42 protein-coding genes and 2 pseudogenes are annotated in these 54,566 nt (G+C 73.1%); 20 read left to right on the top strand and 24 right to left on the bottom strand.

The window, feature by feature from the left end:
- Window positions 1–69: 69 nt before the first annotated feature.
- From ACFWR9_RS03195 to ACFWR9_RS03180, 4 genes are all read right to left on the bottom strand, one after another.
- Complete coding sequence (locus ACFWR9_RS03195; RefSeq protein ID WP_003977404.1) at window positions 70–444, bottom strand: RNA polymerase-binding protein RbpA; 375 nt, start codon at window positions 442–444, stop codon at window positions 70–72.
- 277 nt (window positions 445–721) lie between these two features.
- Complete coding sequence (locus ACFWR9_RS03190) at window positions 722–2,068, bottom strand: MFS transporter (RefSeq protein ID WP_383834673.1); 1,347 nt, start codon at window positions 2,066–2,068, stop codon at window positions 722–724.
- A 53-nt stretch (window positions 2,069–2,121) separates the two neighbouring features.
- Window positions 2,122–2,889, bottom strand: coding sequence for a glycerophosphodiester phosphodiesterase (locus tag ACFWR9_RS03185; RefSeq protein ID WP_383834671.1), 768 nt, complete (start codon window positions 2,887–2,889; stop codon window positions 2,122–2,124).
- Complete coding sequence (locus tag ACFWR9_RS03180; RefSeq protein WP_383834668.1) at window positions 2,886–3,554, bottom strand: YitT family protein; 669 nt, start codon at window positions 3,552–3,554, stop codon at window positions 2,886–2,888. Before ACFWR9_RS03180 ends, ACFWR9_RS03185 begins: the two co-directional genes overlap by 4 nt.
- A gap of 101 nt (window positions 3,555–3,655) precedes the next feature.
- Here ACFWR9_RS03180 and ACFWR9_RS03175 point away from each other — a divergent pair, with 101 nt between their 5' ends.
- Entirely contained in the window at window positions 3,656–5,158 is a 1,503-nt protein-coding gene (locus tag ACFWR9_RS03175; RefSeq protein ID WP_383834665.1) for a PLP-dependent aminotransferase family protein, read from the top strand.
- A gap of 103 nt (window positions 5,159–5,261) precedes the next feature.
- On the opposite strand, the gene ACFWR9_RS03170 is transcribed toward ACFWR9_RS03175, so the two are convergent.
- On the bottom strand, window positions 5,262–7,082 hold the full coding sequence (locus ACFWR9_RS03170; RefSeq protein ID WP_383834662.1) for a hypothetical protein: 1,821 nt from the start codon (window positions 7,080–7,082) through the stop codon (window positions 5,262–5,264).
- Between the two features lie 52 nt (window positions 7,083–7,134).
- Window positions 7,135–7,329: a hypothetical protein gene (locus tag ACFWR9_RS03165; protein WP_115741101.1), complete on the bottom strand. Its 195-nt coding sequence runs from the start codon at window positions 7,327–7,329 to the stop codon at window positions 7,135–7,137.
- Window positions 7,330–7,628: 299 nt separating this feature from the next.
- Here ACFWR9_RS03165 and ACFWR9_RS03160 point away from each other — a divergent pair, with 299 nt between their 5' ends.
- The 5 genes and pseudogenes from ACFWR9_RS03160 (at window position 7,629) to ACFWR9_RS03140 (ending at window position 12,152) form a co-directional block, all read left to right on the top strand.
- Window positions 7,629–8,021: an ankyrin repeat domain-containing protein gene (locus ACFWR9_RS03160; RefSeq protein WP_383834659.1), complete on the top strand. Its 393-nt coding sequence runs from the start codon at window positions 7,629–7,631 to the stop codon at window positions 8,019–8,021.
- A 332-nt stretch (window positions 8,022–8,353) separates the two neighbouring features.
- Window positions 8,354–9,772 carry a HEAT repeat domain-containing protein gene (locus ACFWR9_RS03155; RefSeq protein ID WP_383834656.1) on the top strand — a complete coding sequence of 473 codons (1,419 nt, stop codon included), beginning with the start codon at window positions 8,354–8,356 and terminating at the stop codon, window positions 9,770–9,772.
- Between the two features lie 202 nt (window positions 9,773–9,974).
- A pseudogene (locus tag ACFWR9_RS03150) lies at window positions 9,975–10,136 on the top strand (glycosyltransferase family 1 protein); the annotation flags it as partial.
- Window positions 10,133–11,290 (top strand): glycosyltransferase, encoded by a 1,158-nt coding sequence (locus ACFWR9_RS03145; RefSeq protein WP_383834653.1) that lies wholly within the window; start codon window positions 10,133–10,135, stop codon window positions 11,288–11,290. The pseudogene ACFWR9_RS03150 and the gene ACFWR9_RS03145, both read left to right, overlap by 4 nt.
- Window positions 11,287–12,152 (top strand): annotated as a pseudogene (locus ACFWR9_RS03140) (SGNH/GDSL hydrolase family protein). The gene ACFWR9_RS03145 and the pseudogene ACFWR9_RS03140 overlap by 4 nt, the downstream one beginning before the upstream one ends.
- Before the next feature lie 68 nt (window positions 12,153–12,220).
- On the opposite strand, the gene ACFWR9_RS03135 reads toward ACFWR9_RS03140, so the two are convergent.
- From ACFWR9_RS03135 to ACFWR9_RS03115, 5 genes are read right to left on the bottom strand one after another with little or no spacing between them, the layout of a single operon-like run.
- Window positions 12,221–13,090: a biotin-dependent carboxyltransferase family protein gene (locus ACFWR9_RS03135; protein ID WP_383834650.1), complete on the bottom strand. Its 870-nt coding sequence runs from the start codon at window positions 13,088–13,090 to the stop codon at window positions 12,221–12,223.
- On the bottom strand, window positions 13,087–13,752 hold the full coding sequence (pxpB, locus tag ACFWR9_RS03130; RefSeq protein ID WP_383834647.1) for a 5-oxoprolinase subunit PxpB: 666 nt from the start codon (window positions 13,750–13,752) through the stop codon (window positions 13,087–13,089). The genes ACFWR9_RS03135 and pxpB overlap by 4 nt, the downstream gene beginning before the upstream one ends.
- Window positions 13,749–14,507 carry a LamB/YcsF family protein gene (locus tag ACFWR9_RS03125; protein WP_383834644.1) on the bottom strand — a complete coding sequence of 253 codons (759 nt, stop codon included), beginning with the start codon at window positions 14,505–14,507 and terminating at the stop codon, window positions 13,749–13,751. Before ACFWR9_RS03125 ends, pxpB begins: the two co-directional genes overlap by 4 nt.
- A gap of 45 nt (window positions 14,508–14,552) precedes the next feature.
- Complete coding sequence (locus ACFWR9_RS03120; protein WP_383834641.1) at window positions 14,553–15,386, bottom strand: putative hydro-lyase; 834 nt, start codon at window positions 15,384–15,386, stop codon at window positions 14,553–14,555.
- Window positions 15,383–16,702, bottom strand: coding sequence for an MFS transporter (locus ACFWR9_RS03115; RefSeq protein ID WP_383834638.1), 1,320 nt, complete (start codon window positions 16,700–16,702; stop codon window positions 15,383–15,385). Before ACFWR9_RS03115 ends, ACFWR9_RS03120 begins: the two co-directional genes overlap by 4 nt.
- A gap of 119 nt (window positions 16,703–16,821) precedes the next feature.
- Between ACFWR9_RS03115 and ACFWR9_RS03110 the strand changes: the two genes are divergently transcribed.
- The 4 genes from ACFWR9_RS03110 (at window position 16,822) to ACFWR9_RS03095 (ending at window position 24,881) form a co-directional block, all read left to right on the top strand.
- Window positions 16,822–17,517: a GntR family transcriptional regulator gene (locus tag ACFWR9_RS03110; protein ID WP_383834635.1), complete on the top strand. Its 696-nt coding sequence runs from the start codon at window positions 16,822–16,824 to the stop codon at window positions 17,515–17,517.
- A 102-nt stretch (window positions 17,518–17,619) separates the two neighbouring features.
- Window positions 17,620–19,146: a hypothetical protein gene (locus ACFWR9_RS03105; RefSeq protein WP_383834632.1), complete on the top strand. Its 1,527-nt coding sequence runs from the start codon at window positions 17,620–17,622 to the stop codon at window positions 19,144–19,146.
- Window positions 19,147–19,234: 88 nt separating this feature from the next.
- Complete coding sequence (locus ACFWR9_RS03100; RefSeq protein WP_383834630.1) at window positions 19,235–20,116, top strand: hypothetical protein; 882 nt, start codon at window positions 19,235–19,237, stop codon at window positions 20,114–20,116.
- Window positions 20,117–20,198: 82 nt separating this feature from the next.
- Window positions 20,199–24,881, top strand: a complete 4,683-nt coding sequence (locus ACFWR9_RS03095; RefSeq protein WP_383834627.1) for a hypothetical protein — start codon at window positions 20,199–20,201, stop codon at window positions 24,879–24,881.
- On the opposite strand, the gene ACFWR9_RS03090 is transcribed toward ACFWR9_RS03095, so the two are convergent.
- The 5 genes from ACFWR9_RS03090 to ACFWR9_RS03070 all read right to left on the bottom strand — a co-directional run bounded on the left by ACFWR9_RS03090 (window position 24,870) and on the right by ACFWR9_RS03070 (window position 31,729).
- A complete protein-coding gene (locus ACFWR9_RS03090) occupies window positions 24,870–26,024 on the bottom strand; it encodes an SRPBCC family protein (RefSeq protein ID WP_383834624.1) in 1,155 nt (384 codons plus the stop codon). The two genes, ACFWR9_RS03095 and ACFWR9_RS03090, sit on opposite strands and share 12 nt — an antisense overlap.
- Window positions 26,021–27,190 carry an N-methyl-L-tryptophan oxidase gene (solA, locus tag ACFWR9_RS03085; RefSeq protein ID WP_383834621.1) on the bottom strand — a complete coding sequence of 390 codons (1,170 nt, stop codon included), beginning with the start codon at window positions 27,188–27,190 and terminating at the stop codon, window positions 26,021–26,023. Before solA ends, ACFWR9_RS03090 begins: the two co-directional genes overlap by 4 nt.
- Window positions 27,191–27,208: 18 nt before the next feature.
- Window positions 27,209–29,662, bottom strand: coding sequence for an FAD-dependent oxidoreductase (locus tag ACFWR9_RS03080; protein ID WP_383834618.1), 2,454 nt, complete (start codon window positions 29,660–29,662; stop codon window positions 27,209–27,211).
- Window positions 29,659–30,744 (bottom strand): S-(hydroxymethyl)mycothiol dehydrogenase, encoded by a 1,086-nt coding sequence (locus tag ACFWR9_RS03075; RefSeq protein ID WP_383834615.1) that lies wholly within the window; start codon window positions 30,742–30,744, stop codon window positions 29,659–29,661. The genes ACFWR9_RS03080 and ACFWR9_RS03075 overlap by 4 nt, the downstream gene beginning before the upstream one ends.
- 241 nt (window positions 30,745–30,985) lie before the next feature.
- Window positions 30,986–31,729 (bottom strand): IclR family transcriptional regulator, encoded by a 744-nt coding sequence (locus tag ACFWR9_RS03070; RefSeq protein WP_383835036.1) that lies wholly within the window; start codon window positions 31,727–31,729, stop codon window positions 30,986–30,988.
- A gap of 285 nt (window positions 31,730–32,014) precedes the next feature.
- On the opposite strand from ACFWR9_RS03070, the gene ACFWR9_RS03065 reads away from it, so the two are divergent.
- On the top strand, window positions 32,015–32,338 hold the full coding sequence (locus tag ACFWR9_RS03065) for a bifunctional 3-phenylpropionate/cinnamic acid dioxygenase ferredoxin subunit (RefSeq protein WP_383834613.1): 324 nt from the start codon (window positions 32,015–32,017) through the stop codon (window positions 32,336–32,338).
- A complete protein-coding gene (locus ACFWR9_RS03060; RefSeq protein WP_383834610.1) occupies window positions 32,335–33,540 on the top strand; it encodes an NAD(P)/FAD-dependent oxidoreductase in 1,206 nt (401 codons plus the stop codon). Before ACFWR9_RS03065 ends, ACFWR9_RS03060 begins: the two co-directional genes overlap by 4 nt.
- Before the next feature lie 171 nt (window positions 33,541–33,711).
- Here the strand turns inward: ACFWR9_RS03060 and ACFWR9_RS03055 are convergent, their stop codons facing one another.
- A complete protein-coding gene (locus ACFWR9_RS03055) occupies window positions 33,712–34,278 on the bottom strand; it encodes a hypothetical protein (protein WP_383835034.1) in 567 nt (188 codons plus the stop codon).
- A gap of 427 nt (window positions 34,279–34,705) precedes the next feature.
- Between ACFWR9_RS03055 and ACFWR9_RS03050 the strand changes: the two genes are divergently transcribed.
- The 4 genes from ACFWR9_RS03050 to ACFWR9_RS03035 are packed head-to-tail and all read left to right on the top strand — an operon-like array spanning window position 34,706 to window position 38,909.
- On the top strand, window positions 34,706–37,420 hold the full coding sequence (locus ACFWR9_RS03050; RefSeq protein WP_383834607.1) for a nitrate- and nitrite sensing domain-containing protein: 2,715 nt from the start codon (window positions 34,706–34,708) through the stop codon (window positions 37,418–37,420).
- The gene (locus tag ACFWR9_RS03045; RefSeq protein ID WP_383834604.1) at window positions 37,417–37,851 is read left to right on the top strand and encodes a roadblock/LC7 domain-containing protein; all 435 of its coding nucleotides are present in this window, start codon (window positions 37,417–37,419) and stop codon (window positions 37,849–37,851) included. Before ACFWR9_RS03050 ends, ACFWR9_RS03045 begins: the two co-directional genes overlap by 4 nt.
- Window positions 37,852–37,861: 10 nt before the next feature.
- Window positions 37,862–38,257 carry a DUF742 domain-containing protein gene (locus ACFWR9_RS03040; RefSeq protein WP_383834601.1) on the top strand — a complete coding sequence of 132 codons (396 nt, stop codon included), beginning with the start codon at window positions 37,862–37,864 and terminating at the stop codon, window positions 38,255–38,257.
- A gap of 46 nt (window positions 38,258–38,303) precedes the next feature.
- Window positions 38,304–38,909 (top strand): ATP/GTP-binding protein, encoded by a 606-nt coding sequence (locus ACFWR9_RS03035; protein ID WP_365635707.1) that lies wholly within the window; start codon window positions 38,304–38,306, stop codon window positions 38,907–38,909.
- A 10-nt stretch (window positions 38,910–38,919) separates the two neighbouring features.
- Here the strand turns inward: ACFWR9_RS03035 and ACFWR9_RS03030 are convergent, their stop codons facing one another.
- The 4 genes from ACFWR9_RS03030 to ACFWR9_RS03015 form a co-directional block, all read right to left on the bottom strand.
- Window positions 38,920–40,200 (bottom strand): serine hydrolase domain-containing protein, encoded by a 1,281-nt coding sequence (locus ACFWR9_RS03030; RefSeq protein WP_383834597.1) that lies wholly within the window; start codon window positions 40,198–40,200, stop codon window positions 38,920–38,922.
- 123 nt (window positions 40,201–40,323) lie between these two features.
- Window positions 40,324–41,859 carry a glycerol kinase GlpK gene (glpK, locus tag ACFWR9_RS03025; RefSeq protein WP_383834594.1) on the bottom strand — a complete coding sequence of 512 codons (1,536 nt, stop codon included), beginning with the start codon at window positions 41,857–41,859 and terminating at the stop codon, window positions 40,324–40,326.
- Between the two features lie 42 nt (window positions 41,860–41,901).
- The gene (locus ACFWR9_RS03020) at window positions 41,902–42,651 is read right to left on the bottom strand and encodes an MIP/aquaporin family protein (protein ID WP_383834592.1); all 750 of its coding nucleotides are present in this window, start codon (window positions 42,649–42,651) and stop codon (window positions 41,902–41,904) included.
- Window positions 42,652–42,979: 328 nt separating this feature from the next.
- Window positions 42,980–44,605 carry an EAL domain-containing protein gene (locus ACFWR9_RS03015; RefSeq protein ID WP_383834589.1) on the bottom strand — a complete coding sequence of 542 codons (1,626 nt, stop codon included), beginning with the start codon at window positions 44,603–44,605 and terminating at the stop codon, window positions 42,980–42,982.
- Between the two features lie 149 nt (window positions 44,606–44,754).
- Here ACFWR9_RS03015 and ACFWR9_RS03010 point away from each other — a divergent pair, with 149 nt between their 5' ends.
- Together ACFWR9_RS03010 and ACFWR9_RS03005 are read left to right on the top strand one after the other, a co-directional pair.
- Window positions 44,755–45,564, top strand: coding sequence for a M15 family metallopeptidase (locus tag ACFWR9_RS03010; protein WP_383834586.1), 810 nt, complete (start codon window positions 44,755–44,757; stop codon window positions 45,562–45,564).
- 47 nt (window positions 45,565–45,611) lie between these two features.
- Window positions 45,612–46,148, top strand: coding sequence for an NUDIX domain-containing protein (locus ACFWR9_RS03005; protein WP_383834583.1), 537 nt, complete (start codon window positions 45,612–45,614; stop codon window positions 46,146–46,148).
- Here the strand turns inward: ACFWR9_RS03005 and ACFWR9_RS03000 are convergent.
- The gene (locus tag ACFWR9_RS03000; RefSeq protein ID WP_383834580.1) at window positions 46,139–48,517 is read right to left on the bottom strand and encodes a glycoside hydrolase family 31 protein; all 2,379 of its coding nucleotides are present in this window, start codon (window positions 48,515–48,517) and stop codon (window positions 46,139–46,141) included. The two genes, ACFWR9_RS03005 and ACFWR9_RS03000, sit on opposite strands and share 10 nt — an antisense overlap.
- A gap of 212 nt (window positions 48,518–48,729) precedes the next feature.
- On the opposite strand from ACFWR9_RS03000, the gene ACFWR9_RS02995 reads away from it, so the two are divergent.
- On the top strand, window positions 48,730–50,706 hold the full coding sequence (locus ACFWR9_RS02995) for an acetoacetate--CoA ligase (protein WP_383834577.1): 1,977 nt from the start codon (window positions 48,730–48,732) through the stop codon (window positions 50,704–50,706).
- 122 nt (window positions 50,707–50,828) lie between these two features.
- Window positions 50,829–51,719, top strand: a complete 891-nt coding sequence (locus ACFWR9_RS02990) for a hypothetical protein (RefSeq protein WP_383834574.1) — start codon at window positions 50,829–50,831, stop codon at window positions 51,717–51,719.
- A gap of 71 nt (window positions 51,720–51,790) precedes the next feature.
- Here the strand turns inward: ACFWR9_RS02990 and ptsP are convergent, their stop codons facing one another.
- Both ptsP and ACFWR9_RS02980 read right to left on the bottom strand, forming a co-directional pair.
- Entirely contained in the window at window positions 51,791–53,461 is a 1,671-nt protein-coding gene (gene ptsP / locus ACFWR9_RS02985) for a phosphoenolpyruvate--protein phosphotransferase (RefSeq protein ID WP_383834571.1), read from the bottom strand.
- 77 nt (window positions 53,462–53,538) lie between these two features.
- Window positions 53,539–53,988, bottom strand: coding sequence for a PTS glucose transporter subunit IIA (locus ACFWR9_RS02980; protein WP_383834568.1), 450 nt, complete (start codon window positions 53,986–53,988; stop codon window positions 53,539–53,541).
- Window positions 53,989–54,566: the final 578 nt, after the last annotated feature.

The following is a 54,566-nucleotide window of genomic DNA, read 5'->3' as shown; positions in this document are numbered from 1 at the left end:
GGCGGGCCCTCTCCCTCACCCCCCGGCCCCCCCCCCGCGGTGTTCGGTTGTGTCGCCTACGGTTTCCCGTTACGCACTCTTGCGGCTGTCTCGCGGATGGACCGCGATGTTCATCGCGCCGGAGCGCAGCACGGCCAGCCGCTCCTCGAGGACCTCTTCGAGCTCCTCGCGGGTGCGCCGCTCCATCAGCATGTCCCAGTGCGTACGCGCGGGCTTGGCCTTCTTCTCCTCAGGGCCGTCGCCGTCCACCAGGAGTGCCTGGGCCCCGCAGACCTTGCACTCCCACTCCGGCGGGATCTCCGCCTCGACCGAGAAGGGCATCTCGAAGCGGTGCCCCTTCTCGCATGCGTACTCCACGGCCTGGCGCGGGGCCAGGTCGATGCCGCGGTCCGTCTCGTAGCTGGTCACCACGAGGCGCGTGCCGCGAAGAGCTCGCTCACTCATGAATCGTGCCTCCCGGGCTTGTCGCCCACAGGACAGGTGTCGCTGTCGTCGTCATCCGGTCAACGTCCGGGCGGCGGTAAAGATTCCCGTCCCGACTCCCGATCCGGGTCCTGCGTCGCCGTCGCAGCCGCAGCCTTGCAACCAGTGCAGTGCCCGCCGACGTCCGGTTTGTCACCTCTGCTAACAGATGTGACATTGCGTTTCGGCACCTTTGACGCGCAGTAACGGTCCGCCTGGCAGGCCAAACGCGTACACTACAGCCCTTTCGCGCCGAGTGCTAAATCCTTTCGGGTACCGGGTTGCCCGCGTCGCCGATCGCACGCCGCACCGGCACCCGCGCGAGCAGCACGAAACCGATGACGAAGAACGCCACCAGCGAGATGATGGCGTCCCGGTAGCTCCCGGTCAGCTGGTAGGTGAGCCCGAAGAGCAGCGGCCCGAGCCAGCTCATCCCGCGGTCGCTCAGCTCGTACGCGGAGAAGTACTCGGCCTCCTTGCCGGGCGGTACCAGGTGGGAGAAGAGGGAACGGGACAGCGCCTGGCTGCCGCCCAGGACCAGCCCGATCCCGGCGGCCAGCACGAAGAACCACGCGGGCGCCCCGGCCGGCAGGAAGTACCCGGCGGCGAGGGTCAGCGTCCAGGCCACCAAGGACCCTAGGATCGTCCGCTTGGCCCCGTACGTCCGGGCCAGCCGCCCCAGCGCCAGCGCGCCCACCACCGCGAGCACCTGGACCAGCAGGACCGCCACGATGAGGGTGGACTGCCCGAGGTCCAGTTCCTTGGAACCGTAGACCGACGCCTGGGTGATCACCGTCTGGATGCCGTCGTTGTAGACGAGGTACGCCAGCAGGAAGGCCAGTGTCAGCGGGTGGCGGCGCATGTCGCGGATCGTCGACGCGAGCTGCTTCCAGCCGGTCCCCGCGCCCTCCCGCGCGGGCGTGCGTCGGTCGCGCAGCCGCCGTAGCGGGATGAGCGCGAAGGCGCCCCACCACAGTCCGGCCGACGCCAGGCAGACGCGGACCGCGGCGCTCTCGCTCAGTCCGAAGGAGTCGTGGGCGGTGTAGAGGATCAGGTTCGCGATCAGGACCAGCGCCCCGGCCGCGTATCCGAAGGCCCATCCGCGCGAGGAGACGGCGTCGCGTTCCTCGGGCGGTGCGATCTGCGGCAGGTAGGAGTTGTAGAGCATCATCGCCACGGACTGCGCGGCGTTGGCGACGACCAGGAGCACGCCGCCCAGCAGATAGCGGTCGCCGTCCAGGAAGAACATCCCGGCCGTGGCCGCGGCGCCGGTGTACGCGGCGGCGGCCAGCAGCGGCTTCTTGCGGCCCGAGCGGTCGGCCGCGGCCCCCACCAGGGGCATCACCAGTACCGCCACGATCACCGACAGGGACACCGAGTACGCGAAGAAGGACCCGGCGCGTACCGGTAGCCCCAGCGGATGGACGTACCCGTCCGTGTCCGCCGCCGACTCGGCGACCGACGTCAGATACGGGCCCAGGAACACGGTGAGCACGCTCGTCGAGTAGACCGAGCACGCCCAGTCGTAGAAGTACCAGCCGCGCTGTTCGCGCCGCCGGTCGGCGGCCCCGTCGGCCGCGTCCGTCCGCAGGGTGTCGGTGCCCACCCGTGCCCTCGCTTCCCCGTGCGCGCGCACCGTCCCCGGGCCGGGGCCGGGTCTCAGACCCAGACGCCGCGGTCCTCCATGACCTTGCGCAGTGTGTCGATGTGATCGGTCATGATGCCATCCACTCCCAGGTCCAGGAGCCGGTGCATGCGGTCCGGATCGTTCACCGTCCAGACGTGCACCTGGAGGCCGCGCGCGTGGGCGGCGCGCAGGAAGCGGCGGTCCACTATCCGGATGCCCGACTGGGCCTCGGGAACCTGCGCGGCCACCGGCGAACGGCGCGGGGCGGCCGGAACACCCCATGAGCGCAGCCGGAGGCCCAGGATGCCGCGGATGCCGTACGAGGTGGCCAGGCGCGGGCCGGCCAGGCGCTGGGCGCGCACCACGCGTGCCTCCGAGAACGAGCCGACACAGACCCGGTCCCAGGCGTTCGTCCGCCCGATCAGCTCCAGGAGGGGCACCAGCGCGGGCTCCGCCTTCACGTCGATGTTCCAGCGGACCTCGGGGAAAGTCCCAAGGAGTTCCTCGAAGAGCGGCACCGGCTCCTCGCCCGCCACGCGCGCGTGACGCACCCGCTCCCACGGAAGGCCGGCGATCCGCCCGGCCCCGTCGGTCACCCGGTCCAGGGTCGCGTCGTGGAAGGCGACGAGCTTGCCGTCCCGCGTGGCGTGGACGTCGGTCTCGATGTACCGGTAGCCCGCCTCGACCGCGCGCCGGAACTGCTTCAGCGTGTTCTCCAGCCCGTCCGCCGACCCGCCCCGGTGGGCGAAGGCGATCGGGCCGGGGTGGTCGAGGTAGGGGTGGGGTATCGGGGTGGTCACCGACGCAGTATCGCGCGCCGGGGTTCACCGGCGGCGACCACCGTGCTGCCGGACGGTGCCGGGAGCACGGCGAAGACGCGCAGGAACACCTGGGCGAGCGGGCCGATCGACACCGCGTACAGCAGGGTGCCGACCCCGACCGTGCCGCCGAGGGCGAAGCCCGTGACCACCACGGTGATCTCGACGGCCGTGCGCACCAGGCGTACCGAGAGGCCCGTGCGCCGGTTCAGGCCGGTCATCAGGCCGTCGCGCGGGCCGGGGCCGAACCGCGCGGCGATGTACAGCCCGGTCGCCGCCCCGTTCAGGACGATCCCCGTCACCATGGCGGCGATCCGCAGGGGCAATCCCTGGGCGTCCGGCATGACGGCCAGCGTCGCGTCCATCGCCGCGCCGATCACCAGCACGTTGGAGACCGTGCCGAGGCCCGGCCGCTGGCGCAACGGGATCCACAGGAGCAGCACGGCGGTGCCCAGGACGGTCAGCACCACGCCCATGGACAGGCCGGTGCGTCCCGCCAGTCCCTGGTGCAGCACGTTCCACGGCTCCAGGCCGAGTCCTGACCGGACCAGCAGCGCCGAACTCGCGCCGTACAGCGCGAGACCTCCGTAGAGCTGGGTCAGCCGCCGTGGGAGGTGCCTGCGCCGGACCTCGGCCTGCCTGGACAAAATCTGCCCCCTGTGTGGTGGTAGTGGCCTGCTGCATGACACCCTGTGGCTTGAGAAGGAGACGCAACCATGGCCAATTCGGGGAAGGTGGACTGATTTCCATGGCGCAGTGGACCTCGGCCGTGGGGGCCGGTCAGCTCGCCCGGCTGCTCGGCTCCCAGCAGGACCGCCCCGCCGGGCCCGGCACCCGCCGACCGCCCGCCTACCGCGCGCTCGCCGACGGCATCCGGCTGCTGGTCCTCGAAGGTCGGGTGCCGGTCGCCGCCCGGCTGCCCGCCGAACGCGAACTGGCCCTCGCCCTGACGGTCAGCCGTACCACCGTCGCCGCCGCCTACGAGGCGCTGCGCGCGGAGGGCTTCCTGGAGTCCCGGCGCGGCGCGGGCAGCTGGACCGCCGTACCGGCCGGGAACCCGCTGCCGGCGCGCGGTCTCGAACCGCTGCCCCCCGAGGCGCTCGGTTCGATGATCGACCTGGGCTGCGCGGCGCTCCCCGCGCCCGAGCCCTGGCTCACCCGGGCCGTGCAGGGAGCCCTGGAGGAGCTGCCGCCGTACGCGCACACCCACGGCGACTATCCGGCGGGACTGCCGACGCTGCGCGCGATGATCGCCGAGAGGTACACCGCGCGCGGGATCCCGACCATGCCCGAGCAGATCATGGTGACCACGGGGGCGATGGGCGCGATCGACGCCATCTGCCACCTCTTCGGGGGGCGCGGCGAGCGCATCGCCGTGGAATCGCCCTCCTATGCGAACATCCTCCAGCTGATGCGGGAGGCCGGCGCCCGCCTCGTCCCCGTCGCGATGGCCGAGGGGCTGACCGGCTGGGACGTCGACCGCTGGCGCCAGGTGCTGCGCGAGGCCGCTCCGCGCGTCGCCTATGTCGTCGCCGACTTCCACAACCCCACCGGCGCGCTGGCCGAGGAGGACCAGCGACGCCGCCTCGTGGACGCGGCCCGGTCGGCGGGCACGGTGCTCGTGGCCGACGAGACGATGAGCGAGCTGTGGCTGGACGACGACGTCGAGATGCCGCGGGCCGTGTGCGCCTTCGACCCGGCCGGGTCCACGGTCGTCACCGTCGGTTCCGCGAGCAAGGCCTTCTGGGCCGGGATGCGCATCGGCTGGGTCCGCGCCGCGCCGGACGTCATCCGCAGCCTGGTCGCCGCGCGTGCTTACGCCGACCTGGGCACGCCCGTACTGGAGCAGCTGGCCGTGAACTGGCTGTTCAGCACCGGCGGCTGGGAACAGGCCGTGGCGGTGCGCCGCGAGCAGGCCAGGCAGAACCGGGACGAACTGGTGGCGGCGGTACGGCGGGAGCTGCCCGACTGGGAGTTCGAGGTGCCCAGGGGCGGGCTCACCCTGTGGGTGCGGACGGGCGGCCTCTCCGGGTCCCGGATCGCGGAGGCGGGGGAGCGGGTGGGCGTACGGGTCCCGTCCGGTCCGCGCTTCGGGGTCGACGGCGCCTTCGAGGGGTACGTCCGGCTGCCCTTCACCGTCGGCGGCGCGGTGGCCGAGGAGGCGGCGGCCCGGCTGGCCGCGGCGGCCCGCCTGGTGGAGAGCGGCGGAGCCGGGGGCGGCGGCGAGGCGCCGCGGACGTTCGTGGCGTAGCAGCAGGCGGGGCGCTCGTATCCCGGCGTTCGTCGGGAGGCGTAGCGGCCGGTCGAAGGGCGGCCGGGGCGGAGCGGTGGGTCGCTCCGCCCCGGCCGCGGCCTCAGGAGGTCTCCGCCGCGACGGCCTTGGCGGGGACCGCCTCCGCGGGGACCGGCTCCGCCGTCGCGGGCTCAGCCGTTGCGTCCGGCCCGCCCGGTGTATCCGGCACGCCCGGTGCCTCGGGCGTCTCCGTCGCGGTCTCCGCCGTGACCGGTGTGGGCTCGGGATGCGTCGGGGCCTCCTCAGGATCGGTCCCGGCCGGTGCCGGCGGGTCCTTCTTCTCCATCGACACCGCCTTGGCCTCCGCCGTCGCCTCCGTCGCCTCCGTCGCCTCCGCCTCCGCGGGGACCGGTGCCTGCTCCCCGTCCGCAGGTGTCGTGCGCGGGGGGAGCAGGTCGAGCACCGCCTGCCGGTGGGCGTCGCTCGTCGCGTCGTCGTAGGGGTCGGGGGTGGCCGGGACCTGGAGGCGGTGCACCGCTCCGCTGCCCAGGCGGGCGTAACCCCTGCCGGGCGGAACCTGGTCGACGGGCGTGGTGTGCGGGGGAGCGCCCAGTACGGCCGTCAGTTCGTCCGCCGTGGCCGGGCCGAGCACCACACGCGCGCGTGTGTGCTGTCGTACGCCGCCGCTGAGGCCCTCCAGGGCGTCCAGCTGGTCCGCGACGACCACCGTCACGTGCGCGGCGCGGCCGTGCCGCAGGGGTACCTGGAGCAGGGACTGCGGGTCCCTGCGCCCTTCGGCCGTGGCGAGGTGCGTGAAGGCGCTCGGACGGTCCAGGAAGACCCACAGGGGGCGCCGGGTGTCGTCCGGCGGAGCCTGTCCCTCCTGACGGGCCCGGTTGACGGAGATCAGCCGGCGCTCGGTCTCGGCGGCGGCCCACTCCAGGCTGGTCAGCGCCCCGGTGAGGCCGGACTCGACGGCCAGGACGCCGTCCCGGCCGACCAGACAGGCGTACTCACCGGTGCCGCCGCCGTCGACGATCAGCAGGTCGCCGTGGTGCAGCGCCTGGAGGGCGACCGAGCGCAGCAGGGTGGAGGTGCCGGTGCCGGGCTGACCCAGGACCAGCAGGTGGGGTTCGGTCGAGCGGATGCCGGTGCGCCAGACGACCGGCGGTACGTCGCGCCGCTCCTCGCCGTGGGTGAGCGGGAGGGTGCGCTGGACCCGGGTCGGGTCGGTGAAGCCGAGGACGGTCTCGCCGGGCGCGGTGACGAATCGCTGGGCGGCGATGTCGGTGGGGAGCGCCGTGAGCACGTCGACGGTGAGGTGGTTGGCCTCCTCGTCCCACGTGAAGTGGTACTCGCGGCCCCGGCCGGACTTCGCGGTGAGCAGGTGCTCGATGCGGGTCCGGGAGCCGGCCTCCCCGTCGGTGAAGTAGGCGGGGTAGCGGATCACCAGGTGGGTGAAGCGGCCGCCGTCGTCGAACTCGTAGGCCGGGAACGCCTTGTCCCAGGCGCCGCCGTGGGCGTACAGGGGGTCGGGGTCCTCGGCGAGCGAGAAATACGGGACCAGGGCCTCGTAGAGGGACTGGAGGCGCTGGGTCTGGGAGTCGTCGGGGCCGTCCGGCGTCGCCGGGGTGCCGTCCCTGCCCTGCCAGGCTGCCGCCGCCATCAGGGCGATGACGGCGAGCAGCGGGCCGTACGGCACCAGTGCCACGACCAGGACCATCGAGGCCACCAGGAACAGCAGCGCACCGCGCCGGTCCTTGGGGGTCTCGGTCCATCTGCTGCGCCCGGCGGCGGCCAGCCTGCGCAGACCGCGGCCGATCGTGATCAGCGGCTGGAGGACGTCGGTGGCGCTGTCGGCCGCCGTCCGGGCCAGCACCCGGCTCCGGGCGAGCTGTGCGCCGCCGTTGCTCAGAATGCGGGGGAGGGGCCGCCGGGCCACTGCTGCCTCCTGGAAGTGCGTACGTGAGGGTGTCGGGTAGGTGAGAGGGACGTCAGAACTTGATTCCGCCGAGGAGGCCCGCCAGGCTTTCGCCGCCCGCCTTGATGCTCGGGGCGATGGCCGTACTCGCGAGATAGAACCCGAACAGGACGGCGACCAGCAGATGCGAGGCCTTGAGGCCGTCCTTGCGGAAGAAGATGAAGACGACGATGCCGAGCAGGACCACGCCTGAGATCGAGAGGATCATGTGAGTTTCTCCTGGTTCACGGGGACAGTCACCATGAGTACTTCCAGGCTCACAGCATGTATCCATACGATAAAAGGTGCAAATGGGGGAAATTCTGCAGAAATGCCCTGATTGGCGGCGTGTTTGTTGGGCCGGATGAGTGCTTCGTGAGCCAGTACCCTGGCGATTCACTCGTACGGCAGCACCGCTCGCCGCCGTACGTAGCAGTACCCGGGCAGTACCCAGTCAGTACGCGCAGTCCCCGCAGTCCCCGCAGTCCCCGCAGTCCCCAACGTTCGCAGTGAGAGGCGGTCCGGCCGATGAGTGAAGCCCCCGACCCCGAGGTCGTGGAGCTGGCGACCAAGATCTTCGATCTGGCCCGGCAGGGGCGGGCCGAAGAGCTGGTGGCGTATGTAGACGCCGGTGTTCCCGCCGATCTCACCAACGACCGCGGTGACTCCCTCGTCATGCTCGCCGCCTATCACGGCCACGCCGACGCGGTACGCGCGCTGCTGGACCGCGGCGCCGACGCCGACCGCGTCAACGACCGGGGGCAGACCCCGCTCGCCGGAGCCGCCTTCAAGGGTGAGACGGAAGTGACGAAGGCGCTTCTGGAGGCCGGCGCGGACCCGGCCGCGGGCACCCCGTCGGCCGTCGACACGGCGCGGATGTTCGCCCGGACGGACCTGCTGGAGCTGTTCGGCGCCCAGTGACCGGACGGCGGTCCGGATCCGCTCCGGATCCGATCCGCACATTCTGACCAGGTAAAACACTGAAAACGGGGGAGGCGGTACAGGGCCGCCGAAATTTCGGTCGCGGCAGATGTGACCGCCGGGCCATCATGACGACGTGGTTCACGGACGTGATGGCTGGGCAGGTGTTGCCGCACCGCGCGGGCCGTGACACGGCTCGCAAGGGCCACCGACGAGAGGCAGGAACATGGTCTTCAGCAAGCAAGAGACGGCGGGCGCTCCGACGTGTTGGCGCACGGCCAGGTAACGCGTGTTTCCCGGTTGCGTCGACGCTTGATGTGAGGCTGTTTCCCATGTTCGATCCGGTCATAGCGCCCAGCGGTACGCTGCTCGGCCTGCTTCAGCGGGGTCGCGGCGACGGCACGCTGCACGCGCTCACCGCCCCGCGCCCCGAAGCGCTCGCGGCTCTGAACCACTGCGTGCTCCACGACCCCCGCCACGACTGGCAGGTCGAGAACCGCTCCCTCTACTACGCCCGCCTCTACCTCGACCTCAATGGCGAGCTGGACGCGATCGAGGCCCACCTCTTCGACCCCGAGGACGTCCTGGACGCCGACGAGTCGCGTACCGGGCTGGCCCTCGCGGTCCTCGGGCACCTCGCGTCCTACGGCAGGCTGGACGCGCTCGAACTGCTGCGCCGGTACGCCGCCCACGGCGTCAACTGGGCGTGGGCCCTGGACGAGCTGGCGCTGCGCGACGACGACGCCGGCCTGCGCGCCCTCGCCGCGCCCGTGCTGGCGCGTTTCCCGCGCGATCCCGAGGGCGAGGCCGAGCTGGCCGTCGCCGTGCGGGACGCCTTCGAACCCCGGCCCTGGCGGCTGTGGGCCGACGACCCCCGCGAATCGATCGCCACGCGTGTGCGTGCCGCCCACGAGACGGGCAGCTTCGACCGCTGGCAGCGGCAGATGAATCCCACCGGCCCGCGTCCGGGCTGGAGCGTGCGGGCCGTGTTCGAGTGGGCCGAGCAGGGCATCGAGCGCGGCGCCGTGCTCCATGTGCCGGCCGCCCGCTGCCTCACCGCCGTCGCGGGACCCGAGGACCGGCCCGAGATCGTCGAGGCCGCCCGGTCCGGCACCGAGGGCGCCCGCAGCACCGCCCTGCACTATCTCGCCGACGCCAATGATCCGGACGTGCTCGACCTGATCGAGGGGGCCGCGACCACCGGCCCGACCCCGGTCGTGGAGGCCGCAGTCGCCGCCTACGAGCGCATGCGCAGCCTCGCCGCCGTCGACCGGGCCCGCGGCTGGGTGCACCGCCCCGACGCCCTCGGCGCCGCCGCCGGACGGGTGCTCGCCTGCCGGGGCGCGGCCCAGGACCGCGACCTCGTCCTCGCCGCCCTGCGGGAGGCCGTACGCGGCGAAGGTCCCGACGCGCCGACCCTGTGGACCCTCGTCGACGGCACCGGTCGCCTCGGCATCGTGTGTGCCGCCCCCGTACTGCGCCACATCTACCGCGAGACCGCCTCCTCCCACCTGCGTGGCCGGGCCGCCCGTGCGCTGGCCGCCACCGACCCGTCGTTCGCCGCGGGCTTCGCCATCGAGTGCCTGTGGGACTGCGAGGAGACCACCCGCGAGGTCGCCGCCCGCCACGCCGAGACCGGCGACAACCGTGTCGTCGAACGGCTGCGCAGGCTGGCCGCCGATCCGGCCGAGGAGGACGAGGTCCAGACGGCCGTACGCAGCCGCTTCGGACCGGACGCGCCCGCCGTGTGAGACGCCCGTGGCGCCGGGCCGTGCCGGCCCGGCGCCACCGCCGCGCGTGAACGACGGATGGCGTGCGGGCCGGACGGACATGGCCGGCGGCCGACCCGGCCGGTCGCACGGGCAACGCTCATAGGACGTTTCCCGGCCGGAAAGATCGACGTTGACGCGAGCACGTCCAGTCCGGCGACAACACCGGTATGCGTGTCGTCACGACGCGGTGTGGTCGCTGTCCGCGGACCCCGTGCTGCGGGCCGCGTACGGGGCGGCCGGCCGGGCGAAGGTCGAGGGGCGCACGTGGGCGGCCGTCGGCGACCGGCTGATCGGGCACTACAGGGACGTGCTGGCCGCACGGAAGGCGGTGCTGGCGGCATGAACGCACTGCGGATCGTCCGGCTCGCCAACTTCGTCGCACCCGCCTCCGGCGGGCTGCGCACCGCGCTGCGAGAGCTGGGCAGGGGATACCGGGCGGCCGGACACGACCCCGTCCTCGTCGTCCCGGGCGAGCACGCCGACGACCGGCAGACCGAGCAGGGCCGGGTGATCACCCTCCCCGGGCCGCTCCTGCCCGGCACCGGCGGCTACCGCGTCCTGACCGACAAGCGGCGCGTGAGCGCGCTCCTGGCGGACCTGGCACCCGACCGCCTGGAGGTGTCCGACCGCACCACGCTGCGCTGGACCGGCCGGTGGGCCCGGCGGGCCCGGGTCCCCGCCGTGGTGGTCTCCCACGAGACCACCGACGGCGTGCTGCGCACCTGGGGCCTGCCCGAGCCGGCCGCCCGGCGCGCCGCCGACGCGCTCAACATCCGCACGGCGCACACCTACGCGCGCGTGGTGTGCACCACCGAGTTCGCCGAGCGGGAGTTCGTCCGCGTCGGCGCCCGCAACGTCGTACGGGCCCCGCTGGGCGTCGACCTGGCCGGGCGGCACCCCTCGCTGCGCGACCCGGGTCTGCGGGCCCGTTTCGCCAGCGAGGACGAGGTCCTGCTGGCGACGTGCTCCCGGCTGTCCGTCGAGAAGCGGCCCGGAACCGCCCTCGACGCCCTCGACGCGCTCCGGCGGCGCGGCGCCCGGGCGGTGCTGGTGGTGGCCGGGGACGGGCCGCTGCGGGCGCGGCTCGAACAGCGGGCGCGGGAGCGCGGACTGCCGGTGACCTTCCTCGGTCACGTCGCCGACCCCGGACCGCTCGGCGCGCTCCAGGCCTCCGCCGACGTGTGCCTGGCTCCCGGACCCGCCAAGACCTTCGGGCTGGCCGCGCTGGAGGCGATGGCCTGCGGCACGCCCGTCGTCGCGAGCGCGTCGTCGGCGCTGCCCGAGGTGATCGGCTCTGCCGGGGCCGTCGCCGCCGACCACGGGGAGGCCCTCGCGGACGCCGTGGAGTCGCTGCTCGCACGACGGGAGGCGGACCGCCGCGAGACGGCACGCGCGCGTGCCGAGTACTTCGGCTGGGACACTGCGGTCGAGGCGTTCCTCTCCGCGCACGACGCGAGCGTCCCCACGCGTCCCGCGCTGCCGGAGACCGTGTCATGAGACCCGTCCGCTTCGTGGCCCTCGGCGACTCGCTGACCGGGGGCGTGGGTGACCCGGTGGGGCGCGGGTGGCGGGGCTGGGCCGCGCTGCTCGCCACGGGGCTCGCCGAGCAGCCCGTCCTCTTCACCAACCTCGCCCGCAGTGGCGCGCAGACCGGTGACGTGGCCGAGCGGCAGCTGCCGGCGGGTCTCGCCCTGCGCCCCGACCTCGTGTCCGTCGTCGTCGGCGTCAACGACACCCTGCGCCGCACCTTCGACCTCGGTGCGGTCGCCGCCCGCCTCGACACGGTGTACGCCGCCTGCACCGGGCGCGGCGCGCTGCTGCGCACGGCGTGTCTGCCGGATCCCGGGGCGATGCTCGGGCTGCCGGACGCCCTCGCCCGTCCACTGGCCCGGCGGCGACGGGCGGTCAATGCCGTGGTGCACGCTCTGTCCGACCGGTACGGGGCGGTGCACCTGCACGCGTGCGAGGGCGGCTGGACGACGGACCGCTCGTGTGGAGCGCGGACCGGCTGCACCCCGGCGAACGGGGCCACCGCCAGCTGGCCCTGCGCTTCCACGCCCTGCTCGCCGAACGCGGCGCCGCCACCGGTCCCGCGCCCTCGCCCGACAGCGAGTTCGCCGCTTCCACCCGGGCGGCGAGCCTCTGGTGGCTGGCCACCGCGGGCACCGGCTGGGTGGCACGGCGCTGCACCGACCTGCTGCCCCAACTGCTGACGCCGGCCGCCGGCGAACTGCGGCACCACGCGCGCGGGACGAGCACCCGGCTCGACCTGCACGCGTCCGCCGCGGTCACCGCCGCCCTCGCGGCGCTCTCGTCGAAGGGCGGACGGCAGGCGGAGGCGGAAGCGGAGGCGGCCTGACGGGAGAGCCGCCGCCGAAGGCGAGGGGGGAGGGACGTCCGGTGCCGGGCGCACCTCCACCCTCCGCGTCAGCTGCGGCGTACCGCCACGAACCGCACCGGCGTCCCCGGCACCGCCTGGGCCGCCGCCGGGAGGTCGCGGGAGCGGACGACGCCGATCACCGGGTAGCCGCCGGTCGTCGGATGGTCGGCCAGGAACACCACGGGCCGGCCGTCCGGCGGCACCTGGACCGCACCCAGCACCATGCCCTCGCTGGGGAGTTCGCCCGCGCGGGCACGCTCCAGCGAGGGTCCCTCCACGCGCAGTCCGATGCGGTTGCTCGCGGCCGACACGCGATACGCGCGCGAGGTGAACGTCCGTACCGCCTCGGGCGTGAACCAGTCGGCGCGCGGGCCCGGCGTCACCCGCAGGATCAGCTCCGCCGGGGGTGCCGGCTGCGGGGCGACGTCCACACACGCGTGCCGCCCGCGCGGTCGCCCCAGGGCGATCACCATGCCGTCGGAGAGGGGCGGCGGTCCCAGGCCGGACAGCAGGTCGGTGGAGCGGCTGCCGAGGACCTGCTCGACGAGGACGCCACCGGAGACGGCCACATAGGAGCGGACGCCGGAGCCGGCCGACCCCACGTCGAGCAGCGCGCCCGCCGGCACACCGACCGGCGCGCCCCAGGACACCGGCCTCCCGTCCACCGTCACCGGGCAGGGCGCGCCACCGACCGCCACGGTCACCGCGCACCGGGGGCGCAGGGCGCAGCCGGTGAGGGTGGTCTCCAGGACGGCCGCCTCGGGCGGGTTGCCGACCAGACGGTTGACCAGCGCGGCCGTGGGCGCGTCGAGCGCACCGGAACGGGGGACGCCGAGGTGCGCGTGACCGGGGCGGCCCCGGTCCTGCACGGTGGTCAGGGCCCCGGCCCGGACGACGGCGAGCGCACGGTCCGTCATGCGTCCCCCTGCCGTCCGTGGGGGCCGCGGGGTCCTTGGCGGGGCCCTCGGGGTCCCCGGGGGACGAACCGGACGCGCGTGCCGGGCGACAGCAGTGCCGCGGGCACGCGCGTGTGGTCCCACAGCACGGTGTCCGTGGTGCCGATCAACTGCCAGCCGCCCGGCGACGAGCGCGGGTACACGCCCGTGTAAGGACCCGCCAGCGCCACCGAACCGGCCGGGACGGCCGTGCGCGGGGTGTCCCGGCGTGGCACGTCGTACCGCGCGGGAAGGCCGGTCAGATAGCCGAAGCCGGGCGCGAACCCGCAGAAGGCGACCAGGAACTCGGTGTCCGCGTGGAGGCGTGCCACCTCGCGCGGTGCCACTCCCCAGTGCGCGGCCACGTCGGCCAGGTCCGGGCCGTCGTAGCGGACCGGGATCTCGACGACGTGCCCCGCGCGCGGCGGAGCGGGCGGAACCTCGGCGGCGGTCAGTTCGGCCGCGATCCGGGCCCGGTCGGCGAGTCCGTCGAGCAGGACGGTGCGGGCCGCCGGGACGATCTCCCGGGCGGCGAGCGCGCCCTCCGCGCGGCGCCGCAGCAGTTCCGCGTGCAGCGCCTCGGCCTCCTCGCCCGAGGAGACCTCGACCAGCAGGGCGTCGTCGCCGACCGGCAGGACCTTCATGCGAAGGCCTCCACCCGGACGCCCGACGCCTCCAGCCGCTCCCGTACCCGGCGCGCCAGGTCCACCGCGCCCGGCGTGTCGCCGTGCACGCACAGGGAGCGGGCGCGGACCTCGACGACCGCTCCCGACCGGGCGGTGACCGTGCCGGAGCGGGCCAGCTCCACGGAGCGGGCCACGACGGCGTCGGGTTCGGTGACCACGGCGCCCTCCTGCCCGCGCGGCACCAGCGTGGCCCGGTCGGTGTACGCCCGGTCCGCGAACGCCTCCGGCACGGCCGGCAGCCCCGCCCCCGCGGCACGCTCCAGGACGCGCGAGCCGGGCAGCCCGAGGACGGGCAGCGCGCCGCCCGCCAGGAGCACGCCGTCGACGACCGCCGCGGCCTGCTCCTCGTCCCGGACCACCCGGTTGTAGAGGGCACCGTGCGGTTTGACGTACGCCACGCGCGTGCCCGCCGCGCGGGCGAAGACCTCCAGGGCGCCGATCTGGTAGGCCACCTCCGCCGCCAGTTCGGCGGGCGGCACGTCCATGGCCCGCCGTCCGAATCCGGCCAGGTCCCGGTAGGAGACCTGGGCGCCGACCGTCACGCCCCGCTCGGCCGCCAGCTCGCACACCCGCCGCATGGTGGCCGGGTCGCCGGCGTGGAAGCCGCACGCGACGTTGGCACTGGTGACGACGGAGAGCAGGCCCTCGTCGTCGGTGAGCCGCCAGCGGCCGAAACCCTCGCCGAGGTCGGCGTTGAGGTCGATCGAGGTCATGTCTCCAGTGTCTCCGGTCTCGGGCGCCCGCAGGGGCGTCCGGGGTCAGGCGACGCGGTACTGCTCGTCGCGCGCGTCGGTGAGGAACATCTGCCCCGGCGCGTGGGTCAGGGCGAAGGGCGGCCGCGAGGCCATGACGGCCGCCTGAGGGGTCACCCCGCAGGCCCAGAACACCGGGATGTCGTCCGGCTCGGCGTCCACCGCGTCGCCGAAGTCGGGCCGGCCCAGGTCCTCGATGCCGAGCGCCGACGGGTCGCCACAGTGCACCGGGCTGCCGTGCACCGCCGGGAGCAGGCTGGTCTCGCGGATCGCCGCCGACAGGTGCGCGGGCGGCACGGGGCGCATCGACACCACCATCGGGCCGTGCAGCCGCCCCGCCGGACGGCACTGACGCGTGGTGACGTACATCGGGACGTTGCGCCCCTGCTCGACGTGCCGGATCGGGACGCCGGCCGTGGCCAGCGCCCACTCGAAGGTGAAGCTGCACCCGATCAGGAACGTCACCAGGTCGTCCCGCCAGTGCGCCCGCACGTCCGTCGGCTCGTCCACCAGCTCGCCGTCCCGCCACACCCGGTAGCGCGGCAGATCGGTGCGCAGGTCCGCGCCGTCGGCCAGCACGGTGGTCCACGACCCGGCGTCCGTGACGTCGAGCACCGGGCAGGGCTGCGGGTTGCGGGTGCAGAACAGCAGCATGTCGTACGCCCAGTCGGCGGGCACCGAGATCAGGTTGGCCTGGGTGTGGCCTGCCGCGACCCCGGCCGTGGGGCCGGCCAGCCCCTCCCGGAAGAGGGAGCGGGCGGTTTTCGGGCTCCACGCGTGCGCGTGCCGCTCGACAAGGGCGAGTGGCCGGTCCTCGGCCACGTGGTGTGAGTGCTTCACGCCAGTTCCTTTCCTCGCGTCTCCGGCAGCCACAGCAGAGCCAGCGCCGCGATGCCGTAGCCGATGGCACCGAAGACCAGCGCGCCACCCACGCCCCAGCTGTCGGCCAGGAAGCCGACCGTGGTCGGGAAGACGGCGCCCACGGCGCGTCCCGTGTTGTACGTGAAGCCCTGGCCCGCGCCCCGTACCGCCGTCGGGTACAGCTCGCTCAGGTACGAACCGAAGCCGCTGAAGATGGCCGACATGCAGAAGCCGAGCGGGAAACCGAGCATCAGGAGCAGGGTGTTGGCGCCGTCGGGGATGTTGGCGTACGCCAGGATGCAGACCGCCGACAGCAGGGCGAACAGCCAGATGTTGCGTTTGCGGCCCAGCACGTCGGTGAGGTAGCCGCCGGTGAGGTAGCCGATGAAGGCGCCCGAGATGAGGAAGGTCAGATAGCCGCCGGTGCCGACGACCGACAGGTCGCGTTCGTCCTTCAGATAGGTCGGCACCCAGGTGGCGAGGGTGTAGTAGCCGCCCTGGACGCCGGTGGAGAGCAGGCTCGCGAAGAGCGTGACGCGCAGAAGGCCGGGCGCGTCGGCCGTACCGGGCTTGAAGATCGCCGCGAAGGAGCCCCTGCTCGCGCCCTGCTCCCGGATCTCGGTGGCCTTCGGTGCGTCGTGGACGCTGCGCCTGACCCAGACCACGAGCAGCGCCGGCAGCGCACCCGTCCAGAACATGACACGCCAGGCCAGATCGTCGCCGACCAGTGAGAACACCAGCGTGTACACGACCACCGCGAGCGCCCAGCCCACGGCCCAGGAACTCTGGATCGCGCCGAGCGTACGGCCCCGGTGCTTGGCGCTCGCGTACTCGGCCACCAGGATCGCGCCGACCGCCCACTCACCGCCGAAGCCGAGCCCCTGGAGGGCGCGGAAGACCAGCAGCGTCTCGTAGTTGGGGGCGAAACCGCACGCCACCGTGAACACGGCGTAGGTGATCACGGTGAGCAGCAGCGCCTTGACGCGGCCGACGCGGTCCGCCAGGACGCCCGCGAGGGCGCCGCCGATCGCCGAGACGACCAGGGTGACCGTCGTGAGCAGGCCGGTCTGGCCGCTGTCCAGGCCGAAGTACGCGGCCAGCGCCACCATGGTGAGCGGCAGTGTGAAGTAGTCGTAGGAGTCGAGGGCGTACCCGCCGAACGCGCCACCGAAGGCGCGACGGCCGCGCGGGCCGAGGGCGCGCAGCCAGCCGAACGCGCCGTCTTCAGTGGTGTGTTCATCCGTGCCGGGACGTGTCTCGGTGGACAGGGCCCGTGGGGGAGGGGTTGTGCTCATGGGCACCTCGCAGTGGGAGGACGGAGGGTGCGTGCACTTCCTGGCACCGTAGAGGATCGTTCAACGATCCCTCAATACCCCTGTTGTTTCGTTCTGGTATCTGCGATTGAATTCCACGCATGGCAGAGCAGTTGACGGGACTGGCCGACGACCGCGCCCTCCTGGGCCGGACCAGCACCGCCGAGCGGGTCTCGGACATCCTCAGGAGCCGGATCGCCGAGGGCTACTTCCCGCCGGGGACCCGCCTGTCCGAGGACAGCATCGGCGGCGCGCTCGGCGTCTCCCGCAACACCCTGCGCGAGTCGTTCCGGCTGCTCACCCACGAACGCCTGCTCGTCCACGAGCTGAACCGGGGCGTCTTCGTCCGGGTCCTGACCGTCGAGGACGTCGAGGACATCTACCGCACCCGCTCCCTCGTCGAGTGCGCCGTCGTACGCGGCCTCGGCGAGCCCCCCTACGGCCTCGAAGGGCTCGCCGAGGCCGTCGAGGACGGGCGGCGGTCGGCCCGCGAAGGTGACTGGAAAGCCGTCGGTACGGCCAACATCCACTTCCACCGGGAACTGGTCGCCCTCGCCGGCAGCGAACGCACCGACGAGCTGATGCGCAGCGTCTTCGCCGAACTGCGCCTCGCCTTCCACGTCGTGGACGACCCGCGACGCCTGCACGAGCCGTACATCGCACGGAACGCGGAGCTCCTGGCGGCCCTGGAGAACGGCGAGCGCGAGACGGCGGAGCGCCTGCTCGCGGTCTACCTCGACAACTCGCTGAAGCGCGTCGTGGAGGTCTACCTGCGGCGGGTCGGGGACGACGGCTAGGTCCACCCCCGGTGCCGTGCCCGCGCGGCCGGTGGCCTGCCGCGTCGGGGCGCATCTGCGTCGTTTGGGTCGATGTCAGACCGAGGACCTAGTCTGTGCACCGTGACTTCGCCTGCACCGACGGACAGCGTTCCGCCCCAGCTCAGCGCGGGGCCGCGCCCTGCCCCGGGCCCGGCCGCCGACGAGGGACTGGCGCGGCGGCTGCGCGCGCTCGCCTGCACGGCGCCACTGCACGACCTCGACGCCCGCAAGGCCAACCTCGCGGGCGAGTACTCGGTGTACGGCATGGCCGAGGTCGCCCTCGCCGCCATCGACCTCGTCACGCTGAACATGGACTTCGACACCGGCGCCGACCACGACCAGATAGTGGCCAGGCTCATCCCGCGCGTCGCCGCCCAGGCCCCGCGCCGTCCCGCCGCCGAGCACGAGCGGGTGGCCCGCTGGGTCCTGGAGAACCTGATCAACGTCGGCAGCGTCGACCGCGGCTTCCGCGCGGTCTACGGCACCTTCGGACCGGACGGCACCTACGTCCGCCGGGACTACGACTTCAAGCTCCTGGAGGAGGTCCCCGGCCCCGGCGGCACCGTCTACCTGCGCACCACGGACGAGGCGGTCAACGTCCTGGTCGGCGCCCTGGACACCGACGTCACCAGCGCCCAGATCGCCGCCGAGGTCAAGCTGGAGGTGCTGATCAGCCGTGGCCGCCTCGCCGACGCCCAGCTCGCCGCCGAACAGGCCCGGTACCGGACCGTGCAGTACTCCGAGACCCTGCGCCGGGCCCTGGACGCCACCCGGCGCAACGTCCGCGCGGTGGACTGGCTGAGCGCCGTCCCCGACATGATCGCCGAGGCCCTGGACCACGTCGCCGACCGGTACCGGCACGAGAACGCGATCCTCACCAACATCCGCAGGGCCCGCGACGAGTCCGAGGACCACGAGCACAAGCGCCGCGCGGCCGAGCTGGTCGACATCGTCAAGGACTGCATCCGCCGCCACACCCAGCTCCAGTCCCGTCTCCTGGAGGCCGGCCCCCTCTTCCGCGCCGAGCAGGACCGGCAGGCCTTCGCCACCCCCCTGGCCACCTCCGGCCTCGATCTGTACGGCCATCTGGTCGCCCCCGTCCTGCCGTTGCCCCTGGAGCGGGCGCTGCGCGTCACCGACGCCTTCTTCGCCCGCGGCACCGGACTGCGCACGCCCGTCTCCGTCCGGGTCGGCGACCTCGTCGACATACTCCTGACCCCGCCGGTGGAGCGGGAGCACCTGGGCGCCGAGATGCCGGAACCCGACCTGATCGCCACCCCGGACGACAGCCGCTTCAGCGAGGAGCAGCTCGCGGCCGCCATGGAGCTGCTCGACCTCCCGCACGACGCCCCGCGCCGGCTGTCGGGACTGCTGGCCGACGCCCGCGCCCAGGACCCCGAACTGCCCTACCTCGTCGCCCTGCTGGCCGTGCACGCGGCCAGCCCGCCGGTCGGCACCGCCTACCGGCAGGGCGAGCCGAAGCTGCTGTTCGCCGTGGACGACGGCACCGAGCTGGACGACCACGAGTTCGGCGGCGCCGACCTCATCGTCGGCACCGCGCTGCTGGACGCGGCGGGCATGGCCGCGGCCCGGACGGAGGCGGCATGACCGTCTTCCACCGCCCCACCCCCCGGCGATCCGAACGCCACGAGCGGCAGCACAGCGACGAGCGACAGCACAGCAAGGAGTACCGACCGTGACCGAGCACGTCGACCGGAGCGAACCGGAGGCGGGTGCCGCGCCGGCCACCGCGGCCGTCACGCCCGCCGACGCCGCCGACGCGGCGCGGCTCGTCGCCTTCGGCCTCCAGCCCAAGCTGCTGCCCGCCCGCGACCAGGAGTACGCCGACCTGCTGCGCCGGTACCGCGAGGACCCGCCCTTCGCGCGCCTCGCCGACGCCGTCGCGGCCGGCCTCGGACTGATCGTCCTGGAGGTGTCCCCGCGCGCGGGCATGGCCGTCACCGCCGCCGAGGACTCGGTGTTCGCCGTCCGCATGGGCGACTACGCGCGCCGCGCCGCCACCGACTCCGGCGACCGTTTCCTGCACGGCCTCGCCCACCTCGCCGTCGCCGCCATGGCCTACCCGCGCCCCGAGGACCTCGCCGACGACGGCTACATCGGCCGCGTCACGGTCAACGGCGTGGACGCCTTCGTCCGCCAGGCCTGCCGCCGGCTGGAGGAGCGGGCCGACGAGCAGGGCGAGAACACCGACCCGGCCACCGACGCCCCCGGCCTGGAGGCCGCCTGGCGGATCTGGGCCAGACGCAGTTCGACCGGCGCCACCAAGGACGCCCGCAGACTCCCCGGCTCCACCACCGGCATCGTCGGCAAGGCCGCCGCGTTCCTCACCGAGTCCGGCTTCCTCCAGCGCACCGGCGACGACAGCGGCGGCACGTACCGCACGACGGCGCGCTACCAGCTCCAGGTGCGCGACATGGCGGGCAGCGCCGCCATGGCCGAGCTGCTGGACCTGGGCATCGTCCCGGTCACCGACGGCACGGCGACGCTGCTACCCGCCGAGGAGACGGAAGACCTGGAGCTGGTGGCCGACGCCGGGCTGCCGTTCCACTCGCCCTGACCCCGCGGACCGCGTCCCACCGCGTCCACCGCCCCCGTCCTCCCGACTTCCCCGACTTCCCGAAGACTTACGAGAGTCCGCCATGTACGAGCTGTCCCGGGTCCGCCTCTACTCCATCGGACCCGCCGGTGCGCGCTACGCCGACACCGTGCTTGACCTGCGCGGTGTGGGCGAGCCCGTGCCCGACCCCGCGCCCACGCAGGCGGAGTTCTTCGAGAAGGAGCCGGTCGGCCCGCCGCGCCGGCCCGCCCCCGCGGGCGTGCTGTTCCTGGAGAACGGCGGCGGCAAGTCCGTCCTGCTCAAGCTGATCTTCTCGGTGATGCTGCCGGGCCACCGCAACACCCTGGGCGGCGCCAGCTCCGGCGTACTGCGCAAGTTCCTGCTCGCCGACGACTGCGGACACGTCGCGCTGGAGTGGCAGCACGTGCAGAGCGGCGAGTGCGTCGTCGTCGGCAAGGCCAGCGAGTGGCGCGGGCGCCAGGTCTCGGGCGACCCCCGCAAGTTCGCCGAGGCCTGGTACTCCTTCCGGCCCGGGCCCGGACTGACCCTGGACAACCTGCCTGTCGCCGAGGCCACCGCCGTACGCCCGCCCGTGGAGGGCGTCTCCGGCGCCCAGGGCAGGCGGCGCACCATGAAGGGGTTCCGGGACGCGCTCACCGAGGCCGCGAAGGCCTACCCTCACCTGGAGGTGCACTGGGAGGAGATCCACGACCGCTGGATCGAGCACCTCGGCGACCTCGGCCTCGACCCCGAACTCTTCCGCTACCAGCGTGAGATGAACGCCGACGAGGGCGAGGCCGCCGGCCTCTTCGCCGTCAAGAAGGACGCCGACTTCACCGACCTGCTGCTGCGCGCCGTCACCGACACCCGCGACACCGACGGCCTCGCCGACCTGGTGAGCGGATTCGGCAACAAGCTGGGCCGGCGCGCCGAGCTGATCGCCGAACGCGACTTCACCGCCGGGTCCGTCGAGCTGCTCGGCCGGATCGTCGAGGCCGCCGAGGTCCGCACCCGCGCGCGGGACATCCACACCGCGGCCGAACGCCGGACCAGGACCCTCGCCCGGCGGCTCACCGCGCGCGGCGCCCAGGAGCGGGTCAGGGCCGGCGATCTCGCCCAGCGGGTCACGGCCGCCGCCCGCGCCGTCACGCACGCCGAGTCGGCCCGCGACCGCAGCGCCCTCATCGCCGCCGAACTCGCCTACCGGCACGCCTCGCTGGCCCTGACCGGGGCCGAGAAGTCCGCCGCCGCCCAGAAGCGCGAACTCGCCGACGCACGCACCCTGCACTCCGCCTGGCAGGCCGCCGAGGCCGTACTGCGCCACCGCGCCGCCGCCGACCGCATCGCCCGCGTCTCCGCCGCCATCCAGGAGGCCGAGCGGGACGCGGCCCCCGCACTCGCCGCCCGCGCCAAGGCCGCCGTCGACCTCGTCCGCGCCCTGCACGCGGCGGCCGGGAGGGCCGAGGGCCACGCCAACGAGGAGGAGGAGCGGTCCGCCGCCCTCCACGAGGTCAGCGACGCGGCGCACCGCGACTCCACCACCGCCGCCACCGAGGCGCAGCGCGCCCGCAGCGAGGTCGGGCACCTGCGCCAGCGCCTTACCGAGGTCGAGCAGGAGACCGCCGAAGCGGTCCGGGCCGGCTGGCTCGACGACAGCGCGCCCGACGCCGACCCCGCCCGCGCGGCCCTCGCCGCCAGCGACGCCGAGAAGAGCACCGTCGCGGCCTGGGACACCGCCCGTGAGTCGGCACGCCGGGGCACGGAACACGCGCGCGAGACGGCGTCCGCCGAGAGCCGCGCCGAACTGACGGCGGCCCGCGCGGCCGACGCCGCCACCGCGGCCGAACGCGCCCACGAGGCCGAGCGCCGCACGGCCGAGGCGCTGGTCGTCGAGGAACGCCTCGCGGAACTGCTCGGCCTCGCCGCCGGCACCCGCCCCGGCATCCCGCACCCCCGCCAGGACGCGGACCATGACCCCGTCGCCGCGCCCGCAAAGGCCGACGGCGCCCTGACGCCCCAGGAACTCGACCGCTTCGCCGACGAACTGCGCGAACTGCTCGACGACACCGTCTCCTCCGCCGAACGCCAGCTGTTCGACCTGCGCACCGCCGCCGCCGACGACTCCCGCATCCTCGGCGCGCTCGGCGACGGCGGACTGCTGCCGCCCGGCCCCGACGTACTGGCCACCGTGGAGTACCTGGGCGAGCACGGCATCCCCGCCCTGCCCGGCTGGCGCTACCTCGCGCAGGCCGTCGACCCCGCCGACCACACGCGCGTGCTGGCCGCCCGGCCCGAGCTGGTCGACGGCGTCATCATCACCGACCCCGACTCGCACACCCGCGCGCGTGACGTCCTCGGCGACGCGGCCCTGCTCCCCCGCTCCGCCGTCGCCGTCGGCACCGCCGCCGCCCTGCTCGCCCCCACCCCGGCCCACGACTCCGACGCCGGGGACGTCTTCCTCGTACCGCCGAACCCCGCGATGCACGACGAGCACGCCGCCGACGAGGAGCGGCACGCGCTGCGCGCGCGGGCGACACGGCGGGACGAGGAGATCCGCACCCTCGCCGCCCGGCTCGGCAAGGACCGCGAGCTGGCCGCCCGGCTCGCCTCCTGGCGCACCGGCTGTCCCGCCGGACGCCTCGCCGAACTGGCCCGGACCGCCGAGGAGGCGCGCGCCTTCGCCGACGAGGCCGAGGCCGAACTGACCGAGGCGCGCACGGCGCGGACCGAGGCGGACGAGACCGCCGCCGAGGCCGTGCACCTGCGGGACGAACGGCAGGAGGCCGCGCAGAAGGCCCGCCGCGCCGCCGACGCCCTCGCCGGACTCGCCTTCCGGCTGCGCGAACGGGCCGGCTGGCAGGTCCGCCTGCGGGAACTGGCCGACGAGGGCGCCGAGGCCGAGGCCCGCGCCCAGGTCTGCCTGGACCGGGCCCGCGCGGCCGACGAGGACCGCCGCGCCGCCCAGCGCGCCGCCGACGACGCCCGCCGCACCGCCCGCGCGCTGCGCGCCGAGCGCTCCGAGATCGCCGGCGCCCCCGACGACGTACCCGAGGACGGACCGGACACGCCCGGGAGCGGCACGGACGCGCCGAAGGCGTCCCTGCCGGACCTGCGCGAGGCCTACCGCGCCGCGTCCCAGGTGTACGAGAAGGTCGGCGTCGGCGCCGACCTGCGGGCCGAACAGGCCCGCGCCGAGAGCGACGAGAGCGCCGCGCGCGGGGACCTGGACCGGCTCAGCAACAAGGTTCGCACCCGCGCAGGCCAGCTCCTGGAGTCGCCCGACGGCTCCGACGGGCCGTCCCGGCAGGCCGCCGCCGCGCGCGCCGAGGAGCTGGTGCAGCTCCTGGAGACCCGCATGTCGAGCGCGAGCGAACAGCTCGGCCGCCTGCGCGGCGAGGCCGAACGGCACGCGCCCGAGGAGGGCGACGCCCACACCGAGCTGCCCGAGGAACTCCTCCCGCGCGACGCCGACCACGCCCAGACCCTGCTGCGCACGGCCGGCGCCGAACTCGCCTCCCATACCGAGGCGCTCACCCAGGCCCGCGACGCCCACGCCGAACTGCTCGACGCGCACCGCGCCGCCGAGGACGGAGCCGGCGGCTTCGACGAGATCGCCGCCATGCTCCGCGACCTGCTGCGCGAGCACGCGCCCGACGAGGAGCAGGAGGAGCCCGATCCGTATCCGGGAGGTCTGGAGGAGGCCCGGCAGTCGGCCGGTGAGGCCCGCCGTTCGCTGCGCGGCTGCGCCGCCGACCTGTCCGCCGCCGAGGCCGGGGTCCGCGAGGCGAGCGACGTCCTGGTCCGGCACGCCAACTCCACCCGCTACGAGCAGGTCCGCACCCCCGCGCGGCAGCAGATCCGGGAACTGCCCGCCGCCACGCTGCCCGAGCACGCGGCCAAGTGGGCGGACGCCTTCGCGCCCCGGCTCCGCGTCCTCACCGACGAACTGGCGCAGTTGGAGCGCAACCGCGACTCGATCGTGGACCGGCTGCGCGGCCTGGTCGAGTCGGCCCTGGCCACCCTCCGCTCCGCTCAGCGGCTCTCCCGGCTGCCGGAAGGGCTCGGTGAGTGGTCCGGGCAGGAGTTCCTGCGCATCCGCTTCGAGGAACCCGACCAGGCCACCCTCACCGAACGGCTCGGCGAGGTGGTCGACGACGCCACCCGCGCCGCCGTGAAGAAGAACTCCGACCTGCGCCGCGACGGCATGTCCCTGCTGCTGCGGGGCGTCGCCGCCGCCCTGGCACCGAAGGGCGTCGCCGTCGAGATCCTCAAGCCCGACGCCGTACTGCGCGCCGAACGCGTCCCCGTCGGACAGATGGGCGACGTGTTCTCCGGCGGCCAGCTGCTCACCGCGGCCATCGCCCTGTACTGCACGATGGCCGCGCTGCGCAGCAACGACCGGGGCCGCGACCGGCACCGCCATGCCGGCACCCTGTTCCTCGACAACCCCATCGGCCGCGCCAACGCCACCTATCTGCTGGAGCTCCAGCGGGCCGTGTCCGACGCGCTCGGCGTCCAGCTGCTGTACACCACGGGCCTGTTCGACACGACCGCGCTCGCCGAGTTCCCGCTGGTCATCCGGCTGCGCAACGACGCCGACCTCAGGGCCGGCCTGAAGTACATCAGCGTCGAGGAGCACCTGCGGCCCGGCCTGCCCAAGCCTGCCCCGGCCGCCGAGGGTGAGGCCGAGCCGGTGCACAGCGAGATCACCGCGACCCGGATGTTCAAGCGCCCCGCCCAGTCACCCTCTCAGTCATCCGCCTAGCCGTCCCGTCGCGTCCTGTACCGGCCCGCCGAGCCGCGCCAGCAGCCACTCGTGGAAGATCCCGATGTGGTGTTCGGTCGGCACCAGCACGCCGCCCGCGCGGTAGGCGCGGGACGACATCGCCGGCTGGGTCCGCTCGCACGCCTCGAAGTCCTGCGTGTTGACGCGGTGGAACAGCTCCACCGACCGTGAGAGGTCCGCCCCCGACGCCACCACGTCGGGGGCGTACAGCCAGTCGCACTCGACGACCGTTCGGTCCTCGGCGAGCGGGAACATGCGGTGCAGGATCACGTGGTCCGGTACGAGGTTGACGAAGACCGTCGGCCTGACGGTGACGGCGTAGTAGCGGCGGTCCTGGCTCTCCGCCACCTCGGGCAGCCGGCCGAAGCCCTCGCCGCCGTCGACCGTGAAGCCCTTGACCTCCTCACCGAACTCGGCGCCGTGGCCCACGTAGTACTGGGCGGCGTAGCCGTCGGCGAACTCGGGCAGGACGTCGATGAGTTCGGGGTGGATGGTGGCGCAGTGGTAGCACTCCATGAAGTTCTCGACGATCAGCTTCCAGTTCGCCCGCACGTCGTACCTGACGCGTCGCCCTAGTGCCAGCCGCTCCGTCCCGTAGCGTTCGATCGCCGCCGGGTCGCCGAGCCGTTCGACGACGGCGCCGCGCACGGTCTCCTCGAAGGAGGGCGGCTCGTCGGCCAGGCACACCCAGGCGTAGCCGAGCCATTCGCGCAGGGCGACCTCGGCCAGGCCGTACGCGGCGCGGTCGACGTCCGGCATCTTCGTGAGACCGGGCGCGGCGACCAGCCGGCCGTCGAGGTCGTACGTCCACGCGTGGTACGGGCACTGGAGGTTGCGGCGCACCTCGCCCGACTCCTCCAGGCACAGCCGCGCGCCGCGGTGCCGGCAGATGTTGAGGAAGGCGCGCAGTGCGCCCGTGCGGGTGCGGGTGACGACGACGCTCTCGCCGCCGACCTGCACGGTGCGGAAGGCGCCCGGCCGTTCCAGGTCGGCGCCGCGGACGGCGCAGAACCACAGCGACTCGAAGACCTGCCGTTGTTCCTGACGGAAGATCTCCGGGTCGGTGTAGTAGTGGCCCGGCAGGGTCGCGATGAGGCTGGGGGGCAGGGGGGTCGTCGTCACGTGCTGGCTCCTCGGGCGGGCGCGGCGGTGAGGCGAGCGGGGTCGAAGAGACCGATGGGGTGCGCGGTGGCGCCGGTCAGGGCCAGGTCGGCGAGGATCTCGCCGACGACGGGCACGAACTTGAAGCCGTGCCCGGAGAATCCGCAGGCCACGGTGACCGATCCGGGATGCGCGGGATGGCGGGCGATGACGAAGTGCTCGTCCGCGGTGGTGGTGTACATGCAGGTGGCGGCCTTGAGGAAGGTGCCGGGCAGGTCGGGGAGACGGCCGGACATGTGGTCCGCCATGGCCTGGACCTCGTGGTCGTGCACGGTCCGGTCGATGGCTTCCGGGGTGGTGGCCTGTCCCTTGCGGAAGAAGGCGACCTTGGCGCCGCGGTCCGGCCCGTCGATGGCGGGGAAGCCGTAGACCTGGACGCCGGTCGTGTCCTCCCAGACGTAGATCGGCTGGTTGGCAGGAAGGAAGGGGCCGATGCCGTTCCGGGGCTGGAACCAGTACATGACCTGCCGCTCCACCGTGAACGGCACCCCTAGGTCGGCGAGCAGCCGCGGCGCCCAGGCGCCCGGGCAGATCACCAGCTGGGCGGCGGTGTAGGTGTTCTCGGCGGTGTGGACGCGGACGCCGTCCCGGTACGGCTCCCAGCGCGTGACCGGTTCCTCGAAGTGCAGGTCGGCGCCCTGCCGGGTGGCAAGCTGGAGATGGGCGGCGACCGTGTTCTCGGGGCGCAGCAGACCGGCCTTGGCCTCGTACAGGGCGACCTCGTCGTCCCGCGGGGCGAGCGTCGGGAACCGGCGGCGGATCTCCCGCGCGTCCAGCATCTCGTGCGGCAGGTCCCACTCGCGGGCCGACCGCAAGGAGCCGGACACGGTCCAGGAGTCGGGCCGGCCCACCATCACGCCCCCGCACAGGAGGGCGATGTCCCGGCCGGAGGCCCGCTCCAGGTCCGCGTACAGCTCGTAGGCGCGCAGCAGCAGGGGAACGTACGCCGGGTCCTCGAAGTACGACTGGCGGGTGATCCGGGAACCGCCGTGGCTGGAGCCCCGGTTGTGCACGGGGCCGAACCGCTCCAGGCCCAGCACGCGGGCGCCCCGCGCGCTCAGGTGGTGGGCGGCGGCGCCGCCCATGCCGCCGAGACCGATGACGATCACGTCGTAGGTGGGGGACAAGAAGGGCCTCCTGGCGTCCTAGCGGCGGATACGGGTCATCCTCGGGTCGAACAGCGGCTCCTCGGCGACCGTGGCGGGCACCTTCTCGCCGAAGTACTCCACGTGCACACCGGTGCCGGTGGCGAGGCCGGCGGGGAGCCAGGCGTAGGCGACACAGCGGCCGAGTGTGTAGCCGTACGAGGCGCTGGTCACGTACCCGGCGGGCGCGCCGTCCACGTGCACCGGCTCCTTGCCGAGGACCACGGCCGCCGGGTCGTCGAGCAGCAGCGGCGTCAGGCGCCGGCCGGGCTCGCCCGCGCGTGCCAGCGCGGCCCTGCCGACGAAGTCCGCCTTGTCCATGCGGACCGCGAAGCCGACGCCCGCCTCGTACGGGTTGTCCTCGTCGGTCATGTCCGTGCCCCAGGCCCGGTATCCCTTCTCCAGGCGCAGGGAGTTGAAGGCCGAGCGTCCGGCGGCGATCACGCCGAGGTCCCGGCCGGCCTCCCACAGCGTGTCCCAGAGCCGCAGGCCGAGGTCGGCGGTGGTGTACAGCTCCCAGCCCAGTTCACCGACGTAGCTCAGGCGCATCGCGGTCACCGGGACGTGGCCGACATACGTCTCCCGCGCGCGGAAGTAGCCGAACGCCTCGTGCGAGAAGTCGTCCGCCGTCAGCGGCTGGACGAGGTCGCGGGCGAGCGGGCCCCAGACGCCGACGCAGCAGGTGCCGGAGGTGATGTCCCTGATGTGCACGCCGTCGGGCGCGTGACGCAGGAGGTGGTCCAGGTCGGCGGGGGAGTTGGCGCCGACCTGGAAGCGGTCGGGGGCGAGGCGGGCGACGGTGAGGTCGGAGCGGATGCCTCCGGACTCGTCGAGGAGGAGGGTGTACGTGACCGCGCCGGGTTTCTTGCGGAGGTTGTTGCTGGTCATGCGGTCCAGGAAGGCGAGGGCGCCCGGCCCGGTGACCTCCAGGCGGCGCAGCGGCGTCATGTCGTACAGGGCGACCCGCTCGCGGGTGACCCGCGCCTCCGCCGCCGCGATGGGCGACCAGTGGCGGGCCGACCAGGCGTCGCGATCGGGAAGGCGCGGGTCCTCGGAGAGGCCGGCGTTGGCCTCGTACCAGTGCGGGCGCTCCCAGCCGCCGCCCTCCAGGAAGTACGAGCCGAGTTCCCGCTGCCGGACGTGGAACGGGCTGACCCTGAGCGGACGCGGCCGCTCCATCGGCTGGAGCGGGTGGATCACGTCGTACACCTCGGTGAACTGCTGCGCGCCGCGCTCGCGGACGTACGCCGGTGAACGCTGCGCCTCCTCGAAGCGCGTGAGGTCGCACTCGTGGACGTCGAGCGACGGGCGCCCGTCCACCATCCACTCGGCGACGGCCCTGGCGACACCGGCCGAGTGGGTGACCCACACCGCCTCCGCCAGCCAGAAGCCCCGCAGGTCACGGGACTCGCCGAGGACCGGCATGCCGTCCGGGGTGAAGGAGAAGACGCCGTTGAAGCCCGACTCGACGTCGACGTCGCGCAGGGCGGGCATCAGCTCGCGGCAGTCCTCCCAGCTCGGCGCCCAGTCCTCCGGGGTGAAGGGGTACGACGAGGGCATGTCCATGTGCCGGGCGCGTGACTCGTCGTAGCCGGGCACGGCGAACGGGTCGACGGGCAGCGGACGGTGGGCGTAGGAGCCGACGCCGAGGCGGTCGCCGTGCTCACGGAAGTACAGGTCGCGGTCCTGGAAGCGGAGGATCGGCCTAGACGCCTCCTCCGTGGCACCGCTCAGCTCGGCCAGCGGAGCCGTCCTCGCGTACTGGTGGGCCAGTGGTTGCAGGGGCACGTCGACGCCGGCCATGCGGCCGACGACCGGTCCCCAGAACCCGGCGGCGGAGACGACGTGGTCGGCGGGGAAGGTGCCGCGGTCGGTGACGACGCCCGTGACCCGGCCGTCGTGCCGCTCGATGCCGGTGACCGTGTGCCGGTCCAGGAAACGGGCGCCCCGCGCGGTGGCGCGGTCCAGCTGGGCGCGGCAGGCGGGCAGGGCGCGGGCCAGCCCGTCCCCGGGGGTGTGGAAGCCGCCGAGGACCACCGACTCGTCGAGGAGCGGCCAGAGTTCCTTGCAGCGGGCGGCGTCGACGATCTCGCCGTGCACGCCCCAGGAGGCGGCGTAGCCGGCCCTGCGGTGCAGGTCGGCGAGGCGCTCCGGTGTGGTCGCCAGCTCCAGGCCGCCGACCCGCTGGAAGCACGTGGCGCCGTCCCACGTGAGGGAGGTGAACTTCTCGACGGTGTACCGGGCGAACGCCGTCAGGGTGCGCGACGGACTGGTCCGGAAGACGAGGCCGGGCGCGTGCGAGGTGGAGCCGCCGGGCGCGGGCAGCGGGCCCTGTTCGAGAACGGTGACGTCGGTCCAGCCGCGCGCGGTCAGTTCGTCCGCGAGGGAGCAGCCGACGACGCCCGCGCCGATGACGACCACGCGGGGCGGGGTCCGCGGGCCGTGGGCGCTCACAGGACCACCACCGAGCGCAGCACCTCGCCGCGGCGCATCCTGCCGAACGCCTCCTCCACCCGGTCCAGCGTCGTCGTCTCCGACACGAAGGCGCCCAGGTCGAGCAGCCCGTACAGGTACTGGTCGATGAGGAAGGGGAAGTCGCGGCTCGGCAGACAGTCGCCGTACCAGGACGACTTGATCGCACCGCCGCGCGAGAACACGTCGATGAGCGGCAGTTCGACCGTCGTGTCCGGTGTGGGCACGCCGACCTGGACCAGCACTCCGGCGTGGTCACGCATGTAGAAGGCCTGGCGGAACGTCTCCGGGTGCCCCACGGCGTCGATCGCGATGTCCACGCCGTGGCCGTCGGTGAGGGCGCGGACCGCCTCGACCGGGTCCGTGCCGCGGGAGTCGACGGTGTGTGTCGCGCCGAACCGTTCCGCCCGGTCCAGCTTCCGGCCGTCCACGTCGACTGCGATGATCTTCATGGCGCCGTTCAGGGCGGCACCGGCGATCGCCGCGTCGCCGACGCCGCCGCAGCCGATCACGGCGACCGAGTCGCCGCGGCCCACGCCGCCGGTGTTGACAGCGGCGCCGTAACCGGCCATCACCCCGCAGCCGACGAGACCGGCCGCCTCGGGCCGGGCGGCCGGGTCGACCTTCACCGCCTGACCCGCGGCGACCAGCGTCTTCTCGGCGAAGGCGCCGATGCCGAGGGCGCCGGTCAGCGGGGTGCCGTCCAGCAGGGTCATCGGGCGGGCGGCGTTGCGCGAGTCGAAGCAGTACCAGGGGCGGCCGCGGCGGCAGGACCGGCAGCCACCGCAGGGCGCCCGCCACGCCAGCACCACGTAGTCGCCCGGCGCGAGGTCGGTGACGCCCTCGCCGACCGACTCGACGGTGCCGGCCGCCTCATGGCCCAGCAGGAACGGGAAGTCGTCGGTGATCGCGCCCTCGCGGTAGTGCAGGTCCGTGTGACAGACCCCGCAGGCCTGCACCGCGACCAGAACCTCGCCGGGCCCCGGGTCCGGGACGACGATCGTCTGCACCTCGACGGGTGCGCCCCTCTTCACAGCGACTACGGCACGGACCTCGTGTGACACGAGAAGCTCCTCTGCTGTTGCGCATTGCACGATGGGTTGCGCGATGAGAAACATAGTGGGAACGCCGTGGAGGGGCCGTCAAGAGGTACGGGTTAACCCTTGGCAAAAGGAGCGGGCGCCGGGCGCGGGGTGCGAAACACACCGGACACAGGACGGCGCGGGACCCGGGCCCAGGGAGGGAGATCGGGTACCGCGCCGTCGGACGGGACGTCAGCGGGCTTGCCCCGCGGGGTGGGAGGGCTCAGCCGCCGTAGCCCATGCGGCGGGACAGCTCGACGCCCGCCGCCAGCGCGCGCTTGGCCAGGTCCGGCAGGTGATCCGGCGTCAGCCGGTACACCGGGCCCGAGACGCTGATCGAGGCGATCACCTTGCCGTCGTGCGAGCGCACCGGCGCCGCCACCGCCGCGAGCCCGATCTCCAGCTCCTCCTGCGTGATCGCGTAACCCTGCTCGGTCACCGTCTCCAACTCGCCGCGCAGCACCGCCGCGCCGGTGACGGTGTGCTCGGTGAACCGGTGCAGCGGGCGGGCCAGCAGCCCCTCGCGCAGGGTGGTCGGCAGATGGGCGAGCAGCACCTTTCCGCTGGCGGTGGCGTGCAGCGGGGTGCGCCGGCCGAGCCAGTTCTGCGCGGTGACGGAGGCGGTGCCGCGGGCCTGCATCACGTTGACCGCCGCGTCGTCGTCCAGCACCGCGATGTTCGACGTCTCGCCGAGTTCGTCGGCCAGCTCACGGCAGACGGGCACGCCCTCCTGCGAGATGTCCAGCCGCACGGCCGCCGCCCCCGCGAGGCGCAGCACGCCGGCGCCCAGGTAGTACTTGCCGCGCTCCTTCTCCTGCGCCACCAGACCGCGGTTCTCCAACACGCCGAGCAGCCGGAACGCCGTGGACTTGTGAACATCCAGCTCGTCGGCGATCTCGGTGACACCCGCCTCCCCGAGCCGGGCGAGGATCTCCAGCACGGTCACGGCGCGGTCCACCGACTGCACGCCGCTCACCGCGCCTCTGCCTGGCTGCTTGTTCTCCACGTGGTCCTCACCGGGGTCTGGCTGCTGCTGTGTGCGGGTCATGGCTCAACTCTCACCACCTGGCGGCCCGATCGGGCCGCATCTGCGGGAAGCCCTTGACGCCACGGGCGCCCGCCCGGATTCTGTTGCGCATAGCGCTCTCCAGTGCGCCATGTGAAACATCATGTTACCGAAGCGTCCGGATCCCGGAAGGGTACGCGTTCCGCACCCCGCCGAACCACGCGTTCCGGACCGAGAGGGGAGCCCATGATTCCCGTCTGCCGTCTCGAAGACCTCCCCAAGGGCGAGTCCGCCCGCGTCGAGACGAATCCGCCGATCGCCGTCTTCCACACCGACGACGGCGATCTCTACGCCATCGACGACACCTGCAGCCACCAGGACGCCTCTCTCTCCGAGGGCTGGCTGGAGGGCTGCCTGGTCGAATGCCCGCTGCACGCCGCCTCGTTCGACCTGCGCACGGGCCTGCCGACCTGCCTTCCGGCCCGGCGGCCGGTGCGCACCTACCGGGTCAGCGTCGAGGACGGCTTCGTCCACGTCCACCTCGCCGCGGAGGAGGGCAGCGCCGCATGAGGACCGTGACCGTGGTCGGCGCCTCCCTGTCCGGCCTGTACGCCGCCCGGGAACTTCGGGCCCAGGGGTTCGACGGACGGCTGGTGGTGGTCGGCGACGAACCCCACCCGCCCTACGACCGGCCGCCCCTGTCCAAGGAGTTCCTCACCGGCCGGGCCGACGAGGAGCACCTGGCGCTCACGGACGCCGAGGAGACCGCCGACCTGGACGCCGACTGGCTGCTCGGGGTCCGTGCCCGCGGTCTGGACGTCCGCGGGCGGACCGTGCTGCTCGATGACGGCCGCACCGTGTCCACGGACGGCGTCGTCGTCGCCACCGGCGCCTCGGCACGGCGCCTGACCGGCGGCGGTCTCGCCGGGGTCCACACCCTGCGCACCCTGGACGACGCCCGCGCCCTGCGCGCGCGACTCACCCGCGGTCCGCGCCGGGTGGTCGTGGTCGGGGGCGGCTTCGTCGGCGCGGAGACCGCGTCCTCGTGCGCCGCCCTCGGCCATGCCGTCACCGTCGTCGAGGCCGCCGCGATGCCGCTCGTGCCGCAACTCGGCGCCGAACTGGCCGCCGTGTGCGCCACCCTGCACGGCCGTGCAGGGGTCGGGCTGGTCACCGGAGCGTCCGTGGCCGCCCTGCGCGGCACGGCGGCCGTCACCGGGGTCGACCTCAGCGACGGACGGACGCTGCCCGCGGACGTGGTGATCGTCGGCATCGGTGCCACGCCCAACACCGCCTGGCTGGCGGGCTCGCCGCTGCTCCTGAACGACGGCGTCCTGTGCGACGACGGCTGCGTGACCGCCCTGCCGCAGGTGGTCGCCGTGGGCGATGTGGCCCGCGTCGGCGGCACGCGCGCGGAACACTGGACCTCCGCCACCCTGCAGCCCAGGGCCGCGGTGCGGAACCTCCTCGCCGGACGCACGGTGGAGAGCGCGAGGTCGGTGCCGTACTTCTGGTCCGACCAGTACGGCTCCCGCCTCCAGTTCGCCGGCCGGCGCCGGGACGGCGACACCGTGCGCATCGCCGAGGGCCTGATCGCCGACGGCGCGCCGTCCGAGGGCGGCTTCCTCGCCCGCTACGAACGAGACGGGCGTACGACCGCCGTGCTCGCCGTGGACCGGCCCCGCCCCTTCATGCGGGCCCGTCGCGAACTCGCCGCCGAAGAGGCGGGTATACCGGTGACCGCCGGCGGGGCGAGGCCGGACGCGCTGTGAGGCGTGCCCCGCCGAGGGACGTGGGTGGAGCCACCCGCCGAGCGTGCGGTGCGTCGCGGCCCGCGCGGGTGCCGAGCGCGGGCGGGTGCCGAGTGTGGACGGCCGGCTCAGGGCCGGAGAGCCGCAGCGCCGGAGAGCCAGAGAGAGGCAGCCGGAGTGCCGGAGTGCCGCTCAAGGGTGTGACAGCCGGCCCGCGCCACCGCCCCGCCGGCGTATCCGCTCCTGGCTCCGCTCGGCGGACCGCTCCTGTCGCCGGGCCCGGCGACGCTCGCGCCGCATGGCCCGCGCGGTGCTGCTCGGCTCCGACACCACGCCGTGCCGCTGGTTCCAGACCTGCCGCGTCACCCACACGTCAAGGACGCCCCAAGTGGCCACCACCGTGCCCGCCACGCTGCCGATCACCATCGGGAACGCCAGCCAGGACTCCGCCATCGTGCAGAGGAAGGCGACCATTGCCAGTATCAGCGTCACGGCGACGACGATCACCGCACGCACGGCCGCCGTGCGCACCGGATCCGGCAGCCGACGCCGCCGCGCGGGCTCCTCCCGCCACAACGGCCGGTAGCCGGACGGCTGCTCGCGCGCCGCCCGCCTCCCCGGTCCCTCCGGCCGGTCACGCGCCGGTCTGCCCCTACCGGCTGCCAGAATGTCGCGATCCGGCGCCTCGGGGACCGATCGGGCGGTCACCCGGGCCGCACCGCCGTCCTCGGGCGCCCCGCGCCGCTCCGCCGTGCCCATCGACATGTCACTCCCCACCGCCAGCAGACAGCTCGACCGTGTCCCACGACACGGCTCCCCTCTGGCTGCCCGGCTTGCGCTGCTTTACGCCGCCCAGAGGCGGGATGCGGCTCCTGTGGCCGATTCCGCCTTCATTTCCCGTAGTGAACGACGAACGACGTGCCCTCAAGATTCCCGAAAGACCCGCGCAGTCGAAGAATTTCGGCCAATCCGCCCGGCCGAGCCGGAACCGAACCCTCCCCGCGCGCCCCGATCCCGGGAGGCAATCTCCCGCAATGACCGGACAACTGACCATCACCTCCCCCTGGCGCAGAGGTTCGTCCGCCGGACGGGCCTTCGAGATACCTGTGCGTCAGTAGTAGGCTCGCGCCGTTTGTTGACGCACATGTGTACCCCCTGCCGCAGGGGGGTCGAGCTGGGGGAGGCCATGCGCTTTCGCGGGAAGTCGATCCGCCGGAAGATCGTGGCGCTGCTTCTCGTGCCGCTGGTGTCCCTGACCGCGATCTGGGCGTTCGCCACGGTACTCACGGGACGCGAGGCGGAACGGCTGTTCAGCGTCTCCACCGTCGTCGAGGAGATCGGCTACCCGATCGAGGACACCGTCCGTGTCCTCCAGCAGGAGCGCCGCCAGACTCTCGTCCACCTCGCCGACCCGCGCGCCTCCGACGGGTTCGCCGCCCTCCAGCGCAGCCGCACCGCCACGGACGACGCCGTCGCCGAGATCCGCCGCAACGCCGCCGACGCCGGCGTCCGCGACGACCTGGGACCGGCCGAGGAGGAGCGGCTCACCGCCGTACTGGACGCCTTCGACGGCATCGGCTCGCTGCGCCGCAGCGTCGAGGACGGCACCGTCGACCGCGCGCAGGCGCTCGGCCTCTACAACCGCCTGGTCGACCCCTGCCACGACCTGCTCGCCGGCCTGAACGTCGTCGACAACGTCGGTCTGGACAAGCAGTACCGTGCGCTCGTCAACCTCTCCCGCGCCCGCGAACTGCTCTCCCGCGAGGACGCCCTCCTGGGCTCCGCCCTGGTCACCGGCCGGCTCACCGGCGCCGAGATCCGGGACGTCTCCGACCTCGTGGCGCAGCGCACCCTGATGTACGGCATCAACCTGCCGCTGCTGCCGTCCGCCGAACGCGGCCGCTACGAGCGTTTCTGGAAGAACGCCTCCTCCGCCCCGCTGCGAACCGCCGAGGAGGCCGCCCTCTCCGCCGGGGCCGGGACGCCCCGCGGCGTCACCGCCAAGAGCTGGGACACCGCCGCGGGCGGCGTCCTGGAGGAACTCGGCGCCCTCGACGACCACGCGGCCGACCGCTACCAGGACCGGGTCGACCCGGTCGCGACGAACGTCATCGCCAAGGTGGTCATCGCCGGCGCGCTCGGCCTGATCGCGCTGCTCTACTCCCTCTTCCTCTCGGTACGCGTCGGCCGCTCCCTGATCCGCGACCTCAAGCAGCTGAGACTGGAGGCCCACGAGGCGTCCGGCGTCCGGCTGCCCAGCGTCATGCGCCGCCTCTCGGCGGGCGAAGAGGTCGACGTGGAGACCGAGGTGCCGCGCCTGGAGTACGACAGGAACGAGATCGGCGAGGTCGGCCAGGCCCTCAACACGCTGCAGCGGGCCGCCGTGGAAGCCGCCGTCAAGCAGGCCGAACTCCGCGCCGGCGTCTCGGAGGTCTTCGTCAACCTCGCGCGCCGCAGCCAGGTGCTGCTGCACAAGCAGCTCACGCTGCTGGACACCATGGAGCGCAGGACCGAGGACACCGAGGAACTCGCCGACCTGTTCCGCCTGGACCACCTGACCACGCGGATGCGCCGGCACGCCGAGGGCCTGGTCATCCTCTCCGGCGCCGCCCCGTCCCGGCAGTGGCGCAAGCCCGTCCAGCTCATGGACGTGGTGCGGGCCGCCGTCGCCGAGGTCGAGGACTACGAGCGCATCGAGGTCCGCAGGCTGCCGCGGGTGGCCGTCACCGGACCGGCGGTCGCCGACCTGACCCACCTGGTGGCCGAACTCCTGGAGAACGCCACGGTGTTCTCGCCACCGCACACCGCCGTCCAGGTCCTGGGCGAGCGCGTCGCCAACGGCTTCACCCTGGAGATCCACGACCGCGGCCTCGGGATGGCCGCCGACGCCCTCCTGGACGCCAACCTCCGGCTCGCCGAGACCCCCGAGTTCGAACTGTCCGACACCGACCGGCTCGGCCTGTTCGTCGTCAGCCGGCTCGCCCAGCGGCAGAACGTCCGGGTCTCCCTCCAGCCCTCCCCGTACGGCGGCACCACCGCGGTCGTCTTCGTGCCCGACGCGCTGCTCTCGGACGACGCCCCCGACACCAACGGCGTCGGCTTCCGCCTCGACCGTCCCCAGCACGTCAAGGAGAAGGGGCGGGAGGAGAGCCGTCGTTCGGCCCTGTCCCACGTGCCCGCGCGGCTGCCGGAGCGGCCGGCCGCGCTGCTGGACGGACCGGTGGAACTGGAGGCGCCCGTCGACCTGGACGCCCTCGACGGCCTGCCGGGCGGGCTCGACGACCAGGACGGCGAACGAGGCGGCCTGTTCCGCCCGCGCCGCTCGCTCGCCGCTGCCGACGACGACCGGTCGGGCCAGGACGACGACCGGGCCGACGCGGACGCACCCCTCCCGCTGCCCCGCCGCCGCACCCCCAAGCTGGTCAGTTCGCACGGCCGCCCGGTCCCCGCACGGGACCCCCGGGACAGCGCGGACGATCAGCCCCCGGCGGACGCGGACGCCGACGGTACGCGCATCCCGGCCGCACCGCGGGCACGAGCGGACGAACCGCCCGCGCTGCCCTCCCGCCGGCGACGCGGACACCCCGCGGGCCGTGACGGCGGCGGAACCCCCGGAGGCGGCCGCGCCGACGGCCGGGACGCCGACGCCGCGGAGTCCGGTGCGCTGCCCCGGCGCGTACGGCAGGCCAACCTCGCGCCCCAGCTCCGGCAGGGCCCCGAACCGTCCGCAGAGGACCGCTCCGACCCCGCCGACCGTGACGCCGACGAGGTCCGCAGCCGGATGGCCTCACTCCAGCGCGGCTGGCGGCGCGGGCGTGAGGAGAACGCCGCGGGTGACGACGTCCCCGGCGGCACAGCACCAAGAGCACCACGAGGAACGACAGAGGGGGACGGTCGATGACCGCACCGAAGGCGACCGGCCACAGCGCGACCAAGTCCGGGGAGCTGAACTGGCTCCTCGACGACCTGGTGGACCGGGTCGCGAGCATCCGCAAGGCAGTCATCCTGTCCGGCGACGGCCTGGCGACGGGCGCGTCCAAGGACCTCACCAGGGAGGACAGCGAGCACCTGGCCGCCGTGGCGTCGGGCTTCCACAGCCTCGCCAAGGGCGTGGGCCGCCACTTCGAGGCGGGCAGTGTCCGGCAGACGGTCGTCGAACTCGACGACGCCTTCCTGTTCGTCACCGCCGCCGGCGACGGCAGTTGCCTCGCCGTACTCTCGGACGCCGACTCGGACGTCGGCCAGGTCGCCTACGAGATGACCCTCCTCGTCAAGCGGGTCGGCGCACACCTGGCCACCGCTCCACGCACCGATGTGCCCTCGGGCGGGTAAGTGGGATGACATGAGCGCAGACGGTCAGGGAAGAAACCACTGGTTCGACGACGAGGCCGGCCCCGTCGTCCGTCCGTACGCCATGACGCGCGGTCGCACCACCAGCGCGGCCCAGCACCGCCTCGACCTGATCGCGGTGGTCGTCACGGAACCCCACGCGGACGACCCCGAGGCGGACGTCACCCTCTCGCCGGAGCACGTGGACATCGTCGGGCTGTGCCGGGAGACCCCGCAGTCGGTCGCCGAACTCGCCGCCGAACTCGACCTGCCGGTCGGGGTCGTACGTGTCCTGGTCGGCGACCTCGTGGACGTCGACCTCGTCCACGTCAACCGGCCCGTACCCCCGGCCGAACTGCCGGACGAGAACATTCTGCGCGACGTGATCAACGGACTGAGGGCACTGTGACACCTCCCGCCGGCACGTCGAGCGGCACGTTAAGGAGAAGAGACCGATGATCTTCGGGCGTTCCCAGCGCGGCAAGCCGCCGGTCGAGCCCGTCACGCTCAAGATCCTGGTGGCCGGCGGCTTCGGCGTGGGCAAGACCACCCTCGTCGGCGCGGTCAGCGAGATCCGGCCGCTGCGCACCGAGGAACTGCTCACCGAGGCCGGGCGGCCCGTCGACGATCTGAGCGGTGTGGAGGAGAAGCACACCACCACGGTGGCCATGGACTTCGGACGCATCACGCTGCGCGAGGACCTGGTGCTCTATCTGTTCGGCACCCCCGGCCAGGAGCGGTTCTGGTTCATGTGGGACGAGCTGTCCGAGGGGGCGCTGGGGGCCGTCGTCCTGGCCGACACCCGCCGTCTGGAGGACTGCTTCGCCGCCGTCGACTACTTCGAACGGCGTTCCATCCCGTTCCTGGTCGGCGTCAACTGCTTCGAGGGCTCGGCCCGCTATCCCTCCGAGACCGTCCGCCAGGCCCTCGACCTGGATGCCGATGTGCCCGTGGTGATGTGCGACGCGCGTGACCGGGAGTCGGTGAAGGAGGTCCTCGTCGGTGTGGTCCAGCACGCGATGGCCCAGGCGGCCGACCGCCGCCGGGTCGTCACGACCTGACCGGCACCGGTCACCGGTCACAGAACTCCGCCTCCAGCACCGCGTCCTCGGCGGCCTGGCTGCCCCAGTCGCCGTTTCTGTTGAGGGTCAGCACGTGGCGGCCGTCGCGGGTGGCCGCCACCCGCGACAGGGAGCCGGGGACCTGGCGGCCGTGGCCCCACACGGTCACGCCGCAGGAGAGTGTGTCACCCCGGATCCCCAGCCCGTAGACGGCGGTGCCCTCGGTGGCGTGGTACGTCCGCCGGGTCGTCGGCGCCTCCTCCTCCCCTTCCTCCTCGACGATGGGCACCGTTGCGAACATCTCCTTCATCTGCTGTCGGGGCAGCAGTTCGCCGCGGAGCAGTGCGCCGAAGAACCGGTTGACGTCCCGGGTGTTGGAGATGATCTCGCCCGCGGCACCGGCGACGGAGGGGTTGAACTCCGTGACGTCGTGCACGGGTGCGTTCGGGGCGTCGTCGTAGAGCTTGGAGTAGTGCCTGCCGTGCGGGCGCGGCACCGCGGCGGACGAGCCGGGCACGATGGTGGAGCGGAGCCTCAGCGGTTCGATGATCCGCCGCTCGACCTGGTCGGCGTAGTCGTCGCCCGTGGCCTTCTCGATGACCAGGCCGGCGAGGATGTAGTTGGTGTCGGAGTACGCCCAGCCGGTGCCGGGAGCGAACAGCGGGCGGTGGGACAGGCCGATCCCCACCAGCTCCTCAGGGGTGGCGCCGTCGTAGCGGTGGGCCAGGAAGGACTCGCCGGTGAACTTGGCGAGGAAGCCCTCGTCGCGGTTGTAGTTGAAGATCCCGCTGGTGTGGTTGAGCAGGTGGCGCAGGGAGACCTTCCGGCCGTCGTTGCCCCGGCCCCGTACGAGACCCGGCAGCCAGTCGTCGACGGTGTCGTCGAGCGAGAGGACGCCTTCCGCGTCCAGTTGCAGCAGCACCGTGGCGGTGAACGTCTTGGTGAGGCTGCCGATCCGGAAGTGGTCGGCGGGACGGCGCTGTTCGCCCGTCCTCAGGCGCGCCACACCGGCGTCGCCCGACCACCGGTCACGGCCTTCCCGTACCGCGGCGAGCGCGCCCGGTGTGCCCTCCGCGACGATCGCGTCCAACGCCGCCCGAGTCGCGGCGTGCCGGCCGCGTAAGCCGTCCCCCCGGTCGTCCGCGCCGTTCGCCGCGGCCGGTACCGCCGAGACGGTGCCGGTGGCCACCAGCGCGCACACCGACGCCGTCACGACCAGCCGGAGCCCCGCTCCGCCCCGTTCGGCCTTCCCACCCTGCCGCCGCCCCGACGGGCGCACTCGATCAGTCATCGGCTTCCCCCTGATGCCTCTGATGCTCGGACGCGACGGTCATCGCGCTCCGTGATCCACATTCAATCCGAGCGGAATGTCGCGAACATCAGGGAGAACCCCGAAAGACCCCCGGCACGACCCTCAGTCGGCCGGACCCGGACCGTCTTCGTCCTCCAGCCAGCCGAAGCTCTTCTCCACCGCCCTGCGCCAGTTGCGGTACTCGCGGTCGCGCACCGACGACTCCATCGCCGGTGCCCACTCGGCGTCCCGCTGCCAGTGCGCCCTGAGCGCGTCCAGGCCGCTCCACACACCCGTGGCCAGCCCGGCCGCGTACGCGGCGCCGAGGCAGGTCGTCTCGGAGACACGGGGCCGGATCACCGGCACGCCCAGTACGTCCGCCTGGTGCTGCATCAGCAGACCGTTCTTCGTCATGCCGCCGTCGACCTTGAGCGTCGTGATGCGCACCCCGGAGTCCTGGTACATCGCGTCCACGACCTCCCGCGTCTGCCAGCTCGTCGCCTCCAGCACCGCCCGCGCGAGATGCGCCTTGGTGACGTACCGGGTGAGGCCGGTGACCACCCCGCGGGCGTCGGAACGCCAGTACGGCGCGAAGAGCCCGGAGAACGCGGGCACGATGTAGGCGCCCCCGTTGTCCGTCACGCTCGCCGCCAGTGGCTCGATCTCGTCCGCGTCGCCGATGATGCCGAGCTGGTCGCGGAACCACTGCACCAGGGAGCCGGTGACGGCGATCGAGCCCTCCAGACAGTAGACCGGCGCCTCGTCGCCGATCTTGTAGCCCATCGTCGTGAGCAGCCCGCTCTTCGACGGCACCGGCCGGTCACCGGTGTTGAGCAGCAGGAAGCTGCCCGTGCCGTAGGTGTTCTTCGCCGTGCCCACGTCGTAGCAGGCCTGTCCGAACACGGCCGCTTGCTGGTCGCCGAGCGCGGAGGCCACGGGCACGCCGGCGAGCTGGCCGACGGCGGTGCCGTACACCTCTGCGGACGACCTGATCTCGGGCAGCACGGCCTCAGGGATGTTCATCGCCGAGAGGATGGCCGGGTCCCACTGGAGGGTGCGGAGGTCCATCAGCATGGTGCGCCCGGCGTTGGTCACGTCCGTGACGTGCCGCCCGCCCTCGGTACCGCCGGTGAGGTTCCAGATCAGCCAGGAGTCGATGGTGCCGAAGGCGATCTCACCGCGCTCGGCGCGAGCCCTGAGGCCGGGCACGTTGTCGAGCAGCCAGGCCGCCTTCGGCCCGGAGAAGTAGCTCGCCAGCGGCAGTCCGGTCGACTCGCGGAATCGGTCCTGCCCGTCCGTGCCACCCAACTGGCGGCACAGCGCCGACGTACGGGTGTCCTGCCACACGATGGCGTTGTGCACCGGCTTGCCGGTCGCCCGGTCCCACAGCACGGTCGTCTCGCGCTGGTTGGTGATGCCCAGCGCGCTGAGCCGGTCGGCGCGCAGCCCGGCCTTGGCGATCGCCCCGGCGACCACCGCCTGCACCTTGGACCAGATCTCGGTGGCGTCGTGCTCCACCCAGCCCGGTTTGGGGAAGATCTGGCGGTGTTCGCGCTGGTCGGCGGCGACGATCGCGCCGTCCTGGTCGAACACGATGCAGCGGCTGGAGGTGGTGCCCTGGTCGATCGCGGCGACGTACTTCGTGGAGTGGTCCGTCATGGCTGCCCCTTGGGCTGGATTCGGAGGACGGAGGGCCGTGTTTCAGAAGGCCAGGTTGTAGATGAGCCCGGCGAGCACCCCGCCGATCAGCGGCCCGGCCACCGGAATCCAGGCGTAACCCCAGTCGGAGGTGCCCTTGTTGGGGATCGGCAGGAAGCTGTGCACGATGCGGGGACCGAGGTCGCGCGTGGGGTTGATGGCGTAACCGGTCGGCCCGCCGAGGGAGAGGCCGATCCCGACCACGAGCAGGGAGACGATCAGCACCAGCGTCCCGGACTCGCCGAGCCCTTCGGTGAGTCCGAAGGCGAGGATCGGCAGCACGAGCCCCACGGTCGCGATGATCTCCGTGACCAGGTTGGCGACCGGGTTCCGGATCTCCGGGATCGTGGAGAAGATGCCGAGCGTCGGCACCGGCTCGTCCGCGGTGCCGTCGGTGGTACGGGTCTGGCGGACGTTGGCCTGGAACTGGGCGAAGTAGGTGAGGTAGCACAGGGCGGCGCCGAGCATCGCCCCCACGAACTGTCCGAGCAGGTAGACCCAGACCTTGCCCCACTCGCCGGTGTCGACGGCGATCCCGAGGGTGACGGCCGGGTTGAGATGCCCGCCGGACAGGGGCGCCGCGGTGTACGCGCCCGCCAGCACACCGAACCCCCAGCCGAACGCGATCACCACCCACCCCGACGCCCGCGCCTTGCTGTACCGGAGGGTCACGGCGGCGCAGACACCCGCGCCGAAGAGGATGAGGATCGCCGTACCGATGATCTCGCCGACGAAGATGTCTCCGTTGCTCATGGCGGCTCCTAGGCCCTGGCCCGGGACGGTCGGCCCCGGTCCTCATGTGCGGGGTGCGTTCCCATGGCGAGTTCCGCCGCGGGGGCGTGGGTGACGAGCGTGCCGTAGCAGCCGAACCACCCGTGGGGGAGCGGGCCCCCGTCACCGGGGAACCCGCGCGACGCAGTGCCGGAATACGCCGAGATGTGAGGCTATGTCGACTGACACCGGAAGTGTTCACCGGCGTCCGGGGAGCGTCAAGGTGGCCGACCGCAACGGTTCCGACGACGCGCCGCCACGCGCGCGTGGCCGACGACATGCCCCGCCCTCTGGCGCGGCGGGCCTCCGCTCAGCCCGCGGGCGCCGCCGACCGGTCCGAGCCGCGCCGCACCTCGTGCCCCGGCGCACCCGCCCGGCCCAGCACCCAACTCGCGCCGCGCAACGCCTTGGCGGCCTTCTTGAGCGGTGCCAGGCCGGCCGCGGCCTGCCGGTGGTCCGGCACGGTGCCCGGCGCGCACAGGACCGTCGCCAGGGAGAGCGTCACGGGCCGCCCGCCGGCCGACCACGGGACGTCAAGGACGGAGGCGGCCAGCGGATCCAGCCCGTCCGGGTCGGTGAGCACCAGGAAGTCGTCTCCGCCGATGTGCCCCACGCGCGTGGTCCCCCTCGCCGACCGCAGCAGCGCCTGCCCGACCGACCGGATCAACTCGTCGCCGGCGGCGAACCCGGCCCCGTCGTTCACCTGCTTGAAGTGGTCCACGTCGAGCCAGCTCAGCGCGAACGCCCGCCCGTCCGCGATCCGCCGGTCCACCTCGTCCGTGATGGCGTCCGAACCGGGCAGCCGGGTCAGCGGGTTGAGCCCGGCCGCCTCTTCCACCCGGCTCTCGGCCAGCGCCCGCACCAGGTCCGCGAGCCGTACGACGCCCACGCACCGCCCGTACGCGTCGACCACGGCCACGTCGTCCGACGTACGGCCCCGGCCGCCGACGGCCACCACGTCCAGCACCTCCCAGGCCGTCGCGTCGACGCCCACCGTCCGCGGCGCGTCGCCCAGCTTCGCGGCCGGGCGGTCGGCGTACAGGGCGTGTCCGTAGCGTGCCGACATGGACAGCAGGAAGCGGGAGCGGTGCACCGACCGCACCGGCACGCCGTCGCGGTCCACGAGCAGCACCCCGGACACGTCGGGCGACCCGGTCAGCAGGGCCCGCACCTGCTCCGCCGAAGCCGTCACGGGCAGCAGCGCGGCCGGCCGCACGAACTGCCGTACCGACGGCCCCGACCGGGGCGCCGGTACGACGCCGGGCGAGCCGGACGGAACGTACACGTCCGCCGCGGGCAGCCGCGCCGGCGGCGCGAACAGCTCGCCCTGCGCCCATTGCGCGCCGGCCGCCCGCGCGACGGCGTACTGCGTCTCCGTCTCCACCCCCTCGACGGACAGCAGCGCCCCCATCCCATCGCACAGCACCCGCATCGCCCGCACCGCCGCCGGCCTGGCCAGCAGCGACGCGTCGAGCTTGACCAGTTCCGGCGCCAGGTCCGTCAGCAGCCGCAGCGGCGCGTCCCCGTCGCCCACCCCGTCCGCGGAAATCCGGAACCCCTGCCCCCGCAGCACGGTCAACGCCTCCAGCAGGGCCTGCCGCGGCACGTGCGTGTACGGCGGACAGACGTCCAGCGTCACCTCCCACGGCATCCGGCCCGCCTCACGCACGGCGTCGTGCAGGGGCCGCAGCCCACCCAGGTCGGCGAGGGTGCCCGCGAACACGTTGACGTGCAGCGGCAGCAGCGTCTCCTTGCGCACCGCCGCGCGCAGCGCCGACACCGCCAGACGGCCGTCGAGTTCGGGGTCGCGGCGCGCCTCGGCCAGGATGTCTCCGCTCTCCGGGCGGGCGAGTATCTCCAGCGCCGCGACCCCGCCGGTCATCAGATTGACCACCGGTTGGAAGGCGAAGCGGAGAGTGTCCGTCCAGGAGCGCACGGGAGCAGGATCGCGCCGCCGGCACCCACGCGGGCCCAGTTCATGAGACGTTCACGCGGGATTCCGGCTCGCCGGCGCCGCACACGCGCGGTGAGTCGTCGGCCCGCCCACTTCCCTCACGGGAGTCGATCCTGATAGATGCAGGGAACATGACACGACTCTCGACCGCGCTGCGCGCTCTGGCCACCGCCTTCGCCGCCCTGCTCGCCGTCACGGCCGTCCCCGCCACCGCACAGGCCCGGCCTGAACCGAGGGCCCCCGAGAACTTCGTGGCCCTGAGAAGCGTCGACCCGACGATCATCGAGGAGATCCGCTACGTCACCCCGCACAACTTCGTCGGCGAACCGATCGACGGCTACCGGCAACCCCTGTGCATCCTCACCCGCCCCGCGGCCAAGGCCCTCCACAAGGCGCAGACCCGGCTGCTGCGCCAGGGCTACTCCCTGAAGGTGTACGACTGCTACCGGCCGCAGCGCGCCGTCGACCACTTCGTCCGCTGGGCCGAAGACCTCGACGACCAGGACATGAAGGCCGAGTTCTACCCGGAGGTCGACAAGACCCGCCTGTTCGACGACGGCTACATCGCGGAGAAGTCCGGCCACAGCCGGGGCTCGACCATGGACCTGACGATCGTACGGCTCCCGGCGAAGCACACCCCGCCGTACCGGCCCGGACAGCCCCTGGTGCCGTGCTTCGCACCGCAGGACGAACGCTTCCCCGACAACTCCGTCGACATGGGCACCGGATACGACTGCTTCGACACCCGCTCCCACACCCTCGACCCCCGCGTACAGGGCACCCAGCGCGCCAACCGGCTCCTGCTCAAGGACACCTTGGAGCGCGTCGGCCTGGTAAACCTCCCCGAGGAGTGGTGGCACTTCACGTACAAGCCCGAGCCCTACCCGGACACCTACTTCGACTTCCCGGTCTCCGCCAGGTCCCTCGCCGGACGCTGCTGAACGGCCTGCCGGAGCCGCCCGCTCCGCGATCGGATACAGTCCGCCGCGTGTCCGAAACTCAAGCCTCCGTTCCCAACTCCGCGCCGAATTCCCACTGTTCGAGCTGCGGTACGCCCTACGGAGAGGGCGTCTCCGGCTGGTCCCGCACCTGCCCCGCGTGCGGCACCGTGGCCTACCGCAACCCGCTGCCGGTCGCGGTGGCCCTCCAGCCCGTGTACGACACGCAGGGCACCGCCCTGGTGGTCATCACCCGCACCGTGGCCCCCGCGCGCGGGGGCGTCGCCCTGCCCGGCGGCTACATCGACGACCGAGAGGACTGGCGGCAGGCCGTCGTCCGCGAACTCAAGGAGGAGACCGGCATCGACGCGGCGAGCCACGACGTACGGCTCGCCGACGCCATGAGCTCGCCCGACGGCCACCTGCTTCTCTTCGGCTCCCTCCCCGAGCGTCCGGTCGAAAGCCTCCCCACCTCCCACGCCACCGACGAGACCGAGGGCTGGCACCTCCTGCGCCGGGCGGAGGAGCTGGCCTTCCCGCTCCACACCAGGGCCGTACGGTCCTGGTTCGAGGGCCGCTACCTCTGAGCCGGGCGCTCGACCAGGCCCCGCACACGCACCGGACAGGACGGCTCGCCCGCTCCGTCCCCACCCTCGCGCCGCACGACCACCCGCCGACCCTCCCAGCGCGACACGTAGCGCTCGATCTCCGGTTCCACCCACCCGTCGCCCGCGTCCCGCACGACCAGCCCACCGCCGGTCCGCCCCCGCGCGGGCGCCCACACCTCCAACGCCGGCGCCCCGTCCTCCCCGCGTACCGGAACCACCGCTCCCGCGCGCGCGAACACCGGGATCCGCGCCAACGGAGCCTCCACGAGCACCTGCGCCGGCCCCTCGTACGCCCGCTCCGTCACCACGTCGTACCACCGCCCCCGCGGCAACTGCACCGCACGCCGGTCCGCCCCCGGATCGAGCACCGGCGCCACCAGCAGGCAGTCGCCGAGCAGGAACGCGTCCTCGCAGTCCCGCAACGTCCGCTCCTCCGGCGTCGCCCACCACAGCGGACGCACGTACGGCGCACCCGTACGCCGGGCCAGATGCGCCAGTGTCACGAAGTACGGCAGCAGCCGCCGCCGCTCGACGAGCGCCAGGCGCGCGTGCTCCAGCACCTCGGCCCCGAACTCCCACGGCTCCCTGCGCCCCGCCCGAGGCCCCCCGTGGGTGCGGAACAAGGGCAGGTGGGCCGCCAGCTGGAACCACCGCAGATACAGCTCCGGCGACGGACTCCCGTCGGTCCCGCCCACGTCCGGCCCCGAATACGGCACCCCGCACAGCCCGAGCCCCAACACCGACGCCAGCGACGCCCGCAGCCCCGGCCAGCCCGTGGCCACGTCCCCTGACCACGTGCCGCCGTACCGCTGCAGGCCGGCCCACCCGGAGCGTGAGACGACGAACGGCCGCTCATCGGGCGCCAGAGCCCGCAACCCCTCGTACCCCGCGCGGGCCATGCACAGGCCGTAGACGTTGTGCGCCTCCCGGTGGTCACCGCCCCTGCCCTCCAGCCAGTGGCGGGCCGAGCGCGGCAGCGTCGGCTCCCCGAAGGCGGTGAATGACGTGGGCGCGTTCAGGTCGTGCCAGACACCGGCGAACCCCTGCCCCAGCCGCTCCTCGTAGAGCCCGCCCCACCACGCACGCGCACGCGCGTGCGTGAAGTCCGGAAAGACCACGTCCCCCGCCCGTGCCACACCCCGGACGGCCGGCCCGGAAGCTTCCCGCACGAACGCGTCCTCGCGCGTGCCACCGTCGTACACCGTGTTGCCGGGCACGGCGGGCACGGCGGGTTCGACGACCGACACCAGCCGAATCCCGTCCCGCCGCAGCTCCTCGGCGAGGACGGGCAGCTTGGGGAACCGCTCCTCGTCGACGGTGAACACCTGGTGGGCGTCCGCATGACCGATGCCCAGGTGCACCGCGTCGAGCGGCAGATCACGCTCCTGATAGCCGGTGACGACCCGCCGTACCTCCTCCTCGTCGCCGGAGCCCCACAGCGCGTGATGGTGACCCAGCGCCCACGAGGGCGGCAACGCGGGCGCCCCGGTCAGCGAGGCCCAGGCAAGCAGCACACGCGCGGGCGTACCGACCATCACCCAGCACCGCAGCGGACCGCCGTCCATCCGCAGCACACTCCGCCCCGGCCGGTCGTGCCCGGAGCCCGCCCCCTCCTCGCCCTCCCGCAAGGCCACCGTTCCGTCCCACGCGCTGTCGTGAAAGACCAGATGCGTCCCGGCGTCGGCCACCACCAACTGCACCGGCATCGTGACGGACAACGAGTCCGCACCCGGTACGGAGGGCAGGCCGGAGTCGGTGTTCCACAGCCGGTACGTGCCCTCCCGCAACCGGGGCCCCGCGGACCGCCCGCCGAGCCCGAAGAACCGGGCGTCCGCCGCCACCTCCGACCGCTGCGTCCAGCGCGCCGGCCCGCCGTCGGCCGGCTCCCACCAGCGCGGCGGCAGCTCACGCCGCAGAACCACGCCCCCCGGTGTCCGCACCTCGACCGCCCCGTGCCGGGACACGGCCACCGTCGCCCGCTCCGCGACCACCCGCCGGCCGCCGTCCTTGTCCGGCTCCAGCACCGCCCGCGGATCCGGCTCAGGACAGCGGCCCGCCAACGCGTACGACGGCTCCGGCCCGGCCCCGTCCCAGCCCCAGAAGACCGCCCCGTTCACGGCGACGAGGATGCGCAGCTCCGAGCGGCCGAACCGGATCACCCCACCCCCCGGTCCGGGCTCCACCTCCCGCATCGGCCCCGGCACCCGTGCGCGCTCCGCACCCCGCGGCGGCAGTCCCACGGCATCGGCCCGCCTCCGGCGCCACGCCGCCCGTACGGTACGCAACCCCTGCGCCGCCCCCGCAGAACCGAACGTCTTCATCGAACGCACCAGGTCACGACCGTCCATGCTGCTCACCCTGCCATCGACCAGCGCGCCCAGGGGCGTCGTTCAACTGCCGTTCACCCGTGACGGGCCCACATCTTCACGACGCCGACTATGTGGGGCCCGCCCTGGTGCGGAAGTCGATCACATGGCATCGTCCGTGTCAGCCGCGTCACGCGCACACCCCAGCCCGTGCGCGGAGGACGCACACGACGCGCACAGTCCGGGAGCCGCCCATGTCGACCGTCACCCCCCAGCCGCTCTGGCAGCCAGACCCGCAGCGCGTCGCCCAGGCGCGGATCACCAGATTCCAGACCTGGGCGTCCGAGCACCACGACGCCCCCGCCGACGGCGGCTACCCGGCACTTCACCGCTGGTCCGTGGACGAGCCGGAAACCTTCTGGAAAGCCGTCACGGAATGGTTCGACGTACGCTTCTCGACCCCCTACGCGCGCGTACTGGGCGACCGCGCGATGCCCGGAGCCCAGTGGTTCCCCGGCGCCACCCTCAACTACGCCGAGCACGCCCTGCGCGCCGCGGCCACCCGCGCGGACGAACCGGCCCTCCTCCACGTCGACGAGACCCATGAAACCGTCCCCGTCACCTGGGCCGAGCTGCGCCGCCAGGTCGGCTCACTCGCCGCCGAACTGCGGGCCCTCGGCGTTTGCCCCGGGGACCGCGTCAGCGGATACCTCCCGAACATCCCCCAGGCCGTGGTCGCCCTCCTCGCCACCGCGGCCGTCGGCGGCGTCTGGACCTCCTGCGCCCCCGACTTCGGCGCCCGTAGCGTCTTGGACCGCTTCCAGCAGGTCGAACCCGTCGTCCTGTTCACCGTCGACGGCTACCGCTACGGCGGCAAGGAACACGACCGCCGCGACACCGTCGCCGAACTCCGCCGCGAACTGCCCACCCTGCGCGCCGTGGTCCACATCCCGCTCCTCGGCACCGAGGCCCCCGACGGCGCGCTCGACTGGGGAACCCTGACGGCCGCGGACACGGAACCCGTCTACGAACAGGTGCCCTTCGACCACCCCCTGTGGGTGCTGTACTCCTCCGGCACCACCGGCCTGCCCAAGGCCATCGTCCAGTCCCAGGGCGGCATCCTGGTCGAACACCTCAAACAACTCGGCCTGCATTGCGACCTCGGCCCCGAGGACCGCTTCTTCTGGTACACGTCGACCGGCTGGATGATGTGGAACTTCCTCGTCTCCGGCCTGCTCACCGGGACGACGATCGTCCTCTACGACGGCAGCCCCGGATTCCCCGCGACGGACGCCCAGTGGCGTATCGCCGAACGGACCGGCGCCACCCTCTTCGGCACCTCCGCCGCCTACGTCATGGCCTGCCGCAAGGCCGACGTCCACCCGGCCCGCGACCTGGACCTCTCCAGGATCCAGTGCGTCGCCACCACCGGCTCCCCGCTCCCGCCCGACGGCTTCCGCTGGCTGCACGACGAGTTCGCCGAAAGCGGCACGGACCTGTGGATCGCCTCCGTCAGCGGCGGCACCGACGTGTGCTCCTGCTTCGCGGGCGCCGTCCCCACCCTTCCCGTGTACATCGGCGAACTCCAGGCACCGGGCCTGGGCACCGACCTCCAGGCCTGGGACCCCCACGGCAACCCCCTCACCGACGAGGTCGGCGAGCTGGTCGTCACCAACCCCATGCCCTCGATGCCGATCCACTTCTGGAACGACCCCGACGGCAGCCGCTACCACGACAGCTACTTCGACACGTACCCCGGCGTCTGGCGGCACGGCGACTGGATCACCCTCACCTCACGCGGCTCCGTCGTCATCCACGGCCGCTCCGACTCGACCCTCAACCGGCAGGGCGTCCGCATGGGCTCCGCCGACATCTACGAAGCCGTCGAACGACTCCCCGAGATCAGGGAATCCCTCGTCATCGGCATCGAACGACCGGACGGCGGCTACTGGATGCCCCTGTTCGTGCACCTGGCCCCCGGAGCCACCCTCGACGAGCCCCTGCTCGACCGCATCAAACGGACCATCCGCGAACAGCTCTCCCCGCGCCACGTCCCCGACGAGGTCATCGAGGTGCCCGGCATCCCGCACACCCTGACCGGCAAACGCATCGAGGTCCCGGTCAAGCGCCTCCTCCAGGGCACCCCCCTGGACAAGGCCGTCAACCCCGGCTCCATCGACAACCTCGACCTGCTCCACTTCTACGAGGACCTGGCCCGCAAACGCTCCTGACCAGGCCCTCGACCGGCCGGCCGCCCGCGACGGCGGCCGGCTCACCCGCGCCCGCCCGACGCCGTTGTCAGTGCCGCCGATTACTGTGAGTGAGCATTGATCGACCGTGCACAGGGGGAAACATGGCGCACACCGACCAGACCATGCGACGCGTCCTGCGCCGCGAAATCGCGGGCACCATCGGACTGCTCACCGACGAACACGACTTCCGCGCCATGCGGCGCTACCGCAGCTTCACCTTCCACGACCACGCCGCCTATCTCCGGCAGGTGGAAGCCCTCCTGAGGGCACGCGCCGCAGAGGGCTCCCACACCACGATCGCCCTCTTCGACCCGGAGGAGTACGCCGACTTCTGCACCACGGCGGGCCTCGACCCCGACGCCCCCGCCAGCCGGACCCGGTTCACCGCCGAACTCGCCATCAACGGCCCCACCGTCCCGTACGAGGGCCAGCCCCTCACCGACCTCCTGCCGGCCCTGGTCGACGAAGCCGTCCGCCAGGCCACCTGGGAGTACGCGGCCACCCTGCTCGCCCGCCTCGGCACCTGCTCCACCTGCGGCGAAGATCTCGGCCGAGCCGCCTTCACCCGAGCCTCACGCCTCCTGCTCCAGGTCCTGCGGACCGCCCCACCGGGTAACCGGCACCTGGTATGCAGCGTCTCGGGATCCCCGGAAGACCTCGTCTCCGTCCTGCACGCCGACGAGGAGATCGACGGCAACCCCCACGTCGACGAGGCCGAGGCCCTCGAATTCACCAGCGTCCTCGCCCTCGGCCTGGCCACCCACAGCCCCGGCGGACTCGTCATGCGCATCAGCCCGGCGAGCGGCCCCGACCGCATCCACGGCTGGCGACTGCGCGGATACGGCCTCGAACCTCTCACCGCCGGCGAGGTCTTCGACGCCTACTGCACCGACGTCGAGAACGGCGACCTCATCTCCCCGGAATCCAACGTCGACTACTGCGCTCCGCCCGACCTCGGAGACGACCACCTGCCCCCGGGACACCACCACTGACGACCGCGGGGCGCGCCCCACCCGAAGGTGGAACGCCCCGCACACAGCGGCAGCCGCGGCCCCGCCCGGCCCTATTCGCCGGACAGCACCGCCTGAGCCGCGTTGCGCGCCTCCTCGGCGCTCTCCGCCGCCCGGGCGGCCGCGGCGGCCCGCTCGCACTGCGCCAGCGTGAACTTCGCCAGCGTCGCCCGCACGTACGGCAGCGACGCCGCACCCATGGAGAGGGAGGTGACACCCAGCCCCGTCAGCACGCAGGCCAGCAGCGGATCCGACGCGGCCTCACCGCACACTCCGCAGCTCTTGCCCTCGGCCTTCGCCGCCTCGGCGGACAGCGCGACCAGGTCGAGCAGCGCCGGCTGCCAAGGGTCCTGCAGCCGGGACACCGCACCCACCTGACGGTCGGCGGCGAAGGTGTACTGCGCGAGGTCGTTCGTCCCCAGCGACAGGAACTCGACCTCCTGGAGGACCGAGCGCGCACGCAGCGCGGCCGAGGGGATCTCCACCATCGCGCCGAACTTCGCCCGCAGCCCGGCCTCGCGGCAGGCGTCCGCGAACGCCTTCGCGTCCGCCCGGTCAGCCACCATCGGCGCCATGACCTCTAGGTAGACCGGCAGACTCTCCGCCGCCTTCGCCAGCGCCGTCAGCTGCGTCCGCAGCACGTCCGGGTGGTCCAGCAGCGTCCGCAGCCCCCGCACGCCCAGCGCCGGGTTCGGTTCGTCGCCCGGGGTCAGGAAGTCCAGCGGCTTGTCCGCGCCGGCGTCCAGCACCCGCACGACGACCCGGCCCTCGGGGAACGCCTCCAGCACCCGCCGGTAGGCGGAGACCTGCTTCTCCTCCGTCGGTGCGTTCTTGCTGTCGTCGAGGAAGAGGAACTCGGTACGGAAGAGACCGACGCCCTCCGCCCCGGCCTCCACCGCCGCCGGTACGTCGGCGGGACCACCGATGTTCGCGAGCAGCGGCATCTTGTGCCCGTCCGACGTGGCGCCCGGGCCGGTCGCGGCGGCCAGCGCCGCCTTGCGCTCGGCCGCCTCCGCGGCCAGCCGCGCCTTCTTCTCCTCGCCGGGATTCACGAAGATCTCACCGGTGCTCCCGTCGACGGCCACGACCGTGCCCTCGGGAATCTCCCCGGCCCCCGGAAGCGCCACCACGGCCGGCACACCGAGCGCCCGCGCGAGGATCGCGCTGTGACTGGTCGGCCCGCCCTCCTCGGTGACGAAGCCGAGCACCAGCGTCGGGTCCAGCAGCGCGGTGTCGGCCGGCGCGAGATCCCGCGCGATGAGGACGTACGGCTCGTCGCTGTCCGGGACACCCGGCATCGGCACCCCGAGCAGCCGGGCGACGATACGATTCCGCACGTCGTCGAGGTCGGCCACGCGACCGGCCAGGTACTCTCCGGCACCGGCCAGCAGGGCGCGATACGCGGCGAAGGCGTCGTAGACCGCCCGCTCGGCAGTGCTGCCGACGGTGATCCGCCGCTCCACGTCCGCCATCAGCTCGGGGTCCTGGGCCATCATGGCCTGCGCCTCGAGAACCGCCTGGGCCTCACCCCCGGCCAGGTTGCCGCGCGCCATCAGATCGGCGGCCACAGCTTCCACGGCCTTGCGGGCACGCCCCTGCTCACGCTCCGCGTCCTCGGCCGGAATCTGCTTGGCCGGCGGCTCCAGCACCGCCGTCCCCATGTGCCGAACCTCGCCGATCGCCACGCCGTGGCTCACCCCGACGCCTCGCAGCGTTGTCTCCATCTCACCCGTCCCGATAATGCGGCGGGTCCCGCCGCCGCGGTGGTTGTCCTGCCGGCCGTCGGACGACGGCGTCGACGTCACTTCCAGAGGAAGAGACTCTCGCCGGCCTTCACGTCGCCGTCCTCACGCAGCTCGGCGAGCGCCTCGGCCGTGGCCTCCAGGGCCACGATCGGGCAGATCGGCGACTTGCCCGCGGCCTCGACACCGGCCGGGTCCCAGCGCACCACGCCCTGGCCGCGGACCACGGTGTCGCCCTTGTTCACCAGGAGCTCGAACCCCTCGCCGTTGAGCTGCACGGTGTCGATGCCGAGGTGGGTCAGCACACCGTGCCCGCTGTCGTCGACGACGACGAAGGCGTGCGGGTGCAGGGAAACGATGACGCCGTCGACGGGGGCGACCGCTTCGGAGGGTTCGCGCACGGGGTCGATGGCGGTGCCCGGGCCGACCATGGCCCCGGAGAAGACGGGATCCGGCACAGCGGCCAGGCCGATGGTGCGTCCTGCGAGCGGGGACGAGACGGTGGTCATGGGAAGCCTCCCAGGGCGGGGATCTGTACGAGCCGTCACTGCCTGTCCCGGACGGCACACTGTGCAGCAGCGTATGTCATAGGAAGTACCGGTTCCGCACGAGTGTTCCGAATAGAGGTCTAGACCACACTCGCCACAGATTTGCACCCGTTCCGCGGGCCCGTGTACAGTTGTGACTCTGCCTGCGGTTGAGCGATGCCAAGCAACATGTCCTCGCCCGGCAGCAACCAACTCATCAGATCCTATCGCTGGATCGCCTTCTGCATGCTCGCAGGACGGTGGTCAGAAGCACCGGGAAAGCCTGATAGTGTTGGAAACACCGAAGGGAAGCGCCCGGAGGAAAGCCGCGAGAGATTATCTCGGGTGAGTACAAAGGAAGCGTCCGTTCCTTGAGAACTCAACAGCGTGCCAAAAGTCAACGCCAGATATGTTGATACCCCGACCTGATCGGTTCTTCTGATCGGGTTGAGGTTCCTTTGAAACACACACAGCGAGGACGCTGTGAACGGTCGGATTATTCCTCCGACTGTTCCGCTCTCGTGGATAGCATTCACGGAGAGTTTGATCCTGGCTCAGGA

Origin of the sequence: Streptomyces sp. NPDC058534 (genome assembly GCF_042717365.1) — a bacterium.
In the GTDB taxonomy this organism is placed as follows: Bacteria; Actinomycetota; Actinomycetes; order Streptomycetales; family Streptomycetaceae; genus Streptomyces.
Note: the sequence above shows the minus strand (reverse complement) of the source record. Positions and strands in the feature narration are given on the sequence as shown.

Coding starts and splice junctions, on each gene's coding strand:
- ACFWR9_RS03195 (WP_003977404.1), bottom strand. CDS start 444: ATGAGTGAGCGAGCTCTTCGCGGCACGCGCCTCGTGGTGACCAGCTAC.
- ACFWR9_RS03175 (WP_383834665.1), top strand. CDS start 3,656: ATGGCGCAGTGGACCTCGGCCGTGGGGGCCGGTCAGCTCGCCCGGCTG.
- ACFWR9_RS03165 (WP_115741101.1), bottom strand. CDS start 7,329: ATGATCCTCTCGATCTCAGGCGTGGTCCTGCTCGGCATCGTCGTCTTC.
- ACFWR9_RS03160 (WP_383834659.1), top strand. CDS start 7,629: ATGAGTGAAGCCCCCGACCCCGAGGTCGTGGAGCTGGCGACCAAGATC.
- ACFWR9_RS03155 (WP_383834656.1), top strand. CDS start 8,354: ATGTTCGATCCGGTCATAGCGCCCAGCGGTACGCTGCTCGGCCTGCTT.
- ACFWR9_RS03145 (WP_383834653.1), top strand. CDS start 10,133: ATGAACGCACTGCGGATCGTCCGGCTCGCCAACTTCGTCGCACCCGCC.
- ACFWR9_RS03135 (WP_383834650.1), bottom strand. CDS start 13,090: ATGACGGACCGTGCGCTCGCCGTCGTCCGGGCCGGGGCCCTGACCACC.
- pxpB (WP_383834647.1), bottom strand. CDS start 13,752: ATGAAGGTCCTGCCGGTCGGCGACGACGCCCTGCTGGTCGAGGTCTCC.
- ACFWR9_RS03125 (WP_383834644.1), bottom strand. CDS start 14,507: ATGACCTCGATCGACCTCAACGCCGACCTCGGCGAGGGTTTCGGCCGC.
- ACFWR9_RS03115 (WP_383834638.1), bottom strand. CDS start 16,702: ATGAGCACAACCCCTCCCCCACGGGCCCTGTCCACCGAGACACGTCCC.
- ACFWR9_RS03110 (WP_383834635.1), top strand. CDS start 16,822: ATGGCAGAGCAGTTGACGGGACTGGCCGACGACCGCGCCCTCCTGGGC.
- ACFWR9_RS03095 (WP_383834627.1), top strand. CDS start 20,199: ATGTACGAGCTGTCCCGGGTCCGCCTCTACTCCATCGGACCCGCCGGT.
- ACFWR9_RS03065 (WP_383834613.1), top strand. CDS start 32,015: ATGATTCCCGTCTGCCGTCTCGAAGACCTCCCCAAGGGCGAGTCCGCC.
- ACFWR9_RS03060 (WP_383834610.1), top strand. CDS start 32,335: ATGAGGACCGTGACCGTGGTCGGCGCCTCCCTGTCCGGCCTGTACGCC.
- ACFWR9_RS03055 (WP_383835034.1), bottom strand. CDS start 34,278: ATGGGCACGGCGGAGCGGCGCGGGGCGCCCGAGGACGGCGGTGCGGCC.
- ACFWR9_RS03050 (WP_383834607.1), top strand. CDS start 34,706: ATGCGCTTTCGCGGGAAGTCGATCCGCCGGAAGATCGTGGCGCTGCTT.
- ACFWR9_RS03045 (WP_383834604.1), top strand. CDS start 37,417: ATGACCGCACCGAAGGCGACCGGCCACAGCGCGACCAAGTCCGGGGAG.
- ACFWR9_RS03040 (WP_383834601.1), top strand. CDS start 37,862: ATGAGCGCAGACGGTCAGGGAAGAAACCACTGGTTCGACGACGAGGCC.
- ACFWR9_RS03035 (WP_365635707.1), top strand. CDS start 38,304: ATGATCTTCGGGCGTTCCCAGCGCGGCAAGCCGCCGGTCGAGCCCGTC.
- ACFWR9_RS03030 (WP_383834597.1), bottom strand. CDS start 40,200: ATGACTGATCGAGTGCGCCCGTCGGGGCGGCGGCAGGGTGGGAAGGCC.
- glpK (WP_383834594.1), bottom strand. CDS start 41,859: ATGACGGACCACTCCACGAAGTACGTCGCCGCGATCGACCAGGGCACC.
- ACFWR9_RS03020 (WP_383834592.1), bottom strand. CDS start 42,651: ATGAGCAACGGAGACATCTTCGTCGGCGAGATCATCGGTACGGCGATC.
- ACFWR9_RS03010 (WP_383834586.1), top strand. CDS start 44,755: ATGACACGACTCTCGACCGCGCTGCGCGCTCTGGCCACCGCCTTCGCC.
- ACFWR9_RS03000 (WP_383834580.1), bottom strand. CDS start 48,517: ATGGACGGTCGTGACCTGGTGCGTTCGATGAAGACGTTCGGTTCTGCG.
- ACFWR9_RS02995 (WP_383834577.1), top strand. CDS start 48,730: ATGTCGACCGTCACCCCCCAGCCGCTCTGGCAGCCAGACCCGCAGCGC.
- ACFWR9_RS02990 (WP_383834574.1), top strand. CDS start 50,829: ATGGCGCACACCGACCAGACCATGCGACGCGTCCTGCGCCGCGAAATC.
- ptsP (WP_383834571.1), bottom strand. CDS start 53,461: ATGGAGACAACGCTGCGAGGCGTCGGGGTGAGCCACGGCGTGGCGATC.
- ACFWR9_RS02980 (WP_383834568.1), bottom strand. CDS start 53,988: ATGACCACCGTCTCGTCCCCGCTCGCAGGACGCACCATCGGCCTGGCC.